42 protein-coding genes and 1 riboswitch are annotated in these 50,379 nt (G+C 58.8%); of the genes, 17 read left to right on the top strand and 25 right to left on the bottom strand.

Annotated features, from left to right (window positions below; translation table 11 throughout):
* The first annotated feature begins 591 nt into the window (after positions 1-591).
* The 5 genes from ppk1 (at position 592) to PGW49_RS07295 (ending at position 6,750) form a co-directional block, all read left to right on the top strand.
* A complete protein-coding gene (ppk1, locus tag PGW49_RS07315; RefSeq protein WP_270226092.1) occupies positions 592-2,994 on the top strand; it encodes a polyphosphate kinase 1 in 2,403 nt (800 codons plus the stop codon).
* A gap of 98 nt (positions 2,995-3,092) precedes the next feature.
* Positions 3,093-4,421, top strand: a complete 1,329-nt coding sequence (gene rlmD / locus PGW49_RS07310) for a 23S rRNA (uracil(1939)-C(5))-methyltransferase RlmD (protein WP_195569131.1) — start codon at positions 3,093-3,095, stop codon at positions 4,419-4,421.
* A 105-nt stretch (positions 4,422-4,526) separates the two neighbouring features.
* On the top strand, positions 4,527-5,069 hold the full coding sequence (locus PGW49_RS07305) for a DJ-1 family glyoxalase III (protein WP_055287259.1): 543 nt from the start codon (positions 4,527-4,529) through the stop codon (positions 5,067-5,069).
* The gene (locus tag PGW49_RS07300; RefSeq protein WP_117745917.1) at positions 5,066-5,647 is read left to right on the top strand and encodes a Maf family protein; all 582 of its coding nucleotides are present in this window, start codon (positions 5,066-5,068) and stop codon (positions 5,645-5,647) included. The genes PGW49_RS07305 and PGW49_RS07300 overlap by 4 nt, the downstream gene beginning before the upstream one ends.
* Positions 5,648-5,748: 101 nt before the next feature.
* Positions 5,749-6,750 carry a P1 family peptidase gene (locus PGW49_RS07295; protein ID WP_117745916.1) on the top strand — a complete coding sequence of 334 codons (1,002 nt, stop codon included), beginning with the start codon at positions 5,749-5,751 and terminating at the stop codon, positions 6,748-6,750.
* Positions 6,751-7,122: 372 nt separating this feature from the next.
* Here PGW49_RS07295 and PGW49_RS07290 read toward each other — a convergent pair whose 3' ends face one another.
* Positions 7,123-8,154 carry a glycosyltransferase family 2 protein gene (locus PGW49_RS07290; protein WP_270226090.1) on the bottom strand — a complete coding sequence of 344 codons (1,032 nt, stop codon included), beginning with the start codon at positions 8,152-8,154 and terminating at the stop codon, positions 7,123-7,125.
* Positions 8,147-9,349 carry a UDP-galactopyranose mutase gene (glf, locus tag PGW49_RS07285; RefSeq protein ID WP_138112167.1) on the bottom strand — a complete coding sequence of 401 codons (1,203 nt, stop codon included), beginning with the start codon at positions 9,347-9,349 and terminating at the stop codon, positions 8,147-8,149. The genes PGW49_RS07290 and glf overlap by 8 nt, the downstream gene beginning before the upstream one ends.
* Before the next feature lie 232 nt (positions 9,350-9,581).
* Here glf and pta point away from each other — a divergent pair, with 232 nt between their 5' ends.
* Complete coding sequence (pta, locus tag PGW49_RS07280) at positions 9,582-10,562, top strand: phosphate acetyltransferase (protein WP_138112166.1); 981 nt, start codon at positions 9,582-9,584, stop codon at positions 10,560-10,562.
* 549 nt (positions 10,563-11,111) lie between these two features.
* Here pta and PGW49_RS07275 read toward each other — a convergent pair.
* From PGW49_RS07275 to rnd, 9 genes are all read right to left on the bottom strand, one after another.
* Positions 11,112-12,290 (bottom strand): acetate/propionate family kinase, encoded by a 1,179-nt coding sequence (locus PGW49_RS07275; RefSeq protein ID WP_270226089.1) that lies wholly within the window; start codon positions 12,288-12,290, stop codon positions 11,112-11,114.
* A gap of 164 nt (positions 12,291-12,454) precedes the next feature.
* On the bottom strand, positions 12,455-13,633 hold the full coding sequence (locus PGW49_RS07270) for an acetate/propionate family kinase (protein WP_055309796.1): 1,179 nt from the start codon (positions 13,631-13,633) through the stop codon (positions 12,455-12,457).
* A gap of 120 nt (positions 13,634-13,753) precedes the next feature.
* Entirely contained in the window at positions 13,754-14,914 is a 1,161-nt protein-coding gene (locus tag PGW49_RS07265) for an MFS transporter (RefSeq protein WP_270226088.1), read from the bottom strand.
* Between the two features lie 119 nt (positions 14,915-15,033).
* On the bottom strand, positions 15,034-15,924 hold the full coding sequence (locus PGW49_RS07260; RefSeq protein WP_270226087.1) for a LysR family transcriptional regulator: 891 nt from the start codon (positions 15,922-15,924) through the stop codon (positions 15,034-15,036).
* Positions 15,925-15,965: 41 nt separating this feature from the next.
* The gene (locus tag PGW49_RS07255; RefSeq protein WP_270226086.1) at positions 15,966-16,301 is read right to left on the bottom strand and encodes a histidine triad nucleotide-binding protein; all 336 of its coding nucleotides are present in this window, start codon (positions 16,299-16,301) and stop codon (positions 15,966-15,968) included.
* A 49-nt stretch (positions 16,302-16,350) separates the two neighbouring features.
* Positions 16,351-16,617 (bottom strand): exodeoxyribonuclease VII small subunit, encoded by a 267-nt coding sequence (gene xseB / locus PGW49_RS07250; RefSeq protein ID WP_270226085.1) that lies wholly within the window; start codon positions 16,615-16,617, stop codon positions 16,351-16,353.
* 42 nt (positions 16,618-16,659) lie between these two features.
* Positions 16,660-18,111, bottom strand: a complete 1,452-nt coding sequence (gene xseA / locus PGW49_RS07245; protein ID WP_333494010.1) for an exodeoxyribonuclease VII large subunit — start codon at positions 18,109-18,111, stop codon at positions 16,660-16,662.
* Between the two features lie 115 nt (positions 18,112-18,226).
* Positions 18,227-18,931: a zinc metallopeptidase gene (locus tag PGW49_RS07240; protein WP_022094105.1), complete on the bottom strand. Its 705-nt coding sequence runs from the start codon at positions 18,929-18,931 to the stop codon at positions 18,227-18,229.
* Positions 18,932-18,995: 64 nt separating this feature from the next.
* The gene (gene rnd / locus PGW49_RS07235) at positions 18,996-20,129 is read right to left on the bottom strand and encodes a ribonuclease D (RefSeq protein WP_270226084.1); all 1,134 of its coding nucleotides are present in this window, start codon (positions 20,127-20,129) and stop codon (positions 18,996-18,998) included.
* 98 nt (positions 20,130-20,227) lie between these two features.
* Between rnd and PGW49_RS07230 the strand changes: the two genes are divergently transcribed.
* The 5 genes from PGW49_RS07230 to PGW49_RS07210 all read left to right on the top strand — a co-directional run bounded on the left by PGW49_RS07230 (position 20,228) and on the right by PGW49_RS07210 (position 27,057).
* Complete coding sequence (locus tag PGW49_RS07230; RefSeq protein WP_055309791.1) at positions 20,228-21,145, top strand: diacylglycerol/lipid kinase family protein; 918 nt, start codon at positions 20,228-20,230, stop codon at positions 21,143-21,145.
* A gap of 408 nt (positions 21,146-21,553) precedes the next feature.
* Positions 21,554-23,485 carry a C69 family dipeptidase gene (locus tag PGW49_RS07225; protein ID WP_270226083.1) on the top strand — a complete coding sequence of 644 codons (1,932 nt, stop codon included), beginning with the start codon at positions 21,554-21,556 and terminating at the stop codon, positions 23,483-23,485.
* A 402-nt stretch (positions 23,486-23,887) separates the two neighbouring features.
* Positions 23,888-24,460 (top strand): hypothetical protein, encoded by a 573-nt coding sequence (locus PGW49_RS07220; protein ID WP_270226082.1) that lies wholly within the window; start codon positions 23,888-23,890, stop codon positions 24,458-24,460.
* Positions 24,461-24,566: 106 nt separating this feature from the next.
* On the top strand, positions 24,567-26,318 hold the full coding sequence (locus PGW49_RS07215) for an ABC transporter ATP-binding protein (protein WP_270226081.1): 1,752 nt from the start codon (positions 24,567-24,569) through the stop codon (positions 26,316-26,318).
* Positions 26,311-27,057 (top strand): energy-coupling factor transporter transmembrane component T family protein, encoded by a 747-nt coding sequence (locus PGW49_RS07210; protein ID WP_022094111.1) that lies wholly within the window; start codon positions 26,311-26,313, stop codon positions 27,055-27,057. Before PGW49_RS07215 ends, PGW49_RS07210 begins: the two co-directional genes overlap by 8 nt.
* A gap of 125 nt (positions 27,058-27,182) precedes the next feature.
* Here PGW49_RS07210 and PGW49_RS07205 read toward each other — a convergent pair whose 3' ends face one another.
* Together PGW49_RS07205 and PGW49_RS07200 are read right to left on the bottom strand one after the other, a co-directional pair.
* The gene (locus PGW49_RS07205; RefSeq protein WP_270226079.1) at positions 27,183-27,929 is read right to left on the bottom strand and encodes an aspartate/glutamate racemase family protein; all 747 of its coding nucleotides are present in this window, start codon (positions 27,927-27,929) and stop codon (positions 27,183-27,185) included.
* 84 nt (positions 27,930-28,013) lie between these two features.
* On the bottom strand, positions 28,014-29,270 hold the full coding sequence (locus tag PGW49_RS07200; RefSeq protein ID WP_035137907.1) for a carboxylate--amine ligase: 1,257 nt from the start codon (positions 29,268-29,270) through the stop codon (positions 28,014-28,016).
* A gap of 222 nt (positions 29,271-29,492) precedes the next feature.
* Between PGW49_RS07200 and PGW49_RS07195 the strand changes: the two genes are divergently transcribed.
* Both PGW49_RS07195 and PGW49_RS07190 read left to right on the top strand, forming a co-directional pair.
* Positions 29,493-30,125, top strand: coding sequence for an MOSC domain-containing protein (locus PGW49_RS07195; RefSeq protein ID WP_270226077.1), 633 nt, complete (start codon positions 29,493-29,495; stop codon positions 30,123-30,125).
* A 234-nt stretch (positions 30,126-30,359) separates the two neighbouring features.
* Positions 30,360-31,493, top strand: coding sequence for a coiled-coil domain-containing protein (locus tag PGW49_RS07190; RefSeq protein ID WP_196022755.1), 1,134 nt, complete (start codon positions 30,360-30,362; stop codon positions 31,491-31,493).
* Positions 31,494-31,530: 37 nt separating this feature from the next.
* Here PGW49_RS07190 and PGW49_RS07185 read toward each other — a convergent pair whose 3' ends face one another.
* From PGW49_RS07185 to PGW49_RS07160, 6 genes are all read right to left on the bottom strand, one after another.
* The gene (locus PGW49_RS07185) at positions 31,531-32,904 is read right to left on the bottom strand and encodes a serine/threonine protein kinase (protein ID WP_270226076.1); all 1,374 of its coding nucleotides are present in this window, start codon (positions 32,902-32,904) and stop codon (positions 31,531-31,533) included.
* A 98-nt stretch (positions 32,905-33,002) separates the two neighbouring features.
* Positions 33,003-33,425, bottom strand: coding sequence for a hypothetical protein (locus PGW49_RS07180; RefSeq protein WP_006234330.1), 423 nt, complete (start codon positions 33,423-33,425; stop codon positions 33,003-33,005).
* A gap of 32 nt (positions 33,426-33,457) precedes the next feature.
* Positions 33,458-33,901: an FxLYD domain-containing protein gene (locus PGW49_RS07175; protein ID WP_006234331.1), complete on the bottom strand. Its 444-nt coding sequence runs from the start codon at positions 33,899-33,901 to the stop codon at positions 33,458-33,460.
* A 164-nt stretch (positions 33,902-34,065) separates the two neighbouring features.
* Positions 34,066-34,335, bottom strand: coding sequence for a hypothetical protein (locus PGW49_RS07170; RefSeq protein ID WP_195363641.1), 270 nt, complete (start codon positions 34,333-34,335; stop codon positions 34,066-34,068).
* An 83-nt stretch (positions 34,336-34,418) separates the two neighbouring features.
* Positions 34,419-34,760 (bottom strand): HigA family addiction module antitoxin, encoded by a 342-nt coding sequence (locus PGW49_RS07165; RefSeq protein WP_050766086.1) that lies wholly within the window; start codon positions 34,758-34,760, stop codon positions 34,419-34,421.
* Between the two features lie 164 nt (positions 34,761-34,924).
* The gene (locus PGW49_RS07160) at positions 34,925-36,112 is read right to left on the bottom strand and encodes an N-acetyldiaminopimelate deacetylase (RefSeq protein ID WP_270226074.1); all 1,188 of its coding nucleotides are present in this window, start codon (positions 36,110-36,112) and stop codon (positions 34,925-34,927) included.
* A gap of 144 nt (positions 36,113-36,256) precedes the next feature.
* Positions 36,257-36,425: riboswitch (Lysine riboswitch) on the top strand.
* Between the two features lie 65 nt (positions 36,426-36,490).
* Between PGW49_RS07160 and dapA the strand changes: the two genes are divergently transcribed.
* The 3 genes from dapA to dapD are packed head-to-tail and all read left to right on the top strand — an operon-like array spanning position 36,491 to position 40,292.
* Positions 36,491-38,800, top strand: coding sequence for a 4-hydroxy-tetrahydrodipicolinate synthase (gene dapA, locus PGW49_RS07155; RefSeq protein ID WP_270226073.1), 2,310 nt, complete (start codon positions 36,491-36,493; stop codon positions 38,798-38,800).
* On the top strand, positions 38,793-39,533 hold the full coding sequence (gene dapB, locus PGW49_RS07150; protein ID WP_270226071.1) for a 4-hydroxy-tetrahydrodipicolinate reductase: 741 nt from the start codon (positions 38,793-38,795) through the stop codon (positions 39,531-39,533). The genes dapA and dapB overlap by 8 nt, the downstream gene beginning before the upstream one ends.
* Positions 39,534-39,572: 39 nt before the next feature.
* Positions 39,573-40,292 carry a 2,3,4,5-tetrahydropyridine-2,6-dicarboxylate N-acetyltransferase gene (dapD, locus tag PGW49_RS07145; protein WP_117564410.1) on the top strand — a complete coding sequence of 240 codons (720 nt, stop codon included), beginning with the start codon at positions 39,573-39,575 and terminating at the stop codon, positions 40,290-40,292.
* 253 nt (positions 40,293-40,545) lie between these two features.
* On the opposite strand, the gene PGW49_RS07140 is transcribed toward dapD, so the two are convergent.
* From PGW49_RS07140 to PGW49_RS07115, 6 genes are all read right to left on the bottom strand, one after another.
* A complete protein-coding gene (locus PGW49_RS07140) occupies positions 40,546-41,550 on the bottom strand; it encodes a nucleoid-associated protein (RefSeq protein WP_270226070.1) in 1,005 nt (334 codons plus the stop codon).
* 91 nt (positions 41,551-41,641) lie between these two features.
* Positions 41,642-42,802, bottom strand: a complete 1,161-nt coding sequence (locus PGW49_RS07135) for an Mbeg1-like protein (RefSeq protein WP_270226068.1) — start codon at positions 42,800-42,802, stop codon at positions 41,642-41,644.
* A 157-nt stretch (positions 42,803-42,959) separates the two neighbouring features.
* Positions 42,960-43,910 carry an L-lactate dehydrogenase gene (locus PGW49_RS07130; protein ID WP_138374639.1) on the bottom strand — a complete coding sequence of 317 codons (951 nt, stop codon included), beginning with the start codon at positions 43,908-43,910 and terminating at the stop codon, positions 42,960-42,962.
* Between the two features lie 199 nt (positions 43,911-44,109).
* On the bottom strand, positions 44,110-45,273 hold the full coding sequence (locus PGW49_RS07125) for a pyridoxal phosphate-dependent aminotransferase (protein ID WP_270226067.1): 1,164 nt from the start codon (positions 45,271-45,273) through the stop codon (positions 44,110-44,112).
* Positions 45,274-45,391: 118 nt separating this feature from the next.
* Positions 45,392-47,392, bottom strand: a complete 2,001-nt coding sequence (locus PGW49_RS07120) for an NAD(+) synthase (RefSeq protein WP_270226066.1) — start codon at positions 47,390-47,392, stop codon at positions 45,392-45,394.
* Positions 47,393-47,704: 312 nt separating this feature from the next.
* Positions 47,705-49,687: a B12-binding domain-containing radical SAM protein gene (locus tag PGW49_RS07115; protein WP_270226065.1), complete on the bottom strand. Its 1,983-nt coding sequence runs from the start codon at positions 49,685-49,687 to the stop codon at positions 47,705-47,707.
* A gap of 30 nt (positions 49,688-49,717) precedes the next feature.
* Between PGW49_RS07115 and PGW49_RS07110 the strand changes: the two genes are divergently transcribed.
* On the top strand, positions 49,718-50,379 hold a 662-nt coding region (locus PGW49_RS07110), incomplete at its 3' end, for an IS256 family transposase (protein ID WP_416242467.1).

The following is a 50,379-nucleotide window of genomic DNA, read 5'->3' as shown; positions in this document are numbered from 1 at the left end:
CCGATCTCGGAAGGCACGTGCAGACCTTTCGTCATGGCCTCCTACCTTTCTTTCGGGCCTTTCGGCCGAATCTCTCAGCGCCCTTCCGTAACGGGCACTGCTTGCTGACAGCTCTAGTTATATCCAAATTCCACCCGCAATTCCACCTCGCCCCCGAACGGTCAACAAAGTGCGATGAACGGTATATCGCATGTGATTCCCCCATGATGTACTTCGGCGTTCTAAAGTAACTTTTCTAAGGTAAACGCTCTTTTTTCTTAAAAACCATTTGCGATTGCGTCTCTAAACTTTTGATTCAGAATTGCATAGCTAAATCGGTTTTATGTATATAAATGATGTTTGTTTACGTTTCCGCCTGCATTCAATGATATTCAGCTATCCATCATTCTTATTCACACTTACGTACCAGTTGAGTGAGGATATAGACCGCTTGCAGACGAGCAGGGCGTCAGTCCTATGACTCGTCAGCGTAAGAAGTAGGTAAAGATACCGTTCACGCGATACGTTCGTGCCAGCGGTCGACTAAATTGAGACAATAGTGAATAAGAGTTAGGCTACCGTCCCCTACGGGGACTGAACGGACAGATGCATATGCCGAGCAAAATCGAAAAGAAGCAAGCCGCTGCAAAGCTGCGCAAGCCGCCGCGCGACTTCTCGTACACGCAAAACCGAGAGCTTAGCTGGCTGCGCTTTAACAACCGCGTGCTCGACGAAGCCTTCGATGAGACCGTTCCGCTGTTCGAGCGTCTAAAGTTCGTGTCGATTTTCGAGTCTAACCTCGACGAGTTTCTCATGGTGCGCGTGGGCGGCCTGTCCGATCTGGCAGAGCTCAAAAAACAGCCTGTCGACAACAAGAGCAATATGACCGCCTCCGAACAGGTCGATGCTGTCATGGCCGAAATGCCCGGGCTCCTTACTCGTTGGGAATCCATCTTTAAGAGCATCGAAGGCAAGCTCGACACCTTGGGCGTTCACCGCGCCCGCATCGATTCGCTTACGCCCGAGGAGCGCACCTTCGTAACCCGCTACTTCCAGGCCTACGTGTCGCCGGTCATCTCGCCGCTGGTCATCGATCCGCGCCACCCCTTCCCCAACCTGCGCAACGGCGCGCTCTATCTGGCCTGTGGTCTGGACGGCGCCACCGACGAGGAGAGCCTGCTGGGCCTTATCGAGATTCCCGCCTCGATGAACCGCGTGGTCGAGATTCCCTCGCCCACCGGCACCTACTCCTACATCTTGCTCGAGGACGTCATTCTCGCCTGCCTGGACAGCTGCTTTGGCTCCTATAAGCCGCTGGATCGTGCGCTGATCCGCGTCACCCGCAACGCCGACATCGATCCGGACGGCGAGGGCGTCGAAGAGGAAGAGGACTACCGCCAGCACATGAAGCGCATCCTCAAGAAGCGCCTGCGCCTGCAGCCGGTAGTGCTCGCCGTCTCGGGGTCGCTCGAGAAGGCGACGCTCAAGACTATCCGCAAGGCGCTCGAGCTCTCGCGTCGCTCGGTCTTTACCTGCGATATCCCGCTCGACCTGGGCTACGTCTTTGGCATTGAGGGCAAGATTCCCGAGCACCTGCGCAACGAGCTGCTCTTTACGCCGTTTAAGCCGCAGCCCAACCCCAACATCGACATGACCCGCTCCATCCGCGAACAGGTGCTGCAGGGCGACAAGCTGCTCTTTTATCCCTACGAGGCCATGAACCCCTTCCTGGATCTGGTGCACGAGGCCGCCTACGACCCCGAGTGCATCTCGCTGCGCATCACGCTCTACCGCGTGGCCAAGCAGAGCCGCCTGTGCGAATCGCTGATCGATGCTGCCGAGAACGGCAAAGAGGTCACGGTGCTCATGGAACTTCGTGCCCGCTTTGACGAGCAGAACAACATCGAGTGGGCCGAGCGTCTGGAAGAGGCGGGCTGCACCGTCATCTATGGTTCCGAGGGCTTTAAATGCCACTCAAAGATCTGCCAGCTCACCTATCGCGAGGGCATGGCGCTCACCCGTCTCACGCTTTTGGGCACCGGCAACTTTAACGAGAAGACGGCCAAACTCTACAGCGACTTTATGCTCATGACCGCCCATCCCGGCATCGGTGAAGACGCCAACCTGTTCTTCCGCAATCTGTCGCTGGGCAACCTGCGCGGCGACTACCGCTTCCTGGGTGTGGCGCCCGTCGGACTGAAACCGCTCATCATGCGCGGCCTGGATCGCGAGATCCAGCGCGCCCTTGCCGGCGAGCCCGCCCGCGTGTTCTTTAAGCTCAACTCGCTGACCGACCGCGAGGTCATCGACAAAATCGCCGAGGCATCGTGCGCAGGAGTCCGCGTGGACATGATCATCCGCGGTATCTCGTGCCTCAAGCCCGGTGTTCCGGGCAAGACCGAGAACGTGCATGTCCGTTCTATCGTCGGACGCTTTTTGGAGCATGCGCGCGTTTACGCCTTTGGCGTGGACTCGGACATGATCTATCTGAGCTCGGCCGACATGATGACGCGCAACACCGAGCACCGCGTGGAGATCGCCTTCCCCGTGCTCGACCCCACCTGCCGCGCCCTAGTACACGAGTACATGGGCATGCAGCTGCGCGACAACGTGAAGGCCCGCAGCCTCACGAGCGACGGCACCTGGGTCCCCGTAGAGCGTGCAGAGGGTGAGAAACCCCTCAACTCGCAGGAAGCTCTACTGGAGCGTGCCTATCGCAACGCCGAGGCCGCGCCCGAGCCCGTCATTGAGGCGGAACCTGCCCCCGAGGCCGAGCCGCAGCCAGTAGCACCCAAGGTCCAAGAGGTCCAGGCGACCGTCATTGAGCCCGAGCCTGCACCTGCACCTCGGCCCGAGACGCAGGTCACCAAGCCCGCACCCGAGACGAGCGCCCGTCGCGATAAGCCCGCTGGCAAGACCAAGGCCATCGAGCGCCATCGCCCCGGTCGCGTGCGCATGGGCCTGGGCCTGATCGGCCTGGGTCTTAAGACGCTCATTACCGGCAAGACGAAATAGTCGTTTGTAGAAGCAGTTTGTAGAAGCGCCCCGCATTTGAGGAAAGCCTCGGATGCGGGGCGCTTTTCCCTGCTACCATGGTGCGAACAACAACGCGAATGACAGGCAGGAATATGAAGCTCACTATAGAATCGATGACCTACGGCGCCGACGGGCTGGCGCACGCCGACAACGGCAAGGCCGTCTTTGTGCAGGGCGCCGTGGCAGGCGACACCGTCGAGGCCGAGGTCGTACAGGACGGCAAGTCGTTCATGCGTGCCCGCACCACCGAGATTCTGGAGCCAAGCCCCGATCGCATTCAGCCTCCCTGCCCCTTCGTGGGCATCTGCGGCGGCTGCTCGTGGGGCAATCTCTCACGCACGGCACAGCTCGCCGCCAAGGAGCAAAACCTGCGCTCCACGCTCGAGCGCATCGGCAAGTTCGCTCCTGAGCAGGTCGATGAGTTGGTACAGCCCATCTGCCACACCAAGGACGACTGGGGCTACCGCAATAAAATCGAGCTCGAACCGACCGTCGTCAACGGTCGCGTGCGCCTTGGCATGCACGGTGTCGACCCCAGCAAAATCGTGACCGTCGATACGTGCCCGCTGTTCGATAAGCGCTTCCCGAAGGCGCTCAAATCGGTCGTCGGCGCACTCAACTATCTAAGCGGCAGCCATGACTTGGGGCTCGAACGCGTGGGCATTCGCGCATCGCGCCGCACCAAGGCACTCGAGGTCGCACTCTGGACGCCCACAGGCTCTTTTCCGCGCTCGCAGGTCTCCCGCGTGCTGGCGGACGCCGCTCATCCCACGAGCATCGTGCGCGTGATGAGCAAGGGCGAAAAGAAGGCCCGTCGTGTCTCCAAGGTCGAAATGCTCGCCGGAGAGGGCTCATGGACCGAGAATATCGCCGAGGGTCAGATGCGCTTGTCTGCCCCGTCTTTTTTCCAGGTCAACACCAAGGGTGCCGAGATTTTGATCGATCTTGTCATGGAAGCGCTCGACCCGCAGGAAGACGAGCTTGCCGTGGACCTGTACTGCGGTGCCGGCACCTTTACCCTGCCGCTCGCCCGCCGCTGCGACTTTGTCGCCGCCGTCGAGGCCTACGGCCCCGCCGTGCGCGACCTGCGCCGTAACCTGGAGATCAACAAGCTCGATAACGTCGACGTCATTGGCGGAGACGCGGTGCGCGAGTTCCCCGACCAGGATGCCGACGTCTTGGTGGTCGACCCGCCGCGTGCAGGCCTCGCCCCCGAGGCGATCGACCTTATCGCCAGCACGAGTGCCCGCGATGTCGCCTACGTGAGCTGCGACCCGGCCACCCTGGCGCGCGATCTCAAACGCTTTGTCGAAGAAGGCACCTTCTCCCCCGTAAAGATCACGCCAGTCGACCTGTTCCCACAAACCTTCCACTGCGAGACCGTCGTCCACCTTAGGCGCAACTAGCCGCTTAATCATTGCTCAGAAAATCATTGGGAAATCGAGCGTGGCAAGCGGAGGTCTTCGGGGTATAAGACGGCTAATTGTATGCCGCCTATGAAAGGAACCCTCATGCCCAGCGTTGCCGTTCTCGCCGCCGATGGCTTTGAAACTATTGAATGCTTGACCATGGTCGATGTCATGCGTCGCGGCGGCGTGCGTGCCACGCTCGTCTCGATCATGCCCACGCGCGAGGTCGTAAGCTCGCTGCAGATCCCCGTGACCTGCGATGCGCTCTTTGATGAGATCAACTTTGACGAGTACGACTGCGTCGTGCTGCCCGGCGGCCTGCCCGGTGCCACCAACCTGCGCGCAGATCAGCGCGTCTGCGACGTGGTCTGCGAGTTCGCCGCAACCAAGCACGTCGCCGCCATCTGCGCCGCCCCGTTTATCCTGGGCGAGCTCGACCTGCTCGAGGGGCGCCATGCCACGTGCTTCCCTGGCTTTGAGAAAAGCTTCCCCGAAGGCGCCTATACCGGCGAGAAGGTCACGCAAGACGGCAACATCATCACTGCCAGCGGCATGGCACAGTCCCTCCCCTTTGCATTGGAGCTGCTGCGCACGCTCGCCGGCGACAAGGCCGTCGAGAAGGTCGCCGAGGGCATCCAACTATGATTTTGGCTTCGCAATCGCCGCGCCGCATAGAGCTGATGCGCGAGGCAGGCTACAACATTCGCGTGATTCCCGCGGATATCGACGAAACGCCCTTTGATGGCGAGGCCCCGCTCACGCTTGTCGAGCGCTTGGCACGCGCCAAGGCGGCTGCCGTTGCTGCCGAGCATGCCGAGCCCAATGAGCTAACGGTCGCGGCCGACACCATCGTCACCTTTGACGGCAAGATTCTGGGCAAGCCGGCAACCGAGGACGAGGCGCGCACTATGCTCCGTGAGCTTTCGGGCCGCACGCACCAGGTCGCAACCGGCGTCTGCATCGTTAAGGCAGGCGATACGGCCGCCCCGCATGCCGCCGAAAGCCTGTCCTTTGTCGATGTGACCGACGTGACGTTCTACGAGCTCACCGACGAGCAGATCGAGCACTACGTCGCCTCGGGTGAGCCCATGGACAAGGCCGGCGCCTACGGCATTCAGGGCACAGGAGGACGCATGCTCGTGCACGATATTTCGGGCGACTTCTATAACGTGGTGGGCCTACCCATCGCCCGCGTCGCGCGCGCGATTCAAAAACTCTCGTAATTGCATCTGGCGCTGGGTATCCCCCGGCGCCTACAATTTTGGCGTACCGTACGGATCCCGACCGGGCACAAGGCGCGGCGGAAAACCGATAGGAGTTAAACATGGATACACTGCTCGAGGCCATTGACGTCTGCGATGTCGATGGCTTTTGCTATGGCAACTATACGGACGAGGAGGCCGGCACCGGTTGCACCGTAATCGTGGCACCCGAGGGCGCCACCGGCGGCGTTGACGTTCGCGGCGGTGCTCCAGCATCGCGCGAAACCGACCTGCTGCGACCCGAGAACACCGTCGACAAGGTCCACGCCGTCTGCCTTTCGGGTGGATCGGCCTTTGGCCTCGAGGCTGCAAGCGGCGTCGCTCGCGAGCTTGAGAGCCGCGGCATCGGCCTTCCCGTCGGCCCCACGCAGGTGCCTATCGTGTGCTCCAGCTGTATCTTCGACCTCGCCTTTGGTAACCCCACCGTGCGCCCCGACATTGAGGCCGGCATCGCCGCCGTGCGCGAAGCACTCGACCACACCCCCACCAAGCTCGAACAGGGCAACGTAGGCGCCGGCACGGGCGCTACCGTGGGTAAGCTCATGGGGCCTGCCACCTGCATGAAGGCCGGCCTTGGAGCTGCCGCCGTGGCACTCGGCCCCATCAAGGTGGGCGCCGTGGTCTCGGTCAACGCCTGCGGCAACGTTGTCGACCCCTTCACCGGCGAGTGGGTCGCCGGCATGCGCGCCGCAGCCGATAGCGACCAGATCGTCGACATGGAACTCGCAGCCTTTGCCGCCGCCGGATCCATGCAGATGCCGCTCGACCGCACCAACACCACCATCAGCTGCATCGTCACCAACGTGGAACTCACTAAGGCACAAGCCACCAAGGTCTCCCAGATGGCCGCAGACGCCTACGCACACGCCATCCGCCCCACACACACCACCAACGACGGCGACACCATCTACACCCTCGCCAGCGGCAAACTGGGCGCCCAGGCAAGCGCCGCCGTTCCCCTAGACCTACTGGGCATGCTCGCCGTAAGGGCCCTACAGACCGCCATCGTAAACGGAGCCAAAACCGCCAAAACCTCCCACGGCATCCCCGGCGCCGCGAAGTAGCCTAACCTGACCGGTTGCCCGGTGGGGCTTGGTTATGTTTGCTGCTCTACAGTCCTGGCTCGCACGAAGAGCACATTAAGTGCTCTTCGGCTCGTGCGGAACTCGCGACAAACATAACCAAGCCCCACCGGGCAACCTACCAACCAGATTCTTTTCAGCCCAGGCCCCTGTGTACCGCGCGTCGAAGATCTTCAAATTCAAATAAACTGACAATCGATTCTTATAGCAGAGGCCCCTTGGCCTTTAGTTTGATACAAGTTCCGTACGAGCCGGAAAGCACTTAATGTGCTTTCCGTGCGAGCAGGACTGTTCGCAGTAGCAAACTAAAGGCCAAGGGGCCCAGTCAACCTATCAACAGCGATTACTCAGCAGCTAGTTGAATTTGAAGATCTTTGAGGCAAGACGGTATAGGCCGAGTGTGGTTTTGTCTCCGGCCCGTCCGCGCAGATTGGTGAAGAACCCGACCACGCCGTAGCGGGCACGACGATACATGCGCTCGTCGTAGGCCTTCAAATCATTCCACAGCGTCTTCAGGCGCTCATCGGCGCAATCTTCCTCGGAAAGCTTGGTAAGCACCGAGCAGATCGCCATCATCATGGTGAAGTAGCCCATCATGTACGAACGTAGACGCGAGGACTCGACGTCCTGGTACAGGTGGAACGATTCCATCATGATGCGCGTTACGCGGAACTGCTGACCCAGGCGCTTGACCATCGTGGCCTCATTGACGCTCTGGCCCTCGCGACCGATAAAGTAGCGATAGAGGTCGATGTCGGCGTAGTACATGGTCTTGCAACGCGGCAGCGGCACGTAAGCGTAGATGTTGTCCACGTAGAAGGTGTGCGGCGGCATGGGCAGGTTAGACTCGCGCAGCACATCCGTGCGATAGCACAGGCTGTGCATGAGCAGATTCTGGTCCAGACGGAAATGACCGATTTGATCCCAGGTAAAGATCTTTTTGCGCGGCAGGGCAAACTTGTAGCCAATAGCGGTATGTGTGCCCTCGTAGACCTTCTCGTACACATAATTCGAGATAAACAGGTCGACGCGCTGGTCGCGCTCCTCAAAGCCACGTAGAATCGACAGCATGGTCGAAAGCGCCGCGCCATCGAGCCAGTCATCCGAGTCAACGACCTTGTAGTACGTACCGTGCGCCTCACGCAGGCCCGAGAGGACGGCGATACCGTGGCCGCCGTTTTCCTGGTGCACCGCGCGGATAATGCCGGGATAGCGGGCCTCCCACTCGTCGGCCTTGGCGGCCGTCTCGTCCTTGGAGCCGTCGTCCACCACGATAATCTCGATATCGGTAGCGTAATTGCTCCCCTCCAGAATGGAGGTGATGCAATGGTCCATGTCCTTGGCGGCGTTATACGAGGGAATACCGAATGTTATGACTTTATGCATGGCAGGCGATAATCTCATCCGAAAGATCGAGGGCAGAATTGGTTACGGCGTCCATGTCGTAGTAGCGATACTCGGCCAGACGACCCACCGGGTGGAAGTTCGTCAGGTTCTGAACGCGCTCAAGATAGCGTTCATAGAGCTCACGGTTCTCGGGCTCAAGAATGGCGTAGTATGGCGTCTCGCCCGAGCCGGGCGTATAAGCCTTGGAGTACTCCTTCATGATGGTGGTCTTGCCGGGCAGGACCTGACCGGTCATGTTCTTGAACTCGGTAATGCGCGTGTAGTCCTCGCTCGTAGTGTAGTTGACGGTGCCCACGGGCTGGAACTGGTCCATTTCGAGCGTCTCGAATTTCATGTCAAGCGTGCGGTACGGCAGGGCGCCCAGGTCGAGGTTGAACAGCTCGTCGAGCGGACCGGTGTAGACGATCTCGCCGCCATAGACCTTGCCGTCGATCTTGACGGTGGTCTCGTCGATCTCGAAGAGATCGCGAGCATCCACGTCACAGAACACGTCAATCAGATCGTGGTCGAGCATATGCTCGAACAGCGCGGTGTAGCCGTCCTGCGGCATACCCTGGAAGGGGGCCTGCGGGAAGTAGCGATCATCGTCGCCCACAAAGACGGGAACGCGGCCGGTGATCGAGGGATCGATTTGATCAGGCGTCTGGCCCCACTGCTTCATGGTGTAGTGCAAAAAGACGTTCTCGTAGACGTAGTCGGCGACCTCAGCCAAGTCGGGGTCGTTCTTCTTGCGCAGCTCCATAATGGGTACCTTGACGTCCTTGCCAAAGGTCTCCACGAGCTTCTGATACAGCTCCTCGCCACGCTCGTCACCAAAGGCGAGCTTAAGGCTCGCGTGGTTAAAGGGCACGGGCATGAGGGTGCCGTTGATGTTGGCGAGCACCTTGTGCTGGTAGTCCGTCCACTTGGTAAAGCGCGACAGGAAGTTGTGCACGCGCTCGTTAAAGGTGTGGTAGATGTGCGGACCGTACTCGTGGACCAGGATTCCCGCCTCGTCAGTGCAGTCGAAGGCATTACCCGCAATGTGGCTACGGCGCTCCAAAACGGCAACACGATAGCCGATAGTTTCGGCAAGACGGCGGGCGCAAACGGCACCGGCATAACCGGCGCCGACAACGATCATGTCGTACGCACCGGCATTAAAGCCTTCAGGCAGGCCTGAGGTAATCTGCATCGATACTCCTTGTCAAAAGCCACACGCTTTTTAACTGGGCTTTTTCTCGAACATACGTCGAGACATATTTATCAGAGCGATTATAGCGCTAATGCGTCCTATAATGAGCTTGCCACACAAGGAAAGCTCAAGCACCGCGGCGTACATTATTGAAAGGTAAACCCGCTAGCAGCGGGTTTATTCGTGTACAGCCGGGCGCCTGGAGCTTAGCGAAACGCTTGTAAGGAGTAACATGAGCGATTTCCTAAACCGTATGAAGTCTGCCGCCAAGGCCGACCTTAAGACCATCGTCCTGCCCGAGGGCGAGGACCCGCGCACCATCGTCGCCGCCACCAAGATCATCGAGGAGGGCCTGGCAAAGATCGTCATCCTGGGCAACCCCGACGAGATCGACGTTCCCGGCGCTACCGTCATCGACCCGCGCAATGCCGAGAAGCACGAGGAGTACGCGCAGAAGTTTGCCGAGCTCCGCGCCAAGAAGGGCGTTACCATCGAGCAGGCTCGCGCCCAGGTGATGGACGCCACCTACTTTGGCACCATGATGGTCAAGATGGGCGACGCCGACGGCCTGGTCTCCGGCGCCTGCCACTCCACCGCCGACACCCTGCGCCCCGCGCTGCAGATCCTCAAGACCGCCCCGGGCACCAAGCTGGTCTCGGCCTTCTTCGTGATGTGCACCGATACCCCGCAGTTCGGCACCGACGGCACGCTGATCTTCGCCGACTGCGGCCTCAACATCAACCCGTCCTCCGACGAGCTCTCCGAGATCGCCATCGCCTCCGCTCACTCCTGGTCCACCTTTATGGGCAGCGTCGAGCCGCACGTGGCCATGCTCTCCTACTCCACCATGGGCTCCGCCGGCGGCGAGGTCGCCAAGAAGGTCCAGGAGGCCGTTAAGTTCTGCAAGGAGAAGGCTCCCGAGCTCGCCATCGATGGCGACCTGCAGCTCGACGCCGCTATCGTTCCCACCGTCGCCCAGCTCAAGGCCCCCGGCTCCTCCGTTGCCGGCAAGGCCAACGTGCTTGTGTTCCCCGATCTCGAGGCCGGCAACATCGGCTACAAGCTGGTCCAGCGCTTCGCCGGCGCCGACGCTTACGGCCCCATCCTGCAGGGCATCGCCAAGCCGGTCAACGACCTTTCGCGCGGCTGCTCTGCTGACGACATCGTGGGTGTCGTGGCCATCACTGCCGTCCAGGCTCAGATGGCTGAGTAGCGAACATATCCCCTCGGGACCCTACAGGGTAAAGCTCTGAAAACGTCCTCGGACATGCATGAAACCCCCGCTGCGCACTTCGTGCGGCGGGGGTTTCATGCGTCCTGCGGAATATTTTCAGAGCTTTACCCTGTAGGGTCCCTGCCGTCACATGGCATTCAGGGCATCTGGAGTGGACGGCGGCTTGGCTACGAGCTGGGGCTGAGAATCTGAATGGTCGGGTGTCGTTGTTGGAAGCGCAGGCGATGCCAGCGGTGATCACTTTGGGACCGAAATGTTGGCTGCGGTTCGATGTCTGGCCACCGGAAAGCATGTCCCGGTTTGAAGGCGGATTGTGGGATGTGGCTTCCGCTTGGGACCTGTTTGGGAAACTTTGGGACGGAATTTTGCTTTATTGTGGGTCACACTTTCCGCAACGTGCCTCAACCGGAAAGCGTGTCCCAGTATTTGCGCTCGAAATGGGATGGGGTTTCCGCCGTCCGCCTGCTAGCAAAAAGGCCTCCGGAGCTGTTGCTCTGGAGGCCTTTCGTTTACTTGCAAATGCGCGCGTTAGTTGTTCTTGGTCAGACGCTCGACGTCGTGGGCGATCATGTATTCCTCGTCGGTGGGGATGACCATGACCGTGACGGCGGAACCGGCGGCACTGATGACCTGCGGGCCGTTGCCCACAGCCTCGCGGTTCTTGTTGTTGTCGATGCGCACGCCCAGCCACTCAAAGCAGTCGCAGAAGGCCTTGCGAATCGACCAGTCGTTCTCGCCGATGCCGGCGGTAAAGGTAATGGTGTCCACGCCCGCCATGGAAGCGATCATGGAACCGGCCTGCTGCATGGCCTTATAGGCGAACATATCGAAGGCGAGCAGGCAGCGCTCGTCGCCCTCGGAGGCGCGCGTGCGGATGTCGCGGGCGTCGTTGGAGATGCCCGAGATGGCAAGCAGACCAGACTGCTTGTTCATCATGTCATCGACTTCCTGGTAGCTGTAGCCGCCCTCGCGCTGCAGGTAGCACACGGTGGCCGGGTCAATGGAACCACAACGGGTGCCCATCATCAGGCCATCGAGCGGCGTGAGACCCATCGTGGTGTCGCGGCACACGCCATCCTCGATAGCAGCGAGCGAAGCACCGTTGCCCAGATGGCACGAAAGCAGACGGTGACAGCGCGAACCCAGGATCTCCTTGGCCATCATCCACTCATAGCGGTGGCTCGTGCCGTGGGCGCCGTACTTGCGCACGTGGTACTTGTCGCACACGTCCTTGGGCAGCGCGTAGGTGTAGGCAACCTCGGGCATGGTCATGTGGAACGAGGTGTCGAAGACCGCCACGTTGGGCAGCTCCGGATACTTCTCACGGCAATACTCAATCGCCGCGGCCTCGCCGTAGTTGTGCAGCGGAGCAAGCGGTGCCACCTCAAGAATCTTGGCCATAACCTTGTCGTCAACAACTGCGGAATCATCGAAGTGCCAGCCGCCCTGAACGATGCGATGCCCAATGCCATCAATCGTAAAGTCGGTCTTCTCGAGCTCCTCGAGCACGCGAGCGATAGCAGAGCGATGATCGGGGAAAGGGACCTCCTCGGTCTGCTTGGCGCCACCGTTCTCGGAGTGGCCAAAGATGCCCATGTCCGAACCGATGCGTTCGCAGTTGCCCTTGGCGAAAACCTCGCGGGTATCGGTATCCAAAAGCTGATATTTAAGGCTTGAGCTGCCGGCGTTGACAACAAGTACGTTCATGAGACTCCTTTGCAGTGCAATACGGTCGACGCAGGCCCCTTAAGGCGGCCGCATTTTAATAAGAAGTTATCACAACTTGATAAATAGCTATCAGGCATTTCGCCCAACGAGCACAAAAGAGGGGCCGAACGGCGCTCGGTCGTCCAGCCCCTCCCCTCTTGCAATTACTTGCCGTTGACGATGCGCTCGACGTCGGAAGCGATCATGAACTCCTCGTCCGTGGGGATGACGAAAATCTTGACCTTGGAATCCTTGGCAGACAGGCACCAAGCGCCGTCACCACGCAGGGCGTTGCGGGCATGATCCATCTTGACGCCCATAAAGGCCAGACGGTCGGCAACGCCGGCGCGAACAGCCGGAGCGTGCTCGCCGATACCGGCAGTAAAGACCAGGGTGTCCATACCGCACATAGAAGTAGCCATCTCGGCAGCCTTGGCGGCAATCTTGTAGACAAACATGTCGAAGGCGAGCTGAGCATCGGGGTCACCAGCGGCGGCAAGCTCCTCGACGTTGCGGCAGTCGTTGGTCTTGCCGCCGGTCACAGCCAAAAGGCCGGACTTCTTGTTCATCATCTCGTCGACCTCGTCGAAGGTGTAGCCGCCCTCGCGCTGCAGGTAGCACACGGTAGCCGGGTCGATGGAGCCGCAGCGGGTGCCCATCATGACGCCGTCGAGCGGGGTGAGACCCATGGTGGTGTCCATGCACTTGCCGTCCTCGATGGCGCACAGGGAAGCACCGGAGCCGATATGGCACACGACGACCTTGCGAGCCTCGCCGTTGGTCATCTCGGCGACCTTCTTGGAGATGTAACGGTAGCTGGTGCCGTGGGCGCCGTACTTACGGATGTGCAGCTTGTCGCAGACGTCCTTGGGCAGGGCGTAGGTCTTGGCGACCTCGGGCATATTGAAGTGGAAAGCAGTGTCGTAGACCGTGACGTTGGGCAGGTCGGGATACTGCTCCAGGCAGTACTCGATAACGTTGGCCTCGGGGTTGTTGTGCAGCGGGGCGAGGGGAGCGACCTCGCGGATCTTGGCGAGGACGTCCTCGTCGACGAGGGAGGAATCGCCGAAGTACCAACCGCCCTGAACGATACGGTGGCCGATGCCCTCGATCTTGACGCCGTTGGCCTCGAGGTCCTTCAGGACGACCTCGATGGCGACCTTGTGGTCGGGGAACTCGATGTTCTCGGTCACTTTCTTGGAACCGTTGGCAGCGTGGGTGAAGGTACCGCCGGTAAAGCAGACGCGCTCGCAGGAGCCCTTTGCGGACACCTTGTGGGACTTGGTATCGATGACCTGATACTTAAGCGTCGAAGATCCTGCGTTGACGACCAGAACGTTCATGTGTCTCCCTACTAACAGGCGGTGTGGCGCCGCCAGGTTACATACGCTTCAATAATAAACCCAAACGCCCTCGCGCTCGGGTTTATTGCGTTGATATATAAGTTATCGGTGTCCAAATACTCACGGCCTTTGACTTGTAAGACGAAAGAGCGCGGGGATATACACCAAGGAAGAAATCCCGAGCGCAACAAGCAATACGACTCGAATGCCTGCAACGCTACTCAACACAGCGTTGAGCAGATAGAAAAGAACAGCACCCACCGCCACCATCTGGCTTTGAACCGAAATCAGTGAACAGCGCATCGATGAATCGGCAGCATTTTGGAAAACTGAGTATTTGATTGGGGCAAACAACGAGTACGTAACCGTCTGCAGCACATAGAACACGGGCAGCAAATTAGCCGGAGTAAGGGGGATCAAAAACAAAGCTGTCAATACTAAGCGAATGATGCCGCAAATACGCGCAAAACGGCCCTTGTCGACATGAGCAATCACACTGGGCACAATAAGCCCCATGGAGGCCGAGGCAAGGAGCTGGACCGCAATGGTCGCACCCGAAGCGACGGCATTCATTCCGCGACCCGCAAGCAGCAGTGAGAAAAAGTCTTCCAGGGCGACAAAAGCAAATGCCTGAGAACAGTCCATGATGAACGCTGAACGAAGAATGCCATTACCCGCAATAGCGGCACCGATCATCTTCGGGCTAATTCCACGCTCAGGTGCCCCCGCAGTGCCCCCTCTTCGCATCTCAGGAATGCAGACAACGACAACCAACGTCAACACCATTGCGATGATATCTGCCGAAAGACCAATGAGATATGCACCGACAGACGAAATGAAACCGCCCACGCAAGAGGAGATGGCATAAGAGGCATAGAAAACAAATCGCTCAAAGACATTAAGTCTTACGAGCTGGTCCTGAGAGACGCTGTCAATGTAAATCGCTTCGATGGATCCGCTCACACATGCAACGGCAAAACCTTTGAGAGCAAACGCGCCGATTAAAAGCAGAGGAGAACGGACGAGAAGCAGGGCGGCGTAGTATCCAAGCATCCCCACGACGCCAACGAGACCACTTGTCTTTCGTCCAAACCTATCAGCAATATAGCCAGTGGGAACTTCAAGGATGAACTTGCTCACTTGATATGCAATCATCATGCTAGAAATCGCTGCCATCGAAAGTCCGACGAACTCAAGGTAGACAGTTAGGAAATACAAGATGGTGCTGAAGTTCGACAGGAAAACGAACGTCATATAAAGCAAAACCGTACGATTTTTCATGTTCCGCCCTCCAAGAGCCAATAACCCAAGCCGAAATCTTGGAAAAGCATGAGGGCAAAGCCGTCAGTCATGTGTTACAAGGCGTCAACATTCACTTGACGCCACGAGGCCAAATGGCCTCACGAAGCGAGATGACGCAATAGGTGAAGGAAAACCGTCTGGTGTCGATCGGTCCAGGCATTTTGTCGATAGCAAAAGTAGATGGGCAAGGCTACGTCATGCGAGCCTTCAATGGAACACTCGCTCACTTCCAGTCCATCTGATGCGAGAGAAGAGCCAGAAAAGCTCAATATCAATCCCCCGGCTTGAAGAAACTCAGCCTGCGCTCTGTTTCCGTATTCGACGTCGCGGAAGCGGAAATTAACCAGCTGAGCTTCGGGGCATTGATTGATCGCATTGAGACAGGGCGACAAATTAATGGGAACAGCTAACCTGCCGCCCAGTAACTCACGAACGGTCATAGCACCCACAGATTGATGACCCGCTGGGCACGAAAGAACCTTGAGCTCCTTTTCACCCAAGTATTTCGAAGAAAGGACACTGTCCCTTGGTTCCTCAAATGAGATGGCCGCATCCGAAATGCCAAGCACAAGTGATTCAAAGCATGTAGCCGTTGGCTGATGCCAAACATCAAGGTGAATCTGAGGGTGCGAGCTTTCAAACGAGTCGTACCAGTTTTCGGAAAAAAGACGCCCCCGCCCGTGAAGACAGGGGGCGTAAAGACGGAAATGGCCGTCGGGCGAAACGCCGCCGTTCCCCGATTGAGCGTACTTTTTGAGATCGTCGACTTGCGCCAGGATCACGCGTGCACGATGCGCAAATTCTCTGCCCGCCGGAGACAAAACAGCCTCCCCCGCCGATCGGTCGAGCAAAACAATCTGATACTCAGATTCCAACTTTTTTATTGCCGACGAAACGGCCTGCGGACTCACGTGAACGGCGCGAGCCGCTTTGCGCACGCCGCCATAGTTCGCTACGGCTTGAAGGTATTCGAGTTGAGAAAGCTGCATAGATTACTCCAAAGGCAGCCAAGTCGACGGGCTACGCGCCCTCAGATGAGGTTCTCGCCCAGGCTCTTGCCGCCGAGAACGTGCATGTGGAAGTGCATGACGGTCTGGCCGGCGTTGACGCCCTTGTTGGAGATGACGCGGAAACCGTCCTCCAAGCCCTTGACCTTGGCGACCTCCTGGATGGCGTGGGCCATGGCGCCCATGGTCTCGGCAGGTACGTTGTCGGCGATGTCACTGTAGTGCTTCTTGGGGATCACGAGCGTGTGAACCGGCGCCTGGGGGTTGAGGTCGTCGAAGGCGATGACCTGGTCGTCCTCATAGACAACGGTCGAGGGGATCTCGTGGTTGGCAATTTTGCAGAAGATGCAATCGCACATGGTTGGTTCCTTTCTCACAGACCAAGGTAATTATATTTGGTCGGAGTGGTTAGAACGAGAGGTTGTCGTCCGTGTTGGCGGCCTCGCCGTCGGCGAGCACGTCGTTGCCGTCGACGTCCTTAAGGAGCACCGAGACCTTCTGCTCGGCATCGGACAAGCGAGTACGCAGGCTCTTGAGGAGCTCTACGCCGCGGGTATAGCTCTCGAGCGACTCCTCAAGCTCCATATCGCCCGACTCCAAGCTGCGGATGATGAGCTCCAACTCCTGCGAAGCCTGCTTGTACGTAAGCTGCTCGATCGGGGTCTTCTCTGCCATATCTGTTTCCTTTCCTAAAGGTTTATCGCTATGAAACGCGGTCTACTCGACCGTATTGACCGTTGCTGCCACGTTGCCGTCTGCCATGCGCACGCGGATGGCGTCGCCGGGCTTAAAGGTCTTGGCGCTCGTAGCCACACCATCATCGCTGTATGCGATGGAATAGCCACGGGCAAGCACCTTGAGCGGCGACAGGGCATCGAGCGACGCAGCAGCTCGGCCCAGGTCGGACGCGGGTTTGCTGAGCATCGTACGTCCCTGATGCTCCAGACGGGAACTCGCAAGCGTGAGCGCATGGCGCTTGCCATCGAGTCCCGAGGTGCTTGTAGCCAGACGCTCGGGCAGGCGTTCAAAGCTGGATCGGAACGCCCCGACCGAGCGCGTTATGGCACCGGACAAACGATCGGCCGTCAAGGCAAGCTCTGACTCACGACGCTCGACCATAAATGTCGGATCGTTGAGACACGGGCGGCATGCGGCCGCATCGAGCGCGTCGCCCAAGCGAGCCGTATAGGTATCCCAGGAACGACGGCCACGCTGATCGAGCATCTCCAGGTCGACCTGGGCCGACCCAATCATCGATGCCATCGCGGCACCCAGACGCTGATGGCGCGCCTCGAGCACATCGGCCAACTCCGTCATGGCCGGCGCCACCGATTCGGCCGCCGCCGTGGGCGTGGAGGCGCGGCGGTCGCTCACCATGTCGCAAATCGAGGTATCGGGCTCATGGCCAATGCCGGTCACCACGGGCACAGGGCAAGCCGCCACCGCGCGGGCAAGCTCCTCGTCGTTAAAGGTCATGAGGTCCTCGAAGGAACCGCCACCACGCACGAGCAAAATACAGTCGGGCGCTGGCGTAATGGCAGCGGCGCGGCGCAAGCCTTCAATAAGCTCTGTCGGCGCACCCTCGCCCTGGACCTTTGCGCCCACGCAGACAAGCTCGACGAGCGGGTTGCGACGGCGCAATGTGCGCTTAACGTCGTCGATTACGGCACCCGAAAGCGAGGTGACGACCGCCACACGCGAGCAAAACACCGGAATGCGGCGCTTGCGTGCTTCGTCCATCAGGCCCTCGCGACGCAGCTTTTCGGCCAACTGAGCCACCTGCTGACGCAGCAAGCCCTCCCCCGCCAGCGAGAACGAGCGGGCGACGAAGCTCATGCGGCCCGTGGCCTTATAGAGATTGAAGCTGCCCTTAAAGCTTACCTGCATGCCGTCGCGCAGATCGAAGGTACGCTTGAGATAGGCGCCCTTCCAGATGATGCAGTCGACGGCGGCCGAGTCGTCTTTAATCTGGAAGTAGCAGTGGCCGCTTCGGGCGTTGGGACCACGGAAACCCGTGACCTCGCCCAGGACACTCAGCTGCGGAATGGCATCGAGCGCACCGGCGGCGATCTCCACCGCCTGGCTCACGCTGAGCTCCTTGCGCTCCTGCTCATCCGAACCGTCAAACTCGGCGGAAACGGCATTGCCGGTTAGATTCCAGCCTGCCACGCAGCCTCCTTTCGTCATCGTGCACAAGGGCTTCGGCCCTGCGCAAATTCAAGTCCAACACATAGTACAGCGCCGCGGGGACACGAATCCCCGCGGCGCCCAGCGACCCAATTTGTTATCGGTTGGAGTTTCTGTTGTAGCGAGCCATAAGATAGAGCAGCTGAATAATCGAGGTGAGAGCTGCAGCAACATAGGTAAGTGCGGCTGCCGTCAGCACCTTCTTGGCGCCGTTGACCTGCTTGGAACTCATACCCGACTGCTCGATGTACGCCACAGCACGTCGGCTGGCGTCAATCTCAACAGGCAACGTAACGAGTTGGAACAGCACGCTAAACGAGAAGAAAATCAACGCGAGGGTCGTAAGCCCCGCGATGTTCATAAACAGGCCCATGAGTAGCACGATGGTCCAGGTGTTCTGGGTAAAGTTAACGACCGGGACCAGGGCGGTGCGCACCTTCATCATGGCGTAGCCGCTTTGACGCTGGGCGGCATGGCCCGCCTCATGGCAGGCCACGGCAACGCTTGCGACCGATCCGCCCGAACGGTTGGCATCAGAGAGGTACAGGTTGTTGTCCTGCGGGTTGTAATGGTCGGTGAGCTCGCCAGCGACACCCTTGATACCCACGGCGTTACAACCGTTGGCATCGAGCATGCGGCGAGCGACCGTGGCACCCGTATCGCCGTCCGAGCGAACCTTGGACCAGGTTTTGTACGTCGAGTTGATATAGTTCTGTGCGGCAAGGCCAAGCACCGTGCAGACAAGAACAACCAGCAGGTACAGCGGGTCGATGCCAAAGCCGTATCCATAGTAATAAGGCATGCGAATTCCTCCGAATCGAGTTACACGTTGGAGGCATTCTACCCACTCAAGCGGCTAGGCTTCCTTACAGCAATTCGATTTTTCCGTCCTTCACCGTCAACCCCATATTGCCGGAAAGCAGATCGTCCAGGCGCGAGCCCACAAGCTCAAAGCGCCAGCCTTCGCGCAAGGGGCTCTGCTCGGGATGCTCAATATAGTCGGCCAGGTCATCGCGCGAGGCGATGACCGAGGTCGCCACGCCAGAGCGCTCGGCAACCAGGCGAATGAGCGCATACATCAGGTCCGTCACGCTCTCCAACTCCGGCGAAATCTGGCGATGCCCGCGCACCATGAGCGGCAGGCGATCGTGCGGGCAGCTCGCGCCGCGCTTGATGGCCATGAGCGCACCGTCCACGTCGCGCTCCCCCAACTGATCGGTACCGCGAATGCTACGGAACTCCTCAACGCGCACGGGATTGCGCTTAACGAGCGCAAGCAGCGTGTCGTCGGACATGACCCACTTGCGCGGGATGTTACGGCGCTCGGCGCGGTCCTCGCGCCAGGCGGCGAGCTCGCGCGCGATGCCCAACTGGTGACGGCTGCACGAATTGATGCGCTTGACCTTGCGGAACGCCTCGTGGCGATCGGCGCGATAGTGCGACTCGTCAGCTAGCGGGCGCAGCTCGTCGAGCACCCAGCCCACACGGCCCAGCTCGCGCAGGCGGCTCATCATCTCGGTATAGGCGACGATCAGGTACTTGACGTCATCGATCGCATACTCAATCTGCTTATCGGTCAGCGGGCGGCGCGACCAGTCGGTCAGCGACTCGGTCTTGGGCAGCGATACGCCGCAGAACGTCTGAACAAGCGCGCCATACGAAATCTGCTGGCGCTCGCCCAAAAAGGCGGCGGCGACCTGCGTATCGAAAATCGGTCGTGGCAGCACGCCCACGGTATGGAGCATGACCTCCATATCCTGCGAGCACGCGTGGAAGACCTTGGTCACGCTCTCGTCGGCCATAAGCTCGGCCAGCGGCGAGAGGTCGTCGATCACCAGAGGGTCGACCGCTACGCTCTCGGCAGGGGTGGCAATCTGAACCAAGCACAGGCGCGGGTGGAATGTGCGCTCGCGCAAAAACTCGGTATCGACGGCAATCGCGTCGAACTCACGGGCGCGCTGGCAAAAGTCGAGTAGAGCCTGATGTGTGGAAATGTACATATCAACCCATCGAATAAGGTTAGGCCCGAAAAACACGGGTAGGATATCGGCATTGCCTTACAACTATACTCGGTTAGTCACAGAACGGGAACGTAAGTATGCGCTGCCTTATCATCCACAACCCGGCATCGGGCCCCAGCTCAGATGAAATCTACGCATTCACGCACGCCCTCGCGCAGGGCGGCGACGAGGTCGTGATGCGTTTTATCGGCGATGGCATGGAGCCCGAGGATGCCGTGGCAGACGTGCGCGAGTTTGACCGCGTGGTCGTTTCGGGCGGCGACGGCACCGTCTCCAACGTGCTCGACCAGATGCGCGGGTGCGGTGTCCCCACGCTCGTCTTCCCCTCCGGCACAGCCTGCCTGTTCTTCAACAACATCGGCAATGCCCCCGAGGCAGCGGCGCTCGCCAAAGCCTGCCGTGCCGGTCGCACGGTCAAAGTCGACATGGGTGAGCTCTTTTGGCTCGACGAGAACGGCAACGAGAAGCGCCACGGCTTTATCATCATCGCCGGCTCGGGCTTCGACGCCGAGATCATGATGAAGGCCGCCCCCACCAAAAACGACATCGGCGAGATCGCCTACTTCCTCTCCGCGCTCGCCACGCCCAATCCCACGGTGGCGCACTTTACGATTGAGCATGACGGCATTGTCGAGGAGCTCGACGGCATCTGCTGCATGGCCGGCAACACCTCGGTCATCCAAAACGACATCAACCTGTTCCCCGACTGCCGTATGAACGATGGCATGGTCGACATTGCGGTCATCGAACCCGTGCGCACCGTGCAGCTGCTGCCTACCGTGATCACCGCCGCACTCGACCCCGCCGGCAAGGTACTCGGGCGCCCGCAGTTCAAGATCATCCAGACCAAGGAAGCCAAGATCACCTGCACCCCGTCGCTGGGCATGCAGTTCGATGGCGAGATTATCTCCAGCAATTCGGGCGTCTTTGGAGCCCGCGCGCTTCCACAATGCCTCGACCTCATCGTCGACGAATTCTCCCCGCTCGGAAAATAGGAGGACCCTATGAACGACAATCCCCTGCTCGGCTTTATCATCATCGTTTTGGCCATGCTCGTCGGCTATGCGATCAACGTGATTCACCGCCGGAAGAAGTAATTCCACATTGGTATGATATTCATCCAATTATCGTCTCCCCTGCTGTTTATGCATTTGCCAAACAGCAGGGGATTTTCATTTCAGGCATTCCCAGCTACTTTATTCGGCTACAGTAATTACAGGGCGTCTTTATTAAAGTAAAGCTACAAACTGAGTACAATTAACCGCTCGTCACATATTTCATCACGCTTATCGAGTAAGTGTCTTTCATAGATGAATATTGTTTCCAGTTCGTTACGCTAATGGGGTGTCTTTATTGGCTGAAGCCCTCTGGCGACAGAGGGCTTTCGCACGCTGGGAGGGAAAATGAGGAAGACTCACCCCGTCAACGCGCTCAAGAAGCTAGGCATAGGCCTCGCCTTTGGAGCTGCAACCATCATGTCCATGCCGACATCTGCGCTCGCCTGCACGCAGATGTACATGGGCAAAAACTATACGGCCGACGGCAATACGTACTACGGCCGCGCCGAGGACTTTGGCAAGCGCTATCTTAAGCACTACGGCATCGAACCTGCCCACGAACCTGGCTTTAAGTACAGCTCGATTGAATCTGCTTTTGAATACACTTCGAACAAGCCTACCTATCGTTACAGCTATGTACGCGACCACCCCTCCAACTGGATGGGTCGCACCGACGCCTATTCCGAGGCCGGAATCAACGAGAAGGGCGTCTCCTGCTCTGCCACGCTAAGCACTTCCTATAACGAGGAGGCCGATGCAGCAGACCACATCGATGAGAAAGTGGGTCTGGGCGAGTACAGTTACGGCAGCATCATCCTGGGCGAGAGCGCCACGGCCCGCGAGGGCGTCGAGCTTCTCGGCAGACTGATCGATGATCAAGGCGTCTGCACCAACGACCAGATCATCATCGCCGACAACAACGAGACCTGGCTGTTCGCCACACTTTCCGCCCATCAGTGGATCGCCATGAAGCTCGCTGACGACGTCGCGTCGCTCAACCCTAATATCGGGAGCCTCAACTACGATGTCGACCTTGATGACCCCGAGAACTGCCTACACTCCGAGGGCATCGAGTCCATGCCCGTGGAGAAGGGCTTCGCCAAATACTCCGCTGACGGCAAATTCGATGTCGCCCAAACGTATGGCGAAAGCCTCGCCGATTCCGGCGTAAACCAGTGGTCCCGCTATGTGCAAGGCCGCGATTATTTTGGTAGTCAGCTGACCGAAGGCACAGATTACGACATTATCACAGTAAAGAAGGATGGAAAACCTGACCAAAAGGGAGCCATGGTCAGCGAAATCCAGCCCCTGTTCTTCAGGCCTGGCAAGTCTGGCTGGAGCACCTTTGAGCTGATTCGTGCCTTTGGCAACCGCGGCGAGAACGTCCCTGGCCTCAACGCGAACACTGATGGTGTTTATTGCATCGGCAGCGAGCGCAACACCGAGATCAACCTCTTCCAGATTCGTCGCGGGTATGACCCCGAAGTCGCTACCATCCAGTGGGAAATGCTCTCCCGCGCCGCGTACTCCGTCGCCATCCCGTTGTACTCCGCTCTGATAACTGAGGTCAGCCCGTACTTCAGCGATCAGACCGTCTCCTTCGATCACTGCAACCAGACTGACGTCGTGTACAACGAGGAGCCCGAGAACTCAATCAACTACGTCCTCATGGACATCAGCTCGCTCTGCTTCGAGAACCCTGACACCCTTGGTGTCAGCGTCCGTGCCTACCTCGATGCGCTCCAGAACGAGCTTATCGAGCAGAACAAGGAAGTTGACGCCGCCATGCTGGCCGAGACGACCACCGAGGGCCGCACTGCCCTGGCCAACAAGGCCGGCAAGGCTGCTACCGAGAACACCTACAAGAAGTGCAAGGCACTGCTCCAGGAGATGCGCGCCTATCAGAAGGCCGAAAACTTCGACCAGCCCTTTACCCCAAGCGACCTGAACACCGAGACCAACGGCCTCAAGGTGTCCATCACCTACGCCAAGGATGCTCTTGCCACCGATCCGGTCACCCCGGATCAGCCCGGCACTCCTGAGCAGCCTGGCACTCCCGAGCAGCCCGCTAAGCCCGAGCAGCCGGCCGCCAAGCCTGAGAAGCCTGGCAAGTCCGACACCACGACCACGGTAACCACTAACAAGACGAACACCAAGGGCGGCCTGCCCACCACTGGCGATCGTTTTGATGGCCGCATGGTGGCCGCATTCGCCATCGCTGGCGTTGCCGTCATCTCCGCGGGCGGTTACTTCCTCTACCGTCGCAATAAGGAGTAACGTCTTAGCTGAGCGGGCAAGGCAGCAATGGCAGCCTCTCGCCCGCTCAGCCCACTCTTTTGACCGGCGGGAAACCCGCCTGAAATCTTTTCAAAAAAGATTTCCCCGCACACACTTTGCTGTGCTATAGTGCAGCGCAACAGCAACTAGGTGCGACCGCGCCATGGCATCACGAAAGGAGCCACCGACATGAAGAACACGATGAAGTCTCTTAACAACTGGTGGTGGCGTGATGCGAATACGATCGGTCGACAGTGAGTCCCTCACGCCTGTTTTTGCGCTCTAGGTGATTGGAAGGCCTCCGGTTTCGACCGGGGGCCTTTTTCTATCTCGAGCCCGATCGCATTCGCATCACGCGCCTCCGCTTTTCTCTTGCACTCCCCTTCCGAAAGGATTTTCACCATGTCTCAGAACACCGCCGCCACCCAGCCCCGCACCGTCCAGACCGCCGACCGCGGCAAACTCGATGTCCGCGCCCTCGTCCTGCTTGCCATCCTGCTCGCCGCCGGCTTCATCCTCAACTTCACCGTCGGCAAGGCCATCTCAGGCATCTCGGGCGGCATGATCAGCCCCGAGTTCATCATCTCGGCCTTCTGCCTCACCATCCTGGTCGTTCGCCCCAACATCGGCCAGGCGCTCGTTATTGGCCTCATCTCGGCTGCCGTGATCCAGATCACCACCACTTCGCCGTTCGTCGATTTTGCCGCCGAGGGCATCGCCGCCATGCTCATGGCCGGCATCGTCAACGCCGCTGGCAAGAACGGTCAGGTCAAGCCCGCCATCGCCATTGTCGCAACCTTCCTGACCACCTTTGTCTCCGGCGTCATCTTCATGATCATCAAGATGGCCATGCTCGGCGTGGTCGGCGAGCTCGCCGCCGCCATGCTGCCCGTCGTCGCCATGACCGCCGTCTTTAACGCCATTCTGGTCGGCGCCCTCTATCTGCCCATCCAGAAGGCCCTGAAGCTCAACTAACCCACAGTGCCCCATCGGTAAAGACTGTCCCAAACGGCTAGCTTTTGGGGATGTTCTTAAACGACTAGTCATTAAAGAACGTCCCCAATGACTATGAAAGGTATCCATGGAAACGATCATCAACGTCGACGATGTCTCGTTCTCCTATGGCACGCAGACCGAGCAGGCGCTCAGCCACATCTCGCTCAGCGTGAACAAGGGAGATTTCATCGGCATCATCGGGCCCTCGGGCGCCGGCAAGTCCACGCTTGCCGCCTGCCTGTCAGGTGCCGTGCCCCACCACTACACCGGCGCGTTCTTTGGGTCCGTCATGGTTGACGGCCATGACACCTGCGAGGTCTCGCTGACCGACGTGTCACAGATCGTCGGCAGCGTGCTGCAGGATATCGACACGCAGATGGTCGCCTCGGTCGTCGAGGACGAGATGCTCTTTGGCCTCGAGAACTTTGGCGTTCCCCACGACCAGATCGAGCAGCGCGTGAGCGAAACGCTCGAGACCGTCGGCATCAGCGACCTGCGCGACCGCGAGATCGCAACCCTCTCGGGCGGACAGAAGCAAAAGGTAGCCATCGCCGCCATCCTCGCCATGCGCCCGCGCGTCTTGGTTCTCGACGAGCCCACCGCGGCACTCGACCCCGCCAGCTCCACGCTGGTCTTCGAGACCCTGCGCGAGGCAAACCGCACACTTGGAATCACCATCGTCGTCGTTGAGCAAAAGGTCGCCCTGCTCTCGGAGTACTGCAACCGCGTGCTCGTGCTCAACCATGGCGAAATCGCGCTGCAGGGCGAACCACACGAGGTCTTCGCGCATACCGACGAACTCCGTGCCATCGGCGTCGACTGCCCTCGCGTCACGCGCATCTTCAATAGCCTCGAGGCCGATGGCCTGGTAAGCGGTACCCCTTGCTTGGATGTCGATGAGGCCGAGCGCCTGATTTCGGGCATCGTCGACCCCGCACACGCAAGCAACGACATTCAGGCACCCGCCGGCTCACCGCACGCACCGTCGTTGCGCCCGCACGCCAAGGACGCCGAGCCCGTGCTCACCTTCGACCATGTTGAGTTTGCCTATCCCAATGGCGGCGCCGCCGTACACGACCTCAACCTGACCCTCTATCCCGGCGAGCTCGTGGGCATCGTCGGCCAAAACGGTGCCGGCAAGACCACGCTCACCAAGCTGCTCACGGGCCTGCTTAAGCCCGCCTCGGGCAGCGTGCGCGTTACGGGGCTGGATACCGCAGCCGTTCCCACGAGCCGCATCGCCCGCGAGGTTGCAACGCTCTTCCAAAACCCCGACCGCCAGATCTGCAAGGATACCGTACTCGACGAGGTCGCTTTTGGCCTGGAGCTTGCCGGCATCGACCGTGCCGAGGCTCTGCGCCGTGCTCAACTTGTTATCGACCGCTTTGGCCTGCCTGCCGATGAGGCACCTTTCTCACTTTCGCGCGGCCAGCGACAAATGGTGGCGCTTGCCTCCGTCGTAGTGGTTGAGCCCAAGATCGTCGTGCTCGACGAGCCCACGAGCGGCCTTGATTACCGCGAGTGCATGACCGTCATGGAAACGGTGCGCACCATGGCCGAGCGCGGCTGCGCCGTTATCATGGTCTGCCACGATATGGAAGTTGTTTCCGACTTTGCCGAGCGCATCGTCGTCATGACAAACGGTCACATCCTCGACCGTGGCCGCACGCACGAGCTATTCTCGAACATCGATCTCATGCGGCGTGCCTACGTGGAGCCTCCCCAGGTTATTGAACTCTCGCGCCGTCTGGCATCTTCCGTCTCACCCGCTTTTGCGCAGGTGAGCGAGGTCACCGATGTCGTTCGAATTACCAAGGAGATGGTCCACCGTGGTTAACGTCATCGACTACATGCCGGGCGATACGCTGTTGCATCGCCTGAACCCCGTCGTCAAACTGGGCCTCGCCGCCGCCATCATCGTCGGCATCTTCTTGTCCGACACCTACGTGGCGCTGCTGGGCTTTTTGGCACTCACCCTTGCGCTGGGTGCCTATGCCGGTGTCGTCGACCGTCTGTTCTCGCTGCTCAAGTTGCTGATTCCGCTCGCGCTTATCATGCTGGTGCTCCAGCTGGCCTTTATGCGCGATGGCAACGTTGTGTGGGGCTTTATCACCGACACGGGCCTCATCACAGGATCGAAGGCCTGTCTGCGCCTGCTGGGTGTGGCGTTACCGCTCATCCTCATGCTCATGGTGACCAAGCTCAACGACCTTGCCAACGCCTGCGTCGAGGTGCTGCACGTACCGTATCGCTATGCCTTCACCTTTACCACGGCGCTGCGCTTTGTGCCGGTGTTTGGTCAGGAGATGAACGCCATCATGGAAGCGCAGACCGCACGCGGCGTCGAGTACGACACCAAGAACCCCATCAAGAAGCTTAAGCTCATGCTGCCGCTGTGCGTGCCACTGCTCATCTCGAGCGTGGGCAAGACCGATGCCACGGCCTTGGCGGCAGAACAGCGCGGCTTCTATCTGCGTACACGCGCCAGCTCGTACAAGCGCTATCCCATCAAGGGCCTGGACATCGCCGTGCTCATCGTCAGCATCGCCCTCATCGCCATCGGCTTCCTATTCTAGTTCACCACCGACAGCAACCGCCCAACGTAAAAGGCCTCGGCTCGCACCAAACGAGCCGAGGCCTTTACTGTTTCATCAGATAAAACCTGCCAAAATTAACCTCTCCCTTTTTGGCGGGTCGGAAGCTAGAGACGGTAGGGGGCGCCGCTGCGGATGATGGATTCGCGCACCAGGACATCCATGGCGTCGAGGGTGATCTCGGGCATCTCTCGGTACTTCTGCAGCACCGATAGCTCGGTGCAGGCCAGAATGACGCGGTCGCAGCCGCTACAGGCGAACTCCCACATCACGCGGTCGAACTTATCCATATCGGGCTCACGTCCGGCCTTCACATCATCGTAGATAAGCGACATCACATCGTTCTGACGTTTCTCGCTGGGATAGACGACCTCAACACCCGCAGCCTCGCATTCGCGGCCGTAGACGCCCGCGCCCACGGTTCCGTCGGTTCCCATGATGCCGATCTTGTGCACCGGCTCGTCCGGCATACTCAGGTTGGGGTCGAACTCGCACTCCCCCATCACCGCACCCGCAAGGGCATAGCGAACCGACTCGCGTGGCATGTGGATAATCGGCACTGTGGTAAACGACTGGATCTGGTCGTAGAAGTAGTGTGACGTGTTGCAGGGAATGGCAATGTGCGCACAGCCCAGCGACTCGAGTGCCTGGGCACACTCTTTCATGGTCGCCAGCAGCTTGGCATGCTCGCCGGTCTTAATGGCCAGCGTGCGGTCGGGCATGGTCGACTTGGAGAGCACCACCATGTCGATATGTTCTTGATCGCAGGCAGCAGCCGTATGACGCACCACCTGGTCGTAGTAATACGACGTGGCCTCGGCGCCCATGCCGCCGATAACTCCCAGCTTTTCCATCGCCGCCTCCTTGGTGACGCTTGCGCAATTGCGCGTATCATACCCGCGCCCGCCCGATGCAAACCGGACGGGCGCCGCACTCATCTACTTGTAATACGTCTTGAACAGCTTAAAGTGGCGCAACTTGGTGTGCCACATGCGCAGCCAGCGGTTAAAGACAAAGTCGCCCTTCATAAACGAAGGGTCGGCGCCCTTGCCTTCCTTGTCCAGGCGATGCACCTTAGCGCGCAGCTCGGGATCCTTGACGTACTTGTCGACGACGCCCATGGGGACGACCATCCACAGCGCCTCGTCCTGCGCCGTCACAAACTCCGGCTCAAACGGGCGGTTGAACACATACTCGTCCACCACATACTTGGCAACGTTAAAGCCGCTGTTGGTGACGTAGTAGTTGCTGCGGCCCTGGCGCGTGTTGAAATCGAAGAACTTAAACGAGCCATCGCGCTCGTCGTACTTAACGTCAAAGTTGGAATAGCCCACAAAGTGAAGGTCCTCGAGCAACTTGCGCACGCCGCCCATGAGTTCGTCGTTAGGCTCGGTAATGATACAGGCATGGTTGCCGACACCGTGGGGCTGATGCTCCTCGAGCAGCACATGGCCCAGGCACATCATGCGGACCTTACCGTTGCGGTCGGAATAGCTGGTGAGCACGCGCATGTACTCGTCGTTGCCGGGCACGCGATCCTGCAAGATCAGATCGTCGGTGTAGCCGCTGGCATACGAATCGCGAATGACCTGTTCCAGCTCGGCGCGGTCGGCAATCTCATAGGCCTTCTTCTGGCCCTCGAACTCATGCTGCCACCACATGATGCCGTCAGAAGGCTTCAGAATCATCGGGTAAGGGAAATCGATCTGGTCGAGCACTTCGGCAGGCGCCTCACCCTGAGCATTGAGCATCGCCTTGGTAAAGGTAAACGTGTGTGGATAGGGCACGCCATGCTTCTCGCACAGCTCGTAGAAGATCTCCTTCTTCTGGCACTGCTCGAGCATGCTGTAGGGCGCGTAGGGCGCGACGATGTTATCCGCCAACTCATGAGCATCCTTGGCCTGAGCCACGAGGGCAACATAGTTGTCGCCACAGCCCACAAGGACAATCGTCTTATCGGCATGCGCTTGGGCAATGCCGTTGACGGTTTTGAGCATCACGGGCATGGTGTCGATATCCACGTTGGGCGTGTAGTCGATAATCTGGCTGCGGTACGCGGGACCCGTCTGGTACTTGCCAAAGACCAGACTCTTGACCTGGTACTCCTCGTAGAAGGCGCGCGCCACCGAATAGGCGTTGATGTCGCCACCGAGCAGCACGGGAATGAACTCGCGCTCTGTAAATTGCAATGCCATGGAAACTTCCTATCATGAACTGCCCACACAACGGGCGGTCTTTGCGCAACTGATTTATTCTAGCGTGCCAAGCCGCCGGTGCCCAAAGCTCCACCGTATCTATGGCAATCGACGTAATCGTCCAGCACGAAGACGGCGCCCACCGTTGTATGACAATGGGCAATGAACCTACCGTTGTTGTAGGATTCAGCGTATTGACATCTTCGAGCGAAAGGTGCACACGTGCCCCAAGACCATCCGACCGATAATCCCATCCTCAATGCCGCGAGGCGCGAGCTGGCGGAACGTGCGAAAGCGACCGCTCCCCTGTGCACGGCAAACGACGCCTACAACGGACCCGCCCGCATCGTCTCGATCAACACGTCGGCACACAAGGGCACGCGCAAGTCGCCCGTCGCCGACGGGCACGACACCGTTATAGAGCAATTTGGCCTCGCCTCCGACGCACACGCCGGGCATTGGCACCGCCAGGTTTCCTTTTTAGCTGCAGAGTCTATCCAGACGGCGCAGGCGCGCGGGCTCGATGTGCACGAGGGTGACTTTGGAGAGAACTTCACCACGCAAGGCATCAATCTACTCTCGCTCCCCCTGGGAACGCAGCTCAAGATTGGCAACGATGTCCTGGTCGAAATCAGTCAGATCGGTAAGGTCTGCCACACCCGCTGTGCCATCTACTATCTCGCCGGCGACTGCATCTTTCCCCACGAGGGCGTTTTTGGCGTGGTGCTAAAGGGCGGAGAGGTCCATACCGGCGACGAAATCCAGGTGGTCAAGCTCGGCGACGGCACTTGCTCGTTCACCCCCGCCGAGGCGCTCGAAGAGATTGAGCAGGCTCGCCAGGAGGGCACGCTGTAGTTGTAAAACCCCACGTTGAGATAGCTTTTACAGCCCAAAGCCCCTCTTAAACAGGCCCCCGTAACGTTAAAGTTGAACTCTATGGTTTCTCAACAATTCATCATAACTGCAGGTCAAAGCCAAAGCCTCAAGTTCAACTTGACCCTTTGGGACCTTTAAGGTTCAAGTTGAGGTCGAAAGCAGTAGTAGAATACACCTCGAACCATAACCTACGATTGATTGCAGAGGGACTGGATGCAGCATTCGAATCATCGCACCGCAGCGCTCATTGCGTCGAAGCCGGCTCGTATCATCACGAGCGCCGCGCTCGCCGTTGCGCTGACGGCCACGCCGATGCTCTCCCCCGTTGCGGCGTATGCCGCCTCGCAGGCAACGCAGGACCAGCTTTCCGCAGCCCAGCAGAAGATCGAAGCCGCCACGAGCGCCTACAACGACGCCCGCACCAAACTCGATGACCTGCAAAAGCAGATTGACTCCAATGAGGCAAGCATCGAGGAAATCGAGGCTAAGCTTCCCGAGCAGCAGGCCAAGGCAAGCTCCGCCATGCGCGATCTGTACAAGTATCAGAAGGGCACCAATCCCATCGTGAGCTTCCTGGTCAACGCGCAGAGCCTGGGTGAGTTCATCACGACCTGCAAATACACCAACCAGATCACGAGCTCGAGCGTCGACGAGATCGAGCAGCTCAATAACATGCAAACCGAACTCGAGCAGAACAAAGCCGAGCTCCAGCAAGCCAAGTCTCAGCTTGAGGCAGAGCAGAAAAACGCCGAGGATGCGCTGGCGCAGGCCCAGCAGCTCCGCAGCGAGGCACAGGCAAAAGCCGAGCAGGAAAATGCCGCCGAGCTTGCCAAGCTTGAGGCCGATAAGGCCGCTGCCGCCGAGAAGCTCTCGGGCGAGGGCGTAAGCGGCAGCAATTCCAGCAGCCAGGCCACCAACACCAACACCACCATCGACACCACGGTGAACAGCTCCAATACTGGTAGCTCCGATTACGATTCGTTCATTAATGAGTGGACAGGCCGCATCGACAATTATCTCGCCGGCTCCCCCATGGCAGGCCAAGGCTATAACTTTGCCGTCGCCGCTTGGAATACCGGTGTCGACCCCCGTTGGTCCCCCGCCATCGCCTGCATCGAGAGCACCAAGGGTGCTTATTGCGCCAATTCTTACAACGCCTGGGGCTGGAGTGCACGTGGCGGCGGTTGGCGCAGCTTTGGCAGCTGGAGCGAGGGCATCTCCGCTCACGTTGCCTATCTGGGCGCCAACTACGGCTCCACCCTTACCCCGGCAGCGGCCAAAAAGTACTGCCCGCCCACGTGGCAGGACTGGTACAACAAAGTCGCCGCTCAGATGAACCGCATCTAAGTGCAACTGCAAAGGGCCCCAATGGGGCCCTTTTCTTTTAGGTGGCGGAAGTATCGACGACGCCGGTCGCATTGGCAACCGCGACTATGACAATCATGCATAGGAGCAGCACACCCAATGCCTTGAGCCAGAGTTTCGCGAGTTTCTTGCCGCGATAGCTGTCGAGCAGTGCGAATCGCCGACGAAGACGGCGCTTATCGAACAGCGCAAAATGCATAAGCACCATAAGGCCATCGACAAAGAAAAAATACTCGATTATGAGAAGCCACGTCGGGTAGCTTTGGTTTGCTCCGGTGGGGTGAAAGACGGCAAAGTGACTTCCGACAAAGAACACAAGCAACGAGAAGCAGACGAGCGTATTCCAAATGCGCCCCAGAGACTCCGGAACGCGAGAGAGCAGACCGCATGCAGCGGAGGCGGCAGGCCCAGGATGCCCTGTGGGGTTCTTGAGCCCTTGGGGCGTCAACACCGTCTCCGATGCCGGAGTACGGACAGGCGCAGGAGGCCGCACGGGGCGACTCAGGTCGTATGCCGCGCGCGTCGCCCGTCCCAATGCTTCCGCACTCGCAAAACGCTTGGCCGGATCGAGCGCCATCGACATGCAGACGGCATCGGAAAGTGGAGTGGGAATACCGCGCGCCTCGCATTGCTCGCGCATGTCGAGCCCTGGTTTAGGGTCGACTCCCGTCAAGCAGAAGAACAACAGGGCGCCCAGCGCGTACACGTCGCTGCGCACACTCGTCTGCCCAAACCCATACTGCTCGGGCGGCGCATAGGGTCGCGTGCCAAACTTGACGGTGTCGGCATCGGCGCCATCGCGCCATACGCGCGCGATTCCCAGGTCAATAATCACCAACGACGAGAAGGTCATGCCAGCATCGGCCGCATACCTCACGCCCGATACGATGATGTTCGAGGGTTTAAGGTCGCGATGGATTACCGGTACCCCTGGCTCCCCCGCAGCTGCAAAACCAGCATGCAGCTCGCCCACCGCTTCACACAGAACGGGATACAGCTCGCGGGCATAATCGGGCGTCGCGCCCAGGCGCCCCATGAGCGCCTCGAGCGTCTCGCCTTCGACATATTCCATCACCACATCGAGCTCCTCGCCCGCGCGGCGGCAATCGACAATCCGGGGTAAGTGTTCAAAACGGCGTCCGGCCCGCTGAGCGGCAAACAGACGCTCGTATGCCCCGCCGATTTGAGCCGAAGCATCGATGCGTTTACGGACAAAGGGGCCGAGCGAACCACCGCCGGTTCCTTCAAAGTACACGAGCTCGGTTGCTTCAACGGACGAGCGCTTAAGTACACGCTCCACGCGATAGCTGTCGTCGCGATCGAGCGACGCCAGGTGCTCGGCAAGCGCTGCGGTCAGCTCGTCATCGGAATATGTTGGGCTCTGAGTATCCATAGCCTCCATCATAGCGCAGGGCGCAGACACCCCATGGCATCCGCGCCCCGTTCGTTTGCATCGTTGTTCGACAGCTCTACCGGCTCAGATATCAGCCGCTAACTCACCGTCTCCTCGCCAAAGCGATACAGTTCCTCGTTGACCTTTTGGAGACTGCACCCGCGATCGATGCAAAAGATGATAATCGCATCGCGGCGGTCCTTGCAGTTAAGGACGCTTACCCCGGCAGCCGTCAGCGCACGGTTGGTCTCTTTGAGCGTCAGCGCCATCGCAAAGGCAATCTGCAGCACCTTATTGCGACTCGGATGACGCGCACCGGTAAAGATCTGATAGCCAAAGGTCTCATTGAGATCAGCCATACGGACCACGCGCGAGCGCTCCAAGCCCTTTTCCTGCAGTAGCTGCTTCAGGTAGTCCGAAAGCGACGGGGCGGCAAAGTCGTGCTCCCTGATATAGCCATCGATGTTCGGCGCATCGAGAAGCTCATTGAGCAACTCCTCGGTCAGCTTTTTATCGGACATACGACTTCACCTCCCCCAGTGCATGCAACATGCTAGAAACCGCTTACGTCCGAACGCTCCCAGCTAGCAACCTGGTCGGGAGACACCGTACCCAGCGCCTCGAACTTCCAGGAGCCGCCCGCCTTCAGATGATTGGTGTTTGCAAGAGCCGTTCCAACCTGGTTGCCATCGGCATCATACAGAACATATTCAATCTGAATGTAGCTCTTTTCCTTGTCCGTGTTATTGGTCAGGGTGCCCGTGATCTTATAGGTAAACTGATTGGAAGTGTCTTCAGCCTCGTCAGCAATGGTATACGGTTCTTGCGGTTCTTTTTGCTCCTCAGCCTGCCGTGTCGTCTCGGCAGGTTTTGCCGAATCGCTCGCAGACGAATCGGTTGAGTTGCCGCCCATAGAGCCCACGGCACCGACAATAACCAGCACCACGATGATGCCTAGGACAATCTTGCCGATTGGCTTCTTTCCCTCTTTTGCCATTATTCATCCTTCCTACGATCCGGCTACCGTGCCGGTACACAGCACATCGTAGGAAGGATTGAACTTGAATTCATTAGCTGAGAGCTAAGGCTGCGGTAAACGACCAATGCAGTTATCCAAACGCCGAGCAAACGCACTGCGCGCGACCGTCTGCTGGCAGTGCATCAACCCACCGTGACGGATTCCCCGGTAAAGGCACTGATCATCAACAGGACAAAGAAAACAAGGTAGCTGGCACTCAGCAGGTACGCAATGATCAGAAAGACGACCCAGCCGACATTGGTTTTACCGTCGACACGGCGTTGCTCGCGATTGCGGCAGAGCCAAATCGTCACGCCGATGGCAGTGATAAACAGCACGAGCGCCGCCGCGGCAAGCCCGGCAAGCGCAAACATCACGCCAATGCTCACGGCAATAACCGGAAGCAGCAGCAAACCGCACCCGCATCCACCCGGACTATATACGGCAGACTGTCGGCGTCGCCTCATCGCCGCGCCACCCCCATCATCTTTGAGCACTACAGTGCGATAGCCTGCTGAACAGGAACGATCTTGTCGAGTTCCGGTTCGATCCGCCTTTTCTCGGCCTCAAGGTCAAACGCCACCTGAGCGCGCAGCCAATAACCATCCGTCAGGCCAAAATAACGGCAAAGACGGAGGTCGGTGTCGGCCGTCACGCGACGTTTTCCCAAGACAATCTGCCCGATACGCTGAGCCGGAATCCCAGTCTCTTTCGCAAGGCGATATTGAGAAATGCCCATGGGAACAAGAAACTCCTCTTTGAGAAGCTCACCAGGAGTCACCGGCGACAGCAAATCGGCCGAAGTCTCATCACTTGTGATAATCGACGATTTCGACATTCCAAGCCATCTCCTGTCTCCACTCAAAACAGACCCGATAGCGCTCATTACGATGCAATCATAGTATCGCCTTACGTTAGTAACGTCAAACGTTTCTATAGACTTACATCTCTATTATATCGTACGTTTGTTCGTGTTTTCTAGAACAAATAGTCCTTCACACCTTAGTCAAGCAAAAGCAATCGTTTGTAGACATCGAGGCCCTTGAGTAGAATTTCCTCGTCAAAGAGCATGCTATCGGTATGCAGAGCGCTTGTGGCATAGGCGGGGCAGCCATCCGAATCACTCGGGTTGTCTTGGTCCTCTGGCATACCCGTGCCCAGCAGGAAAAACACGCCCGGCAGATAGCGTTGATAGAACGCGAAATCCTCGGCGATCAGCAGCGGCTCATCCACGAGCTGTAGCTCGGGCAAGGCAGGCGCGACATTGGCAAATAGCTCGGGGTCGTTGTCGACCGGCGGATAGCCCTCGGCAAAGTCGAGATCATACGTGCAGCCCGTTGCGGCACAGGCATCGTCCAGCACGCGGCGCACGCCTTCGCGCGCCCGGTCGAACATGTCGTCCGTAAACACACGCAGGCTTCCGGCCACATGGGCCTCCCCCGCCACCGCGTTGCAAACGGTGCCAGCCTGCAGCAGGCCAAACTTGCCGATACAGGGTTCGTCGGTGCCCAGCTCGTCCATCAGTTCGCGCTCGGCAACCAAGAACTTGACAGCCGCCAGCGCCGCATCGTGCGATTCCTCGACCGGAACGCCATAGGTCTTAGCGATATGGATGCTCGTCCCGTGAATATGAATGTGTGTCTCACTCGAACGCGCCAGCAGCGGACCGGAACAACTCGCCAACGTGCCGGCAGGCAGATCAGGCCACACATGGAAGCCAAAAATGCGGTCAGCCCCATAGCGCTCGAACACACCGCTCTCGCATACCGTCTTGGCACCACCGGTCGTTTCCTCGGCCGGCTGGAACACAAAGAGAACGTTGCGCCTAATGGCGCCCGGCTGCTCGCGAATCGTACGGTCGACATACGTCGCGGCGGCAAGTGCCATGGCCATGTGTCCGTCATGTCCGCAAGCGTGCATCTTGCCGGGATGGATCGAGGCAAAGGCCGCTCCCGTCGCCTCCGCGATGGGCAGCGCATCCATATCGGCGCGAATCGCCGTGGCACGCGCGGCACCAACGCCAGCGTCGAAGAAAGCGCAGACGCAGCTGGGACACGGATGGGTCACCTCGCAAGCGAGCGGCGCCAACATGCCCTCGATATAGGCGATAGTCTGCGGAAGATCGAAATCGAGCTCCGGAATGCGATGGAGATCGCGGCGATAGCGACGGAGTTCTTGGAGCTCGGTCATAGAGGATCCCTTCGTGAGGCACATCTGTTGCAACTTATTGTGATACAGGATTGTGGCGCACATGTTTCCAGCATATCCCTGCATTTTTTAAACGTTATATACGAATACTCTTGTTTGGTAAAGTGCAACGTGATAGGGTCTTTACCACTTGATAGAGGCGCGGGCACGAAGAGCCGCGGGCGAGCCGGCAGGCTTTGACCCCGTGGGGAGGCGAAACCCGCCGAACTGGGTTTTACGGGCACGAACAACCTGGTGGGCCTGTGGGAAACACCCACAGGACTGTCTGCAGCAATGCGGGAGCGCTATCCGGACATTGGGTCCACGCTATGCGGATTCGATGCGCAGATGGCGCCGTCTGGATAGCGAGGTTTACGGGACATGGCATTGACCCCCAACGAGGCATATGCGGCCAAACAGCCGTTTGTGGACAGGGAGACACTCGAGCATATCGTCGAGCAGTTCCCCACGCCGTTTCATCTATACGACGAGGCGGGCATCCGCCGCAACATGCAAGAAGTGCGCGACGCCTTTGCATGGAACCCGGGCTTTAAGGAATACTTTGCCGTCAAGGCCAACCCCAACCCGGCGCTCATCTCCATTCTCAACGAATACGGCTGTGGCTGCGACTGCTCGAGCTATACCGAGCTCATGATCGCCCGCTCGCTGGGTATCACGGGACACGACATCATGTTCTCGTCCAACGACACGCCGGCTGCCGACTTTGAGCTCGCCGACAAGTTGGGCGCCATCGTCAACTTTGACGACATCAGCCACATCGAGTTCTTTGAGCGCGTTGCGGGGCCCATTCCCAAGACGGTCAGCTGCCGCTTTAATCCGGGCGGCCTGTTCCAGCTCTCCAACGGCATCATGGACAACCCGGGCGACTCCAAGTACGGCATGACCACCGAGCAACTCTTCGAGGCGTTCCGCATGCTCAAGGCCAAGGGCGCCGAGGACTTTGGCATCCACGCATTCCTTGCCAGCAACACCGTCACCAACGACTACTACCCCAAACTCGCACGCATCCTCTTTGAGCTTGCCGTGCGCCTGGAGCGCGAGACCGACGCACACGTCGTCTTCATCAATCTGTCCGGCGGCGTCGGTATCCCCTACCTGCCCGAGCAGCAGGCTAACGACATCCACGCCATCGGCGAGGGCGTACACGCAGCCTACGACGAGATTCTGGTCCCCGCCGGCATGGGCGATGTGGCGATCTGTACCGAGATGGGTCGCTTTATGATGGGCCCCTACGGCTGCCTGGTCACCAAGGCCATCCACGAGAAGCAGATCTACAAAGACTATATCGGCGTGGACGCCAGTGCCGTCGACCTCATTCGTCCCGCCATGTATGGCGCTTACCACCACATCACGGTGATGGGTCAGCCGGGCGGCGCCGACAAGGCCACGGCGCCCGTCACGAACACGTACGACATCACGGGCAATCTGTGCGAGAACAACGACAAGTTCGCCATCGATCGTGAGCTGCCGCATATCGACATGGGCGACCTGCTTGTGATCCACGATACCGGCGCGCATGGCTACTCCATGGGCTACAACTACAACGGACGCCTGCGCTCCGCCGAGGTCCTGCTGCGCCCCGATGGCTCGGCCGACCTCATCCGACGCGCCGAGCGCCCGGTCGATTACTTTGCCACGCTCGACGTGCTGCCGTGCGGCCGAGAGTTGCTGGCCAAGTCGCGCGCCGAAAGTGCCCGCCACCGCGCTCAGGACGAGCGCCTGGCCGTCGCCGCTCAGTGGAACAAACGCATCCAGATCGCGGAAGCGAAGGAGAAGAACATGGACATCCGCAATCTCGAGGGTTCAATCGTCGCCCTTGTCACGCCGTTTAAAAAGGACGGCAGTGTCGACTTTGACGCGCTCGAGCGCCTTATCGATTTCCACCTGCAAAATGGCACCGATGCCATCCTCACCCTGGGCACCACCGGCGAGAGCGCCACGATGACCGACGACGAGGACAACTCCGTTGTCGCCGCAGTGGTCAAGCAGGTTGCGGGACGCGTCCCCGTCATTGCCGGCTCGGGCTCCAACTCCACGCAGACCATGCTCACCAAGTCGCTCACCTATCAGGGACTGGGCGCCGACGGCCTGCTGCTCATTACCCCCTACTACAACAAGTCCAACGAGGAGGGCATCTACCAGCACTTTAAGACCGTGGCCGACGCCGTGGACATCCCCTGCATCCTGTACAACATCCCCGGCCGCTGCGGCTGCGGCATCAGCGAGCGCAACGTAGAGCGCTTGGCCGCGCACCCCAACATCATGGGTATTAAGGAAGCCTCGGGCAACGTCGCCTACGCGGCCAAGATTGCCCACCTGTTGTCCGACGACTTCCGCATGTACTCGGGCGAGGACGCGCTCACCGTGCCGCTCATGAGCCTGGGCGCCTCGGGCACCATCAGCGTGTGGGCCGACGTTCAGCCGCAGCTCGTGCATGACATGTGCCGCGCCTATCTGGACGGTGACGTGGCACGTGCCCGCGATATCCAGATTGCCGGTCAGCCGCTCATCAACGCCCTCTTTAGCGAGGTCAACCCCATCCCCGTCAAGGAAGCGCTCGCTCAGATGGGTATGATCGAGGCAAACTACCGCATGCCGCTATGCCACATGGCCAACGACACGCGCGCCGCACTTACCGATGCTCTGAAGGGAGCTGGTCTGCTTGATTAAGACCGTCATTATGGGAACGGGCCGCATGGGCTCGCTCATCCGCACCACCGCCGAGGGCGTTGTCGACGCCGCCGGTCAGCCCGTTTTTGATATCGTCGCCCAGATCGGTTTTGATCTGTCCGAGCTCGAGGGCGCCCCGGCAGCCGACGTCATCATCGACTTCTCGAACGTCGTGACCTTCGATGCCGTCGTCGCCTATGTCGAGCGCACGGGTGCCGCGTTGGTCTCGGGCACCACGGGCTACACGCCCGATCAGATGGACCGCCTGCGCGAGCTGGGTCAGAGCGCCCGCATCATGCACTCCGGCAATTACTCCATCGGTATCGCAGCCCTGCGTCATCTGGTAGCACAGGCCACACGCGAGCTGCCCGGCTTTGACTGCGAGATCGTCGAGACGCACCACAACCAAAAGGTTGACGCCCCGAGCGGCACTGCCAAGCTACTGCTCGACGCCGTCGTCGAAGCTGAACCCGAGGCAGGCTACCACCCCGTCTATGGCCGCGAGGGCATGTGCGGCGCGCGTGACCCCAAGGAAATCGGCATGCACTCGCTGCGCGGTGGCACTGTCGCCGGCGTGCACGAAGTGAGTTTCTTTGGCCAGGACGAGGAGGTCACGCTCACGCACCGCGCCACGAGCCGTCAGATCTTCGTCAACGGCGCCCTGGCAGCCGCGCAGAAGCTCGTCACCCGCGAGCCTGGCTTCTATACGTTCGACCAGGTCATGTTTGCCTAACCAGGTATCAACCGGATCCACTCAAAGGAGAGACAGCAAATGAGTAATGCAGCCGAGATGGACGCACAGGAGATTATCAACTACATCGCAACCGCGCCCAAGAAAACGCCCGTCAAACTGTACGTGCGCGAAAAGCCGGGCATGAAGGTCCAGTGGGGCAATGCGCACGTCTACGGCGGTCGTCGTGGCAAGACCGTCTTTGGTGACTGGGATGAGCTCAAGGCAATCCTCGACGCCAACGCCGACTCCATCGACTACTACGACGTAGAGAACGACTGCCGCAACTCCGCCGTGCCCATGCTCGACCTCAAGGGTATCAACGCCCGCATCGAGCCGGGCGCGATCATCCGCGACCGTGTCGAGATTGGCGATCGCGCCGTCATCATGATGGGCGCCATCATCAACATCGGCTCCGTCATTGGCGAAGGCTCCATGATCGACATGGGCGCTGTGCTGGGCGGCCGCGCCACCGTGGGCAAGAACTGCCACATCGGCGCCGGCACCGTGCTGGCAGGCGTCGTGGAGCCCGCCAGTGCCACGCCCGTCATCATCGAGGACGACGTTATGATCGGCGCCAATGCCGTGGTCCTGGAGGGCGTGCACGTAGGCAAGGGCGCTGTCGTTGCCGCCGGCGCCGTGTGCGTCGAGGACGTCCCCGCCGGTGCCGTCGTGGCCGGTGTCCCCGCCCGCGTCATCAAGATGCGCGACGAGAAGACCGACAGCAAGACCGGCCTGGAAGAGGGCCTGCGCCAGCTTTAATAGTTACGGCGTTTTACCAAACGCCGTAACGGCCCGACGCTGCAAACGCCCCTAAGCGGCAATCTGACGTTCAATCGTCGGTCGCGTACCGAAGTACGCTTCCCTCCTCTTTCACGTCACCTTGCTCGCTTAGGGGCGTTTTCGCTGACGTGAGCTCAACCTGCGGCGCAATGTCAGCCACCAAGCCGAAAACAAAAAAGGCCGAAGTCCCAAAAGGCTTCGGCCTTTGTTTTTTGCAACGTCCAAGAGCAGTTTATCGATTCTCAATACTTCCGATGTTCTTGAGCTCGATGGAGATGAGGCCGTTGGGCTCATTGACGAACTCGATATACTCGGAGTTCGAGCCCATCTCGGCCGGGAAGCTGATCTCGATACCCGTATCGGTTCGAATCTTATGATTGCGCACGGCCGCACGCTCGACCTGTTTACGCTCCACGGGCACGCGCTCGGGCACCTTTTCCTCGGTCAATGCCGCACGAACGCTCTCTTTGATGACCGGCTCGTCCTCAAAGACCTCGTCGACGATATCCCAAGGCGGCAGTTCCTCGTCGTCTTCGACCTTCTCGGCAACAGCGGCTTTGACCTTGGCGAGCGCCACGGCCGTATTGGCGCCGTGCTCCTCGGCAACCTCCTCGACCACGCGCGTCACGGTGTCGATAATCTCCTTGCCCGATACGCCCGTGTCGCACTGGAGCAGGCCGTCGGGAATGAGCATACGATCCTCGCCGGCAATCTTGCGCTTCTTATCCACATAGCCGATCTCCATAGTGCTCGCGCGCACGATGGCGTAGCTCGGCACCTTTTGGGAAGGATTCGGCAGAATAGCATAGTGGCGCGCGATGTCGTTGCGCACCTCGCCCTCCTCGCGGCCCACCTCGTGCATAAAGGCCTGCTTGGACCCAAGTAACATGACAGCAAACCAGCGGGCGTCCTCATCGTCGTCAAAGTCCGCCACAAGCACGTCGGTAGACTCGGCCTTTTCGGCCTTGGCAAGCTCCGAGGAGATGAACTCCGCAATCTGCTGCGACAGGTCCACGAATTCGCGCTCGCCAAAGAAATAGCCCTTGAGTTCACCGCCGAATGCGGAGTTCTCGGCAAACGTGGCGCGCTTGTTATCGGCAGACGTGCGGGCGCGACGCAGATGCGTGGTCACGAAGTTGCGCACGGTGCGACTCTCGATATCGAGCTCGCGCTGGCTCATGACGTTGACGGCCGAGTCAAAGTCCAGGATATGCAGGATTGCGTGATTGATTTTCATATACGGCATTCCGTTCTAGATCGATTTCAGCACGAATCAGTATAGCGGTCGTGCCCGCCCCAATGCACCAACATGCCCCTTTGCACCAGCGTTAGCGCAGGAGCTCGGACTGCCACGCCTCGAGCTGCTCTGCCAGGCTCTTGCCGGCAGCAGGAACGTTGAGCTCGGAACGCTTGGGCAGCAGGGCGCATTTAAGAATTGCGACGACGGTCTGCGAGATGAAACGGCGCGTATCTTTGTCGAAGCTCTGAGCAGCCTGGAGCATCACCGGCAGGCTCTCGCGCAAATTCCCTGCGATATCTGCGAACCGTTCGGCCCCTGTGGCTTCAAACACGGAGAACAACGCATCTACAAAGCGCTCGCGCTCGGCAGGCCCCACTGCAAGCAGCATCTCGCGAATAGAGCTATCGACGTATCGAGCGCCGGCAGACAGACGCTCGCAATACACAAAGTCGCAGTCGTCAACGACCCAGCTAAAGGGATTGTGCTGCAGCAGACTGAATTCGGTGCTCTCGACAATGGCGTAATCTTCCTGCGTCTCGAACATCATGCCGAAAATCGAAGACTGGGGCAGGGTCTTGTCGATGCGGCCGGAAAGACCTGCGAAGGCGTCACCGCTCAGGAACTCCTCGACAAAGCCGGGGCCATCGTGGGAGAAGGCCCGTTCGATCCGGTCGCCAGCAGCGTCAGAGCGCATCGCCGCGCCATACACCGCCAAGTTTCCGCCCTTGGAATGGCCTCCGCACAAGAGCGGACCATCAATCGCGGCCACCGCCTCGTCCACATAGCGCGCCGCAGATTCCTGGGCCGGCACAGGACACCGGAAAGCCATGTTAAAGTCCTCTTTCCAGCCCACGATCGTGCTGTCGGTCCCCCGGAAGGCAAGATAGGAAAATCCTGTCGGGAATCGGAACGTCATGGCCGCAAACTGCTCCGTCGTTGCCACATCGTTCACGGCACGATAACCGCACACGCGCACGCCACGGTAGCGAGGGCTTGCCGCCACAGCCTCCAGTAAGGCACGGCTCCCCTCCGGATCCCACAGGTCGCCAATCATCTCCGGGTAGCACTCCGCGCGCAGAAGCTCGCGCACGTCCAGTCCCTGCCAGCCGGCAAGCTCCGGCATATCCCCCGGCAAGCGCAAATACGACAGCCATGCAAACACCAGGCTGTCCACCGCGCAGAACGTCCGCTCCTCAAACGAATCAAACGCCGTCTGGGCATAGGTCAAAAAGTTAGGCGAATCCGACATGGCCCTCCCATCAACAATGGTGCATTGGGGTCAGGTTCGTTTGCACCAATCGCGCCCCTTTTGGTGCAAACAAACCTGACCCAAATGCACCAAAAAAGGCGCCCGGGCCGTGGGGCCTGAGCGCCTTCATTGTAGCTTGCTGGCAAACGAGCCTTATTTAGCAGGAGAAATCGACGCTGTCGATGATGTCCTTGAGGGCCTTGGCAGAAGCGGTGAGCTCGCTCTGCTCGGACTCGTTCAGCGGCACGGGGACGCGGCAGACAACGCCGTCGCGGCCGACGACGGTCGGCATGGAGATAGCCAGATCGGACAGGCCATACTCGCCCACCATGAGCGAGGAAACGGGCAGCACGGTCTGCTCGTCACGCATGACAGCGGTGCAGATGCGCTTAACGGCCATGGCGACGCCGTAGTAGGTGGCGTGCTTCTTCTCGATGATGGTGTAGGCGGAGTTCTTGACGTCCTCGGCGATACGCTTCTCGGCAGCCTCGTGCTCCAGATGGCCGTGAAGCTCGCAGAAGGTGCTCAGCGGCACGCCGGCAACCTGGGCGCTGGACCAAGCGACAAACTCGGAGTCGCCGTGCTCGCCCATGACGTAAGCCTGAACGTCGCGCGGATCGACCTCGACGTGGGCGCCGAGCATCTGCTGCAGACGGCCGGTGTCGAGCACGGTGCCGGAACCGATAACGTGGCCCTCGGGCAGGCCGGACATCTTGATGGCAGCGTAGGTCAGAACGTCGACCGGGTTGGAGACGATCAGCAGGATGCCGTCAAAGCCGGACTTCTTAATCTCGGGAATAATGGACTTAAAGATGCTGACGTTCTTGTTGACCAGGTCCAGGCGGGTCTCGCCGGGCTTCTGGGCGGCGCCAGCGGTGACGACGATCATGGCAGCATCGGCGACATCAGAGTAATCGCCAGCGTAGATCTTCATCGGCTCGGCAAACGTCATGCCGTGCGCGATGTCCAGGGCCTCGCCCTCGGCGCGATTCTTGTCCACGTCGATGAGGACCATCTCGGAGAACAGACCGCTCTGCATCAGTGCGAACGCCGAAGACGAACCGACGAAACCGCAGCCGACAATAGCGACCTTCTTCTCGTTAACCATTACAAACTCCCATCTCTCTCCACAAACAAACCGCCCAGGGCGACCCGAGCGGCTTGCCGTAATCCCAATACATCCAATCGGGACTTTGATTATGCTCCTATTGCAGCCAAATATCGACCGTTTACCGAAATTGTTTGCAGAATTCGTATAATAACTGCACGAAATCGGTTTCGAGCTATTGACTCACAGAAACGAATCCCTAATACAGGCCCGCCTCGCGAATAGCCTCAACAGCCAAAGCAATCTGATCGGGCGGCAGTACCAGCGCCATACGTACGTGCCCCTCGCCCGAGGGACCAAAGCTCGCACCCGGCGTCACGACGACACCGGCCTTCTCCATGAGCTCCTCGCAAAACGCCATCGAGTCGGTGCGACCACCGGGGAGCTTGGCCCACACAAACATGGAGCCATGCGCGTTGGGGCGCTCCCAGCCCAGGCCCTCAAGACCGTCGCACAGGGCATCGCGACGCTCCTGGTACTTCAGGCGCTGCGCCTCGACCTCATCGCGCGGACCGTTCAGGCAGGCAATAGCCGCCTTCTGAATCGGGAAGAACATGCCAAAGTCGATCTGGCTGCGCAGCTTGGCAAAGGCCGAGACCACGTCCTCGCGACCGACCAAAAAGCCGATGCGGGCGCCGGTGACGTTAAACGACTTGGAGAGCGAGAAGAACTCCACACCCACCTCGAGCGCACCGGGATACTGCAAGAAGCTGCCGCCCGGCTCGCCGTCGAACACGATGTCCGAGTAGGCGTTGTCGTGGACGATCAGCAGGTCGTGCTCGCGGGCGAAGGCGATAATCTCCTCGTAGACCTCGGGCGTGCCCACCGAACCCACCGGGTTGGCGGGCAGCGACACGATCATGTACTTAGCGCGATCGGCGACCTCTGGATCGATGCCCGCCACGTAGGGCAGGTAGTTGTGCTCGGCAACCAGCGGGTAGTACTCGAGCCTGGCATCGGCAATCTTGGCACCCGCCTCAAAGACCGGATAGCACGGATCGGGCACCAGGATGGTATCGCCCGGGTCGAGCAGCGCAAGGCCCAAGTGACCCACGCCCTCCTGCGTGCCGTTGCACGACTGCACCATGGATGGCGTAATGCCCGAAACGCCAAAGCGGCGCTCGTAGTAATCGCACACGGCCTGCTTGAGCTCGGGCAGGTCGCGCAGGGCGTACTTCCACATCTCTGGGTCCTGCGCGGCCTGGGTCAGCGCCTCGACCACGTGGTCGTACGGCTTAAAGTCGGGCGTGCCCACGCTCATGTTGTAAATGGTCTTGCCCTGGGCCTTAAGCGCAAGAAGCTTGTTGTTGAGCGAAGCGAAGACCTCCGCGCCAAAGCGGTCGAGACGCTGCGATGCCTGCATGGTGCCACCTTTCGATATAAAAAACGCGGCGCTCCGACAAGAGCGCCGCGCGATACGGGCCATCAGATTGCCAAAGTGTAACGCTTGCAACCCCCGCATTGGTTCAATTTAGCCAACCTTAGTCAATTGCATTGAGCGCGTCGATCTGTGCGAGCCACAGACGTGAGCTGGCGTCACTCGGCATACGCCAATCGCCACGCGGGCTGAGCGTCACCGAGCCCACCTTGGGGCCATCGGGCAGGCAGCTGCGCTTAAACTGCTGGGCAAAGAAGCGACGGTAGAACGTACGCAACCACGTGTGGACGGTCTTGGCGTCGTAGACACCCTCGAAACTCTTGAGCGCCATGCGGTAGATCTTGCCCGGCTCAAAGCCAAAACGCAGCAGGTAGTAGAGGAAGTAGTCGTGCAACTCGTACGGGCCCACCAAATCCTCAGTCTTCTGCGCAATCTCGCCGTCGCCCGTGGGCGGCAGAAGCTCGGGAGATACCGGCGTATCGAAGATATCGAGCAAGACCTCGGCAATACGCCCGCCAAAGACATCAGCCGCATAGCGCACCAGATGGCGCACAAGCGTCTTGGGCACGCTCGCATTGACGGCATACATGCTCATGTGGTCTCCGTTATAGGTAGCCCAGCCGAGCGCCAGCTCCGACAGATCGCCCGTACCGATGACAAAACCGCCAGCCTGGTTGGCCAGATCCATCAGAATCTGCGTGCGCTCGCGGGCCTGGCTGTTCTCGTAAGTCACGTCCTGCACGGCAGGATCGTGCTCAATGTCCTTGAAGTGCTGCTCCACGGCCGCGTGGATCGAAACCTCGCGGAAGCTCACACCCAGGTCGCGGGCGAGCGACTCGGCATTCGACTTGGTGCGATGCGTCGTGCCAAAGCCAGGCATGGACACGGCCGTGATACCGGTGCGCGGCAGCCCCAGCGCATCAAAGGCGCGCACGGTCACAAGCAGTGCCAACGTGGAGTCCAGGCCGCCCGAAAGACCGATGACGGCCGCCTTGGTACCCGTATGGGCAAGGCGGGTCTTGAGGCCGGCGGTCTGCAGGTCGAGGATGGTCTCGCAACGCTCGGCCAGGTCGCCATGGTCGGCCGGCACAAAGGGCGCGCGGGGGAAGACACGGTCGATGTCGCAGGCGTTGCGCAGGACGGGAGCCTCGGAGAGTGTGCTCTCAAAAGAGAACTCAACGGTCGTGGCCTCCGGCGCATCGTCCGCGCGCGCCCACGTCGTCGAGCGGCGGCGCTCGGCAACCAGACGGTCAAGATCGATATCGGCGACGGCCATATCGCAGGTAAGCAGTTTGGTGGCGGCGAGCTTGGAGCCATTTTCGTAGATAAGGTTCTCGCCCGCAAAGACCATATCGGTCGTGGACTCGCCCTCGCTCGCATCCGCATAGGCATAGGCGCAGTACAGGCGTGCGCTTTGGTTAGAGATAAGGCTGCGGCGATAGTCTGCCTTGCCGATGATCTCGTCGGAAGCAGAGGGATTAAGGATCACCGTAGCGCCGGCAAGCGCCATCTCGGTCGAAGGGGGTGCCGGCACCCACAGGTCCTCGCAGATCTCAACGCCCAGCACCATATCCTCGGCACCTTCATCACAGCAACGGTAGACAAGCCCCGAACCCAGCGGGACCGGACCCTGACCGGCAAACTCGACCCACACGGGATCCGCAGGCGATGGAGCAAACCAGCGACGCTCATAGAACTCGCCATAGTTGGGCAGATACTTCTTGGCCGTAAGACCCAAAAGCTCGCCCGCGCAGCACACGGCGGCGCAGTTGTAGATATTCTCGGCAACTGCAACGGGAAGACCGATAGTAAAGACAATCGGCAGCTCACGAGTCTCATCGAGGATATGCACCAAAGCAGCCTCGCAGGCATGCAGTAATGTGCGGTTATGGAACAGATCGGCCGCGGTATAGCCGCACAAGTTGAGCTCGGGCAGTACCAGCGCGCGAACGCCGCGCTCAACAGCCGCGCGAACAGCCGCCAGCGCAACCTCGGCATTGCCCTCGACATCGGCCACGCGAATCTGCGGCGACGCCGCCGCCACACGCAAAAAGCCATCGTTCTTATTAGCCGAAACGCAGCATTGCCTTGTTGATCTGGACACTGGAGGCCCCTTCTACCCTGAGATTCAGTCTAACGGACGTTCACATATCTCTAACTAGCCAAAGCAACCTCCCAGTTTACTGAGAGGCCAACCTGTGCTAAAAGCATGTATTTCAAAAATATCTTTAATTAAAAAAGGAGAAATCGATAATCGACTTCTCCTTTAAGCGAGGCGAGTAAATTCCGAAACTAATGGCAGAATTTATCCATGTAGTCCTCAAAGTCGAACACTTCCACCACGACGCCCTCTTCCTGAAACTCTTTCAGTTGCTCCAAGAGATCTTTGTTAATAACGTCCATGCAGAAACCTCCTCTATCTAATCAATTGTAGTATATCTGCTTTCATGCAATTATCAACCAACTTGTTTAGTTGCTCCTCGTTTGCCGATAGTCCCTCTTTTTTCAAAATGTCGCGCACCTCGTTCTTAGTAATCGGCTTTTCAAACAACGAAAGCAAAGCGAACGAAAAATCATTAACCGCACACATTCTATGGGTGGCACAACTCAGCAGTACTCTTAACCCCTCTTTTGAGCGTCCGACTTCTTTCACAAACGAACTTTTAACCAATTGAAAACCATTATCGTGCATTACATAATCGGCATCGATATTTGTATTCAGCAATCCATAATGCAACAGTTCTTCTATCGCCCTTGTCAGCTCGAGGTCGCCCTGATCAAGGATAAGAGAAATGCTACAATCGGCCTCCAATAAACGGGCCAACTTAAGGTATACCAACTGGGAAACAGCATAGACATGATGGTATTCAGAATTATAGAAGTAGGCAAATGGCTCAACGAGCACGACAGAGGTCTTGGAATCCAGCCAGATTCGATCAGCTGGATTTAGACTAGTTAGCCGTCGCTTTACTTTGGTCAAATGTCCCTTATACCTGACAGCGTGAATAGAATCTAGGATCCAGGTCACCTCTGAAATATGAAGCCGCTGGGGCAAGTCAATTGTGTCGCTACCGTTTATGACCTCTTGCATATAAAAATCAATATGATGCTCATCAGATAAGGATTTTGCTTCATTTAAAGTTAAACCAGTGCCTGAAACATAATCCACTTCGAGGCGCAAATCCTCATATTGGGACTTCGGCATTACAGAGACACCATACTTATCGGGATGATTCCAAACATCCGACCCCATAACGAGACCAAAATTCGTAAATCCTCTCGTGGAATATGGAACACCACATACCTGTTTTGAATAATTCAAAACATTCTCTGTATAAGCTAAGGTGTTCAGAGCCTCTTCTTTAGTTTCGGTCGGAAAGCCAATCATAAAGAATAGATGAACAGGAATACCCGCATTGAGACAATCATGGATATTGCGATCAATCCAATCAACTCTCGTGTTCTTCTTCATTAGATCAAGAACTCTTTGGTTGTATGACTCGAGGCCAAACTGAATCTGCCTACATCCACTTTGGTATATCTTGTTGAAAACGTCTGTACTTAGGGTTGGAGAGAACCTCGTTTCTCCATGCCAGAAAAACGTTTTTCCCGATGCGTTTATTTCATCCGCGAGTTGCTCCATTCTTTTGCCTTCGAATGTTTCATCCACAAAAGAGAAAACTCTCGTGCCGTATTTTTCATTTAACCGACACATTATTTCAAATACTCTCGATATAGGCATCTTTCGGTAACAACCACCGGTAGCACCGGGAATGGTGCAGAAGGCGCAATGATTAAAACACTGCCTAGAGGAATAAACCGGCAATATTAACTCAGGCATGAAGTATTTAGAAAGGGCGAAGCCATCGAAATCGGGAACTGTATCGTTGATAAATGTTTGCTCAATCCGATGGTTTTTATATATCTTTCCACCTTTAGCATGGCAAAGGTTTGGAACACAGTCGAGATTGTCATCACCAGAGTCAAGAGCCTCAAGAAGACGTGCAAGCGGCTCTTCGCCGTCATACATCATTATCGAATCAATGTATTCAAAAAAGGGATGCCATTCTTTCATGCAGTCATCTGCTAAACGAGTAATGTAATTGCCGCCCAATGAGACGTGTTTAACAGATGGACATTCTTCTTTAATCAGTTTCGCTAACGTAACTGCAGAAATCAATTGGAAACAGCCGCTCACCGAAATCCCAATAAACTCGATTTTTTCCCTCTGAATACGCTTAAGAAAGGCAGTTTCATAGAAGGAAATAAACGGATTATGCAAGGTATCCGCAAGCGATTTCATTATTTCGATCGTGTCGGGAAAGTTGGTGTAAGCGAAGCGAATCGGGATGGCTTTGAAGGGAAACGGCCTTCGCCCTAGAATCTGGAATTGCGACATAACGGATTCTTGGAAAGGACGAAGACCGCAATGGAGAGTCTAGCAGAAAGCATGCGGGAGCAGCCGGCGATGCCGAGGTTCGAGGACGGGTCGGTGAACCTGAGGGAGCTCATAAGGCGTCTCGCCGAGGACGTCGTGAACGCGATCATGGACGCCGAGGCCGATCAGCTGTGCTCGGAAGGCGCCAACAGCCGCAACGGCTACCGCGAGCGCAACCTGGTCACGTGCGTCGGCGACATCACGATGAGGATACCGAAGCTGAGATCGGGGAGCTTCTTCCCCGAGGACGTGGTCGAGCGCTACCAGCGCGTCGACCGCGCGGTCGTGTCGGCGGTGGCCGAGATGTACGCCACCGGCACCTCGACGCGCAAGGTGCAGCGCATCGCGGAGAAGCTGGGGATATCCAGGCTGTCTAAGGACCAGGTCAGCGCCATGGCGAGGGACCTCGACGCCGACGTGGCCGAGCTCATGGGCCGCGACCTGGCCGATGCGCGCACGCCGTACCTGTGGCTCGACGCCACCTACGTCAAGTGCAGGCGCGAAGGGCGCGTCGCCTCGACCGCCGTCGTGACGGCGATAGGCTGCGACGAGGGCGGCTGGCGCCGCGTGCTGGGCCTGTCGGTGGTGGACACCGAATCATACGACTCGTGGCTCGGGTTCCTGCGCCGCATCAAGGGCCGCGGCGTCCAGGG

It is taken from the genome of Collinsella aerofaciens, assembly GCF_027679495.1.
In the GTDB taxonomy this organism is placed as follows: domain Bacteria; phylum Actinomycetota; class Coriobacteriia; order Coriobacteriales; family Coriobacteriaceae; genus Collinsella; species Collinsella aerofaciens_AK.
Note: the sequence above shows the minus strand (reverse complement) of the source record. Positions and strands in the feature narration are given on the sequence as shown.

What these genes read in the sequence shown, in the direction of transcription:
- PGW49_RS07265 (WP_270226088.1), bottom strand. Translation starts at nt 14,914, where the DNA reads ATGAAAAATCGTACGGTTTTGCTTTATATGACGTTCGTTTTCCTGTCG.
- PGW49_RS07200 (WP_035137907.1), bottom strand. Translation starts at nt 29,270, where the DNA reads ATGGCATTGCAATTTACAGAGCGCGAGTTCATTCCCGTGCTGCTCGGT.
- PGW49_RS07175 (WP_006234331.1), bottom strand. Translation starts at nt 33,901, where the DNA reads ATGGCAAAAGAGGGAAAGAAGCCAATCGGCAAGATTGTCCTAGGCATC.
- PGW49_RS07140 (WP_270226070.1), bottom strand. Translation starts at nt 41,550, where the DNA reads ATGAAAATCAATCACGCAATCCTGCATATCCTGGACTTTGACTCGGCC.
- PGW49_RS07215 (WP_270226081.1), top strand. Translation starts at nt 24,567, where the DNA reads ATGGAAACGATCATCAACGTCGACGATGTCTCGTTCTCCTATGGCACG.
- glf (WP_138112167.1), bottom strand. Translation starts at nt 9,349, where the DNA reads ATGCAGATTACCTCAGGCCTGCCTGAAGGCTTTAATGCCGGTGCGTAC.
- PGW49_RS07180 (WP_006234330.1), bottom strand. Translation starts at nt 33,425, where the DNA reads ATGTCCGATAAAAAGCTGACCGAGGAGTTGCTCAATGAGCTTCTCGAT.
- PGW49_RS07260 (WP_270226087.1), bottom strand. Translation starts at nt 15,924, where the DNA reads ATGCAGCTTTCTCAACTCGAATACCTTCAAGCCGTAGCGAACTATGGC.
- PGW49_RS07220 (WP_270226082.1), top strand. Translation starts at nt 23,888, where the DNA reads ATGTCTCAGAACACCGCCGCCACCCAGCCCCGCACCGTCCAGACCGCC.
- xseB (WP_270226085.1), bottom strand. Translation starts at nt 16,617, where the DNA reads ATGGCAGAGAAGACCCCGATCGAGCAGCTTACGTACAAGCAGGCTTCG.
- PGW49_RS07115 (WP_270226065.1), bottom strand. Translation starts at nt 49,687, where the DNA reads ATGTCGCAATTCCAGATTCTAGGGCGAAGGCCGTTTCCCTTCAAAGCC.
- PGW49_RS07290 (WP_270226090.1), bottom strand. Translation starts at nt 8,154, where the DNA reads ATGCATAAAGTCATAACATTCGGTATTCCCTCGTATAACGCCGCCAAG.
- dapD (WP_117564410.1), top strand. Translation starts at nt 39,573, where the DNA reads ATGAGTAATGCAGCCGAGATGGACGCACAGGAGATTATCAACTACATC.
- PGW49_RS07225 (WP_270226083.1), top strand. Translation starts at nt 21,554, where the DNA reads ATGAGGAAGACTCACCCCGTCAACGCGCTCAAGAAGCTAGGCATAGGC.
- PGW49_RS07165 (WP_050766086.1), bottom strand. Translation starts at nt 34,760, where the DNA reads ATGTCGAAATCGTCGATTATCACAAGTGATGAGACTTCGGCCGATTTG.
- PGW49_RS07130 (WP_138374639.1), bottom strand. Translation starts at nt 43,910, where the DNA reads ATGGTTAACGAGAAGAAGGTCGCTATTGTCGGCTGCGGTTTCGTCGGT.
- PGW49_RS07270 (WP_055309796.1), bottom strand. Translation starts at nt 13,633, where the DNA reads ATGAACGTTCTGGTCGTCAACGCAGGATCTTCGACGCTTAAGTATCAG.
- PGW49_RS07295 (WP_117745916.1), top strand. Translation starts at nt 5,749, where the DNA reads ATGGATACACTGCTCGAGGCCATTGACGTCTGCGATGTCGATGGCTTT.
- PGW49_RS07185 (WP_270226076.1), bottom strand. Translation starts at nt 32,904, where the DNA reads ATGGATACTCAGAGCCCAACATATTCCGATGACGAGCTGACCGCAGCG.
- PGW49_RS07160 (WP_270226074.1), bottom strand. Translation starts at nt 36,112, where the DNA reads ATGACCGAGCTCCAAGAACTCCGTCGCTATCGCCGCGATCTCCATCGC.
- rlmD (WP_195569131.1), top strand. Translation starts at nt 3,093, where the DNA reads ATGACAGGCAGGAATATGAAGCTCACTATAGAATCGATGACCTACGGC.
- PGW49_RS07275 (WP_270226089.1), bottom strand. Translation starts at nt 12,290, where the DNA reads ATGAACGTACTTGTTGTCAACGCCGGCAGCTCAAGCCTTAAATATCAG.
- ppk1 (WP_270226092.1), top strand. Translation starts at nt 592, where the DNA reads ATGCCGAGCAAAATCGAAAAGAAGCAAGCCGCTGCAAAGCTGCGCAAG.
- PGW49_RS07190 (WP_196022755.1), top strand. Translation starts at nt 30,360, where the DNA reads ATGCAGCATTCGAATCATCGCACCGCAGCGCTCATTGCGTCGAAGCCG.
- dapA (WP_270226073.1), top strand. Translation starts at nt 36,491, where the DNA reads ATGGCATTGACCCCCAACGAGGCATATGCGGCCAAACAGCCGTTTGTG.
- PGW49_RS07125 (WP_270226067.1), bottom strand. Translation starts at nt 45,273, where the DNA reads ATGCAGGCATCGCAGCGTCTCGACCGCTTTGGCGCGGAGGTCTTCGCT.
- PGW49_RS07300 (WP_117745917.1), top strand. Translation starts at nt 5,066, where the DNA reads ATGATTTTGGCTTCGCAATCGCCGCGCCGCATAGAGCTGATGCGCGAG.
- PGW49_RS07135 (WP_270226068.1), bottom strand. Translation starts at nt 42,802, where the DNA reads ATGTCGGATTCGCCTAACTTTTTGACCTATGCCCAGACGGCGTTTGAT.
- PGW49_RS07205 (WP_270226079.1), bottom strand. Translation starts at nt 27,929, where the DNA reads ATGGAAAAGCTGGGAGTTATCGGCGGCATGGGCGCCGAGGCCACGTCG.
- PGW49_RS07240 (WP_022094105.1), bottom strand. Translation starts at nt 18,931, where the DNA reads ATGCCTTATTACTATGGATACGGCTTTGGCATCGACCCGCTGTACCTG.
- pta (WP_138112166.1), top strand. Translation starts at nt 9,582, where the DNA reads ATGAGCGATTTCCTAAACCGTATGAAGTCTGCCGCCAAGGCCGACCTT.
- PGW49_RS07230 (WP_055309791.1), top strand. Translation starts at nt 20,228, where the DNA reads ATGCGCTGCCTTATCATCCACAACCCGGCATCGGGCCCCAGCTCAGAT.
- PGW49_RS07255 (WP_270226086.1), bottom strand. Translation starts at nt 16,301, where the DNA reads ATGTGCGATTGCATCTTCTGCAAAATTGCCAACCACGAGATCCCCTCG.
- rnd (WP_270226084.1), bottom strand. Translation starts at nt 20,129, where the DNA reads ATGTACATTTCCACACATCAGGCTCTACTCGACTTTTGCCAGCGCGCC.
- PGW49_RS07305 (WP_055287259.1), top strand. Translation starts at nt 4,527, where the DNA reads ATGCCCAGCGTTGCCGTTCTCGCCGCCGATGGCTTTGAAACTATTGAA.